This window comes from Geodermatophilus sp. SYSU D00697 (assembly GCF_054050175.1).
Genome location: NZ_JBJGYV010000007.1, coordinates 56858 through 113005, shown reverse-complemented (window position 1 = coordinate 113005; position 56148 = coordinate 56858). Strand labels below are relative to the sequence as shown.

General features: G+C 74.8%; 53 protein-coding genes, 1 pseudogene and 1 riboswitch (2 of these 55 only partly in view). Of the genes and pseudogenes, 24 read left to right on the top strand and 30 right to left on the bottom strand.

Translation table 11 applies throughout. The features are described 5' to 3' along the window. Together ACI79C_RS08785 and ACI79C_RS08780 are read right to left on the bottom strand one after the other, a co-directional pair. Nucleotides 1–753, bottom strand: partial view of an IclR family transcriptional regulator domain-containing protein gene (locus tag ACI79C_RS08785; RefSeq protein WP_456945309.1) — the 5' portion only. 75 nt of this gene lie to the left of the window's left edge; the window shows 753 of its 828 coding nt (coding positions 1–753); its start codon is at nt 751–753; its stop codon lies beyond the left edge, outside the window. A 222-nt stretch (nt 754–975) separates the two neighbouring features. After that, nucleotides 976–1203, bottom strand: a pseudogene (locus ACI79C_RS08780) (STAS domain-containing protein); the annotation flags it as partial. A gap of 315 nt (nt 1204–1518) precedes the next feature. On the opposite strand from ACI79C_RS08780, the gene ACI79C_RS08775 reads away from it, so the two are divergent. After that, entirely contained in the window at nt 1519–2550 is a 1032-nt protein-coding gene (locus ACI79C_RS08775) for a chemotaxis protein CheB (RefSeq protein ID WP_456945253.1), read from the top strand. Between the two features lie 4 nt (nt 2551–2554). Next, nucleotides 2555–4585, top strand: a complete 2031-nt coding sequence (locus ACI79C_RS08770; RefSeq protein WP_456945252.1) for a CheR family methyltransferase — start codon at nt 2555–2557, stop codon at nt 4583–4585. A gap of 9 nt (nt 4586–4594) precedes the next feature. Here the strand turns inward: ACI79C_RS08770 and ACI79C_RS08765 are convergent, their stop codons facing one another. The 8 genes from ACI79C_RS08765 to boxC all read right to left on the bottom strand — a co-directional run bounded on the left by ACI79C_RS08765 (nt 4595) and on the right by boxC (nt 13783). Continuing rightward, nucleotides 4595–5884, bottom strand: a complete 1290-nt coding sequence (locus ACI79C_RS08765; protein WP_456945251.1) for an ANTAR domain-containing protein — start codon at nt 5882–5884, stop codon at nt 4595–4597. A gap of 39 nt (nt 5885–5923) precedes the next feature. Next, complete coding sequence (locus tag ACI79C_RS08760) at nt 5924–6325, bottom strand: hypothetical protein (RefSeq protein WP_456945250.1); 402 nt, start codon at nt 6323–6325, stop codon at nt 5924–5926. 51 nt (nt 6326–6376) lie between these two features. Next, nucleotides 6377–7300 carry an LLM class flavin-dependent oxidoreductase gene (locus tag ACI79C_RS08755; RefSeq protein WP_456945249.1) on the bottom strand — a complete coding sequence of 308 codons (924 nt, stop codon included), beginning with the start codon at nt 7298–7300 and terminating at the stop codon, nt 6377–6379. Further along, nucleotides 7300–7632 carry a ferredoxin gene (gene fdxA, locus ACI79C_RS08750; RefSeq protein ID WP_456945248.1) on the bottom strand — a complete coding sequence of 111 codons (333 nt, stop codon included), beginning with the start codon at nt 7630–7632 and terminating at the stop codon, nt 7300–7302. The genes ACI79C_RS08755 and fdxA overlap by 1 nt, the downstream gene beginning before the upstream one ends. A gap of 28 nt (nt 7633–7660) precedes the next feature. Then, nucleotides 7661–8743 carry an NAD(P)/FAD-dependent oxidoreductase gene (locus ACI79C_RS08745; RefSeq protein ID WP_456945247.1) on the bottom strand — a complete coding sequence of 361 codons (1083 nt, stop codon included), beginning with the start codon at nt 8741–8743 and terminating at the stop codon, nt 7661–7663. Then, on the bottom strand, nt 8740–10428 hold the full coding sequence (locus tag ACI79C_RS08740) for a benzoate-CoA ligase family protein (RefSeq protein WP_456945246.1): 1689 nt from the start codon (nt 10426–10428) through the stop codon (nt 8740–8742). The genes ACI79C_RS08745 and ACI79C_RS08740 overlap by 4 nt, the downstream gene beginning before the upstream one ends. Nucleotides 10429–10541: 113 nt before the next feature. Beyond that, complete coding sequence (boxB, locus tag ACI79C_RS08735) at nt 10542–12053, bottom strand: benzoyl-CoA 2,3-epoxidase subunit BoxB (RefSeq protein ID WP_456945245.1); 1512 nt, start codon at nt 12051–12053, stop codon at nt 10542–10544. Nucleotides 12054–12055: 2 nt separating this feature from the next. Then, nucleotides 12056–13783 carry a 2,3-epoxybenzoyl-CoA dihydrolase gene (gene boxC / locus ACI79C_RS08730; RefSeq protein WP_456945244.1) on the bottom strand — a complete coding sequence of 576 codons (1728 nt, stop codon included), beginning with the start codon at nt 13781–13783 and terminating at the stop codon, nt 12056–12058. A 181-nt stretch (nt 13784–13964) separates the two neighbouring features. On the opposite strand from boxC, the gene ACI79C_RS08725 reads away from it, so the two are divergent. Then, on the top strand, nt 13965–14591 hold the full coding sequence (locus tag ACI79C_RS08725; protein WP_456945243.1) for a GNAT family N-acetyltransferase: 627 nt from the start codon (nt 13965–13967) through the stop codon (nt 14589–14591). Nucleotides 14592–14882: 291 nt separating this feature from the next. Here the strand turns inward: ACI79C_RS08725 and ACI79C_RS08720 are convergent, their stop codons facing one another. The 5 genes from ACI79C_RS08720 to ACI79C_RS08700 all read right to left on the bottom strand — a co-directional run bounded on the left by ACI79C_RS08720 (nt 14883) and on the right by ACI79C_RS08700 (nt 19562). Next, nucleotides 14883–15584 carry an ABC transporter ATP-binding protein gene (locus tag ACI79C_RS08720; protein WP_456945242.1) on the bottom strand — a complete coding sequence of 234 codons (702 nt, stop codon included), beginning with the start codon at nt 15582–15584 and terminating at the stop codon, nt 14883–14885. Continuing rightward, the gene (locus tag ACI79C_RS08715) at nt 15585–16376 is read right to left on the bottom strand and encodes an ABC transporter ATP-binding protein (RefSeq protein ID WP_456945241.1); all 792 of its coding nucleotides are present in this window, start codon (nt 16374–16376) and stop codon (nt 15585–15587) included. Next, nucleotides 16373–17398 carry a branched-chain amino acid ABC transporter permease gene (locus ACI79C_RS08710; protein ID WP_456945240.1) on the bottom strand — a complete coding sequence of 342 codons (1026 nt, stop codon included), beginning with the start codon at nt 17396–17398 and terminating at the stop codon, nt 16373–16375. Before ACI79C_RS08710 ends, ACI79C_RS08715 begins: the two co-directional genes overlap by 4 nt. Continuing rightward, complete coding sequence (locus ACI79C_RS08705; RefSeq protein WP_456945239.1) at nt 17395–18279, bottom strand: branched-chain amino acid ABC transporter permease; 885 nt, start codon at nt 18277–18279, stop codon at nt 17395–17397. The genes ACI79C_RS08710 and ACI79C_RS08705 overlap by 4 nt, the downstream gene beginning before the upstream one ends. Nucleotides 18280–18344: 65 nt before the next feature. Further along, nucleotides 18345–19562 (bottom strand): ABC transporter substrate-binding protein, encoded by a 1218-nt coding sequence (locus ACI79C_RS08700; RefSeq protein ID WP_456945238.1) that lies wholly within the window; start codon nt 19560–19562, stop codon nt 18345–18347. Between the two features lie 179 nt (nt 19563–19741). Between ACI79C_RS08700 and ACI79C_RS08695 the strand changes: the two genes are divergently transcribed. Beyond that, entirely contained in the window at nt 19742–20596 is an 855-nt protein-coding gene (locus ACI79C_RS08695) for a PaaX family transcriptional regulator (protein WP_456945237.1), read from the top strand. 89 nt (nt 20597–20685) lie between these two features. On the opposite strand, the gene ACI79C_RS08690 is transcribed toward ACI79C_RS08695, so the two are convergent. From ACI79C_RS08690 to ACI79C_RS08675, 4 genes are all read right to left on the bottom strand, one after another. Then, on the bottom strand, nt 20686–21237 hold the full coding sequence (locus ACI79C_RS08690) for a DUF6158 family protein (protein WP_456945236.1): 552 nt from the start codon (nt 21235–21237) through the stop codon (nt 20686–20688). A 668-nt stretch (nt 21238–21905) separates the two neighbouring features. Further along, nucleotides 21906–22841 (bottom strand): DMT family transporter, encoded by a 936-nt coding sequence (locus ACI79C_RS08685; protein WP_456945235.1) that lies wholly within the window; start codon nt 22839–22841, stop codon nt 21906–21908. Then, complete coding sequence (locus ACI79C_RS08680) at nt 22838–25192, bottom strand: bifunctional salicylyl-CoA 5-hydroxylase/oxidoreductase (RefSeq protein ID WP_456945234.1); 2355 nt, start codon at nt 25190–25192, stop codon at nt 22838–22840. The genes ACI79C_RS08685 and ACI79C_RS08680 overlap by 4 nt, the downstream gene beginning before the upstream one ends. A gap of 5 nt (nt 25193–25197) precedes the next feature. Further along, nucleotides 25198–26808, bottom strand: a complete 1611-nt coding sequence (locus ACI79C_RS08675) for an AMP-binding protein (protein ID WP_456945233.1) — start codon at nt 26806–26808, stop codon at nt 25198–25200. Nucleotides 26809–26928: 120 nt separating this feature from the next. On the opposite strand from ACI79C_RS08675, the gene ACI79C_RS08670 reads away from it, so the two are divergent. After that, entirely contained in the window at nt 26929–27774 is an 846-nt protein-coding gene (locus tag ACI79C_RS08670; protein ID WP_456945232.1) for a PaaX family transcriptional regulator, read from the top strand. A 7-nt stretch (nt 27775–27781) separates the two neighbouring features. Here ACI79C_RS08670 and ACI79C_RS08665 read toward each other — a convergent pair whose 3' ends face one another. Together ACI79C_RS08665 and ACI79C_RS08660 are read right to left on the bottom strand one after the other, a co-directional pair. Then, complete coding sequence (locus ACI79C_RS08665; RefSeq protein WP_456945231.1) at nt 27782–28186, bottom strand: RidA family protein; 405 nt, start codon at nt 28184–28186, stop codon at nt 27782–27784. Between the two features lie 52 nt (nt 28187–28238). Then, entirely contained in the window at nt 28239–28997 is a 759-nt protein-coding gene (locus tag ACI79C_RS08660; protein ID WP_456945230.1) for an SDR family NAD(P)-dependent oxidoreductase, read from the bottom strand. A gap of 106 nt (nt 28998–29103) precedes the next feature. Here ACI79C_RS08660 and ACI79C_RS08655 point away from each other — a divergent pair, with 106 nt between their 5' ends. The 4 genes from ACI79C_RS08655 (at nt 29104) to ACI79C_RS08640 (ending at nt 33321) form a co-directional block, all read left to right on the top strand. After that, the gene (locus ACI79C_RS08655; RefSeq protein WP_456945229.1) at nt 29104–29901 is read left to right on the top strand and encodes an enoyl-CoA hydratase-related protein; all 798 of its coding nucleotides are present in this window, start codon (nt 29104–29106) and stop codon (nt 29899–29901) included. An 88-nt stretch (nt 29902–29989) separates the two neighbouring features. Next, nucleotides 29990–31783 carry an AMP-binding protein gene (locus ACI79C_RS08650; protein WP_456945228.1) on the top strand — a complete coding sequence of 598 codons (1794 nt, stop codon included), beginning with the start codon at nt 29990–29992 and terminating at the stop codon, nt 31781–31783. Between the two features lies 1 nt (nt 31784). Beyond that, on the top strand, nt 31785–32645 hold the full coding sequence (locus tag ACI79C_RS08645; RefSeq protein WP_456945227.1) for an amidohydrolase family protein: 861 nt from the start codon (nt 31785–31787) through the stop codon (nt 32643–32645). Between the two features lie 76 nt (nt 32646–32721). Then, the gene (locus ACI79C_RS08640) at nt 32722–33321 is read left to right on the top strand and encodes a YceI family protein (RefSeq protein ID WP_456945226.1); all 600 of its coding nucleotides are present in this window, start codon (nt 32722–32724) and stop codon (nt 33319–33321) included. Between the two features lie 35 nt (nt 33322–33356). Here the strand turns inward: ACI79C_RS08640 and ACI79C_RS08635 are convergent, their stop codons facing one another. The 6 genes from ACI79C_RS08635 to fdhA form a co-directional block, all read right to left on the bottom strand. Next, nucleotides 33357–34217, bottom strand: coding sequence for a hypothetical protein (locus ACI79C_RS08635; protein WP_456945225.1), 861 nt, complete (start codon nt 34215–34217; stop codon nt 33357–33359). A gap of 66 nt (nt 34218–34283) precedes the next feature. After that, nucleotides 34284–34823, bottom strand: a complete 540-nt coding sequence (locus ACI79C_RS08630; RefSeq protein WP_456945224.1) for a putative immunity protein — start codon at nt 34821–34823, stop codon at nt 34284–34286. Nucleotides 34824–34995: 172 nt separating this feature from the next. Further along, nucleotides 34996–36519, bottom strand: a complete 1524-nt coding sequence (locus ACI79C_RS08625) for an acetyl-CoA hydrolase/transferase family protein (RefSeq protein WP_456945223.1) — start codon at nt 36517–36519, stop codon at nt 34996–34998. A 9-nt stretch (nt 36520–36528) separates the two neighbouring features. Then, a complete protein-coding gene (locus tag ACI79C_RS08620) occupies nt 36529–37413 on the bottom strand; it encodes an alpha/beta fold hydrolase (RefSeq protein WP_456945222.1) in 885 nt (294 codons plus the stop codon). Between the two features lie 18 nt (nt 37414–37431). Continuing rightward, nucleotides 37432–38898, bottom strand: a complete 1467-nt coding sequence (locus ACI79C_RS08615) for an MFS transporter (protein WP_456945221.1) — start codon at nt 38896–38898, stop codon at nt 37432–37434. Between the two features lie 41 nt (nt 38899–38939). Then, nucleotides 38940–40163, bottom strand: a complete 1224-nt coding sequence (gene fdhA / locus ACI79C_RS08610) for a formaldehyde dehydrogenase, glutathione-independent (protein WP_456945220.1) — start codon at nt 40161–40163, stop codon at nt 38940–38942. A gap of 490 nt (nt 40164–40653) precedes the next feature. Here fdhA and ACI79C_RS08605 point away from each other — a divergent pair, with 490 nt between their 5' ends. The 9 genes from ACI79C_RS08605 (at nt 40654) to ACI79C_RS08565 (ending at nt 48279) form a co-directional block, all read left to right on the top strand. Continuing rightward, nucleotides 40654–41991 (top strand): MFS transporter, encoded by a 1338-nt coding sequence (locus ACI79C_RS08605; RefSeq protein ID WP_456945219.1) that lies wholly within the window; start codon nt 40654–40656, stop codon nt 41989–41991. 194 nt (nt 41992–42185) lie between these two features. Then, nucleotides 42186–43745, top strand: coding sequence for a histidine kinase (locus tag ACI79C_RS08600; protein ID WP_456945218.1), 1560 nt, complete (start codon nt 42186–42188; stop codon nt 43743–43745). Next, on the top strand, nt 43742–44434 hold the full coding sequence (locus tag ACI79C_RS08595) for a response regulator transcription factor (protein ID WP_456945217.1): 693 nt from the start codon (nt 43742–43744) through the stop codon (nt 44432–44434). Before ACI79C_RS08600 ends, ACI79C_RS08595 begins: the two co-directional genes overlap by 4 nt. Before the next feature lie 333 nt (nt 44435–44767). Further along, complete coding sequence (locus ACI79C_RS08590; RefSeq protein WP_456945216.1) at nt 44768–45874, top strand: Rieske 2Fe-2S domain-containing protein; 1107 nt, start codon at nt 44768–44770, stop codon at nt 45872–45874. A 13-nt stretch (nt 45875–45887) separates the two neighbouring features. Then, nucleotides 45888–46592: an alpha/beta hydrolase gene (locus ACI79C_RS08585; protein ID WP_456945215.1), complete on the top strand. Its 705-nt coding sequence runs from the start codon at nt 45888–45890 to the stop codon at nt 46590–46592. A gap of 24 nt (nt 46593–46616) precedes the next feature. Then, the gene (locus ACI79C_RS08580) at nt 46617–46895 is read left to right on the top strand and encodes a muconolactone Delta-isomerase family protein (RefSeq protein ID WP_456945214.1); all 279 of its coding nucleotides are present in this window, start codon (nt 46617–46619) and stop codon (nt 46893–46895) included. Continuing rightward, nucleotides 46892–47071, top strand: a complete 180-nt coding sequence (locus tag ACI79C_RS08575; RefSeq protein ID WP_456945213.1) for a hypothetical protein — start codon at nt 46892–46894, stop codon at nt 47069–47071. Before ACI79C_RS08580 ends, ACI79C_RS08575 begins: the two co-directional genes overlap by 4 nt. Next, nucleotides 47061–47429 (top strand): protocatechuate 4,5-dioxygenase subunit alpha, encoded by a 369-nt coding sequence (gene ligA, locus ACI79C_RS08570; protein ID WP_456945212.1) that lies wholly within the window; start codon nt 47061–47063, stop codon nt 47427–47429. The genes ACI79C_RS08575 and ligA overlap by 11 nt, the downstream gene beginning before the upstream one ends. Further along, nucleotides 47422–48279, top strand: a complete 858-nt coding sequence (locus ACI79C_RS08565) for a class III extradiol dioxygenase subunit beta (RefSeq protein WP_456945211.1) — start codon at nt 47422–47424, stop codon at nt 48277–48279. The genes ligA and ACI79C_RS08565 overlap by 8 nt, the downstream gene beginning before the upstream one ends. Before the next feature lie 76 nt (nt 48280–48355). Here the strand turns inward: ACI79C_RS08565 and ACI79C_RS08560 are convergent, their stop codons facing one another. Both ACI79C_RS08560 and ACI79C_RS08555 read right to left on the bottom strand, forming a co-directional pair. After that, nucleotides 48356–48883: a cysteine dioxygenase gene (locus ACI79C_RS08560; protein WP_456945210.1), complete on the bottom strand. Its 528-nt coding sequence runs from the start codon at nt 48881–48883 to the stop codon at nt 48356–48358. Between the two features lie 122 nt (nt 48884–49005). Further along, a complete protein-coding gene (locus ACI79C_RS08555; RefSeq protein ID WP_456945209.1) occupies nt 49006–49506 on the bottom strand; it encodes an NADPH-dependent FMN reductase in 501 nt (166 codons plus the stop codon). Between the two features lie 158 nt (nt 49507–49664). Continuing rightward, nucleotides 49665–49778, top strand: a riboswitch (SAM riboswitch). 33 nt (nt 49779–49811) lie between these two features. Between ACI79C_RS08555 and ACI79C_RS08550 the strand changes: the two genes are divergently transcribed. Further along, complete coding sequence (locus tag ACI79C_RS08550) at nt 49812–51191, top strand: aminotransferase class V-fold PLP-dependent enzyme (protein WP_456945208.1); 1380 nt, start codon at nt 49812–49814, stop codon at nt 51189–51191. Nucleotides 51192–51196: 5 nt separating this feature from the next. Here the strand turns inward: ACI79C_RS08550 and ACI79C_RS08545 are convergent, their stop codons facing one another. Continuing rightward, nucleotides 51197–52120, bottom strand: a complete 924-nt coding sequence (locus ACI79C_RS08545) for a hypothetical protein (protein ID WP_456945207.1) — start codon at nt 52118–52120, stop codon at nt 51197–51199. Nucleotides 52121–52188: 68 nt separating this feature from the next. On the opposite strand from ACI79C_RS08545, the gene ACI79C_RS08540 reads away from it, so the two are divergent. The 5 genes in view from ACI79C_RS08540 to ACI79C_RS08520 are tightly spaced (at most 21 nt apart) and all read left to right on the top strand, a layout consistent with a single transcriptional unit that may run on beyond the window. Next, entirely contained in the window at nt 52189–53163 is a 975-nt protein-coding gene (locus tag ACI79C_RS08540) for a sulfotransferase (RefSeq protein ID WP_456945206.1), read from the top strand. A gap of 21 nt (nt 53164–53184) precedes the next feature. Continuing rightward, complete coding sequence (locus ACI79C_RS08535; protein WP_456945205.1) at nt 53185–53679, top strand: beta-class carbonic anhydrase; 495 nt, start codon at nt 53185–53187, stop codon at nt 53677–53679. Further along, nucleotides 53676–54503 (top strand): DUF1684 domain-containing protein, encoded by an 828-nt coding sequence (locus tag ACI79C_RS08530; protein WP_456945204.1) that lies wholly within the window; start codon nt 53676–53678, stop codon nt 54501–54503. Before ACI79C_RS08535 ends, ACI79C_RS08530 begins: the two co-directional genes overlap by 4 nt. Further along, nucleotides 54500–55708: an LLM class flavin-dependent oxidoreductase gene (locus tag ACI79C_RS08525; protein WP_456945203.1), complete on the top strand. Its 1209-nt coding sequence runs from the start codon at nt 54500–54502 to the stop codon at nt 55706–55708. Before ACI79C_RS08530 ends, ACI79C_RS08525 begins: the two co-directional genes overlap by 4 nt. 11 nt (nt 55709–55719) lie before the next feature. Next, nucleotides 55720–56148: the beginning of an NtaA/DmoA family FMN-dependent monooxygenase gene (locus tag ACI79C_RS08520; RefSeq protein WP_456945202.1), read on the top strand. The gene runs 915 nt beyond the window's last position; the window shows 429 of its 1344 coding nt (coding positions 1–429); its start codon is at nt 55720–55722; the stop codon falls past the right edge of the window.

Genomic DNA, 56148 nt, shown 5'->3' with positions numbered 1-56148 from the left:
GCTGATCTCGCCGGCCGTGCGGAGCAGCAGGGGCAGGTGTTCCTGCACCAGCCGCTCGGTGGAGGTCTCGGCGGCGTGCACGGTGACGTTCATGGCCGCGCGGACCGCGCCGGTGCGGTCCCGGACCGGGACGGCCACCGAGCGGATGCCGGGCGCCAGCTCCTCGTCGGCCAGTGCCCAGCCGCGGGCACGGACGCGGACCAGCTCGTCGCGCAGCTGCTCGGGGGAGGGGTCCGCGGCCGGCGGGAGCCCGGCGCGGCTGGGCTCGGCGAGCGCGGCGTCGAGTTCGTCGGGGGACAGCGCGGCGAGCAGCACCTTGCCCTGCGAGGTGCGGACGGCGGGGAAGCGGGTGCCGATCTCGACCCGCAGGGTGATGATCCTCGGCACCGACACCCGGGCGACGTAGACGATGTCGGAGCCGTCGAGCTGGGCCATGGACGACGACTCGCCCGTCCTCGCGACCAGCGCCTCGAGGTGCGGCCGTGCGATGTCCCAGAGGCCCAGCGAGCTGACGTAGGCCATGCCGAGGCTCAGCACGCGTGGCGTGAGCTGGAAGGCGCCGCCGGAGGTGCGGACGAAGCCCATCTCCTCGAGGGTCAGCAGCAGCCGGCGCGCTGTCGGCCGGGCCAGCCCGGTGGCGGTGGCGACCTCGGTGAGCGTCATGGTGGGGCGGTCCGCGCTGAACGCGGCGATGACGTCGAGACCCCGTGCGAGGGCCTCAACGAAGTCCGGCCCGGTACCCCGTCCGGCCATCGGCTCCCCCTCCGCGTCGACGCAGGACGGGCCGACGATATCGACGGGAGCGGGAGCGCGTGCCCGTCCGCGCCGTTCCGCCGGTCGGGGCCACCCCGACGGGGGACGTACACGCCCGGTTCGGGCCGACGTGCCGCAGCGCCGGCGGGCGACACGCCGCTCCTCGGCGGCGACGGGGTGCCGGGCGCCGTCCGCAGCCACCGGGTGCGCCAGTCCGGTGAGGTCGAGGAGGTGGGCCAGGAGGGGGGAGGGACCCTCGACCCGCACCGTCCGACCGCGGCCGGACGCCAGGACGGCGGCTCGGGCCAGCGCCCGCACGCCGGCCACGTCGCAGGAGGGGACCTGAGCCGCGTCGACGCGCCACCCCGGGTGCGGTGACAGGCCGAGCGCCGCCAGGGCGTCGTGCAGGTGGTGGGCGCAGGTGCGGCCGAGGTCGCCCTCGAGGCGCACGCGCCCGGCGCGCAGGTCCACCGAGACCAGCAGGGAGCGTGGGAAGCCATCGGACCGGGGGTGCGGCTGCCTGCGCGAGACGTCCCCCCCGCGCGAGGGCGCCGGGCGGCGGCAGCTCCGGACGCCGCGGCACCTCGCTGTGTGCGCAACTCCGGCCGGACCTTCGACCGGAGCCGGTCGGTATCAGAACTCGGGACCCCGCGCCCGCGCGCCGCCGAGAGCGGTCCCGTTCCCCGGTGGTGGGCCACTACCGTTGCGGGGACGATGCCGCGGACTGCAGGAAGCCGGTCGGCGGAACGACGGGATGGTGGCCAGGTGGTGACGACACGGCGTGACCTCGTGGTGATCGGGGCCTCGGCGGGTGGGGTGGAGGCACTGCGCGAACTGCTGGCCGGCCTCCCCGCCGGCCTGCCCGCCGCCGTGCTTGTGGTGCTGCACATGCCCCCGAGCTCCCGCAGCGCCCTGCCGGAGATCCTCGACCGGGTGGCCACGCTGCCGGTCCGCGCGGCCCGCCAGGACGCTCCCCTCGAGCGCGGGACGGTCACCGTCTGCGTGCCCGACCACCACCTGATGGTGGTCGACGGCCGGGTCGCGCTGACCCGGGGGCCGCGGGAGAACGGGCACCGCCCCGCGGTGGACGTCCTGTTCCGCTCCACGGCCCGGACGGCCGGGCCCCGCGTGGTGGGGGTGGTGCTCTCCGGCGCCCTCGACGACGGGACGGCGGGCATGGTGTCCATCCGGGCGCGCGGCGGCGTGGGCGTGGTGCAGCACCCCGCCGACGCGATGTACGCCAGCATGCCCCAGCACGCGCTGGAGGTCGCCGGAGCCGAGTACGCGGTGCCGGTCGCGGAGATGGGGGCGCTGCTCGGCCGGCTGGTGACCGAGGAGGTGGAGGTGGACGACGTGCAGCCACCGACCGAGCTCATGGAGACGGAGACCGCGATGGCCGAACTCGACGGCGACGCCTTCGAGGACGCGGAGCGACCCGGCGTCCCCTCCGGCTTCGGCTGCCCCAGCTGCCACGGGGCGCTCTTCTCGATCACCGAGGGCGCGATGGAGCGCTACCGCTGCCGGGTGGGCCACGCCTGGTCGCCGGAGGCGCTGGCCCAGGAGCAGTCGCAGGCGCTGGAGGGCGCGCTGTGGATGGCGTTGCGCGGCCTGGAGGAGCGGGCCGCGCTCAGCCTGCACATGGGCCGGCGCGCCGCGGAGCGCGGCCACAGCCACAGCGAACGGCGCTTCCGGCAGCGGCACGACGAGGCACAGGACGCCGCGGCGCTGCTGCGGGGGCTGCTGCACCGGGGCGAGTTGAGCGCATCGACGCTGCCCGACGAGATCAGCGAGGCCTGACCACATGGACGCACGGACCGGTGGGCGGCACCCGGCGGAGGACGCCACCGGCCCCTCGAGCGCCGGACCCTCCGGCGACGGCGCACTGGACGACGGCGCACTGGACGACGGCGCACTGGACGACGGCGCACTGGACGACGGCGTACTGGACGAGGGCGCACTGGACGACGGCGCGCTGGAGGAGTCGCTCGGTGATGCGACCGCGGGATCCGATCCGGAGTTCGAGGCGCTCCTGGCCCACCTGCGCGAGCGCCGGGGCTTCGACTTCACCGGCTACAAGCGCCCGAGCCTGGTGCGGAGGGTCCGGCGGCGCATGGCCGAGGTGGGCATCGACTCCTTCCCCGAGTACCAGGACCACCTCGAGGTCCACCCGGACGAGTTCACGCCGCTGTTCAACACCATCCTGATCAACGTCACGAGCTTCTTCCGCGACCGGGCGGCCTGGGACCACCTCCGGGAGGACCTGCTGCCCGGGCTGCTGGCCTCGTGCGGGCCCAGGATCCGGGTGTGGAGCGCCGGCTGCGCCTCGGGGCAGGAGGCCTACAGCCTGGCGATCCTGCTCGCCGACGCGCTGGGGGTCGAGCGGTTCCGCGAGCGGGTGAAGATCTACGCCACCGACATCGACGACGACGCGCTCGCCGCCGCCCGCCAGGCCCTGTTCACCGAACGGGAGATGACCGGCCTCACCCCGGCCCAGGTCCGGGGGTACTTCACCGTCGAGGGCAGCCGGTACGCCTTCCGCAAGGACCTGCGGCGCTCGGTGATCTTCGGCCGCAACGACCTCGTGCAGGACGCACCGATCTCGCACATCGACCTGCTGCTGTGCCGGAACACCCTGATGTACTTCACCGCCGAGACGCAGGCGCGGATCCTGGGCCGGCTGCACTACGCGCTCAACCCCACCGGCCTGCTGTTCCTCGGCAAGGCCGAGATGCTCCTGTCGCACAACCAGCTGTTCAGCCCGGTCGACCTCACCCGCCGGTTCTTCCGCAAGCGCGACGGGGGCCTCCCGCCGGAACGGCGTCCCCAGGTCCCGACAATCCGGGCGGTCCCCGACCCCGCCGGTGAGGACCTGGCACGGCTCCGGCGGGAGGCGATGCTCTCCGGGCCGGCTGCCCAGCTGGCCATCGACGCCGAGGGTCGGCTGGCCATGGTCAACCGGCAGGCGGAGCGGGCGTTCGGCATCGACCAGCGCGACGTCGGCCGACCCTTCCAGGACCTGGAGATCTCCTACCGGCCGGTGGAGCTGCGCTCCTCGATCGCGGAGGCGGTGCAGCAGCGCCGTCCGATGTGGGTCCGCGGGGTGGAGCGGCGGCGGCCGGGTCAGGAGCCGGTGGTGTTCGACGTCCAGGTCGTCCCCGTCCTCCGGGAGGACGGCGGGCTGCTGGGGACGACGGTCGTCTTCGAGGACGTCACCCGGTACCGGCGGCTGCAGCGGGAGCTGGAGTTCGCCAACCGGCAGCTGGAGACCGCCTACGAGGAGCTGCAGTCGGCCAACGAGGAGCTGGAGACGACCAACGAGGAGCTCCAGTCGACGGTCGAGGAGCTGGAGACGACCAACGAGGAGCTCCAGTCGACCAACGAGGAACTGGAGACGATGAACGAGGAGCTCCAGTCGATGAACGACGAGCTCCACTCCACCAACGAGGAGCTGCGGGCCAGCACCGACGAGGTGGGGGCGGTCAACCGGTTCATGAACGGCGTGCTGAGCAGCTTCCGGGCGGGGGTGGCCGTGGTCGACACCGACCTGCGCGTCCTGGTGTGGAACGTCGCCGCCGAGGACCTCTGGGGTCTGCGCGAGGACGAGGTGCGGGGCCGGTACCTGCTCAACCTGGACACGGGCCTGCCCATGGCGCCGCTGCACCCGTTGCTCCGCCGGCAGGTGTCCGACCAGGCGGGCGGGCACGACACGGTGGAGGTCGACGCGGTGAACCGGCGCGGCCGGCCGGTGCGGGTCCGGGTGACCGTCACCCCGTTCAGCGAGACGCCGGGGGAGCGCCGCGGCGCCGTGGTCCTCATGGACCCGATCGCCTGATCGACGCCCTCAGCGCTCGAGGGCGGCGATCACCTCGCCGGCGTGGCCCTCGACGACCAGCTGGGCGAGGTCGCGCAGCTTGACGTTGAGCCGGTTGCTCAGGGTCACCAGGCGGGCGAAGGCCTCGTCGGCGTCCACCCCGAAGCGGGCCATGAGGACCCCCTTGGCCTGGTCGATGACCGCCCGGGAGGTCAGCGCCTTCTCCAGGTTGGCGGCCAGGTCCCGCAGCGCCTCGCGCTCGGCGACGCTCTGCAGGACGCCGCCGACGGCGGCGGCCACGAGCTCGGCGATCCGGCGGCTGTCGGGACCGAACGCGCCGGCCGTGGACGAGTACACGTTCACCACACCCACCGGCTGCTCGCCCTCCCGGAGGGGGAGGGCCACGACGCTGCGGACGTCGCCCGGCGCCAGGCGGGCCAGGGTGGGCCACCGCTCGTCGGTGGTGACGTCGGGACACAGCACCACCGTGCCGGTGAGGTGGGCCTCCCAGCACGGGCCCTCCCCGGCCTGCATCTGCAGCCCGTCGAAGGCCTGCGCGGTCGCCGAGTCGCTGCTCAGCTGCTGCGGGTCCAGCGGCGACCCCACCGTGATGCTCACCGAGTCCGCGGCCGGGACGGCGCTGCGCACGAGGACGGCCATGCGGCCGAGGAGGCGTTGCCGGTCGTCGTCGCCGATCGGGAGGGTGGACAGCTCGGAGAGTGCGGCCGCCAGCCCCAGGGACTCCGTGGCGGTCAGCTCCGGCGTGGAGCCGCCGGCGCGGGACCCCGCGGTGGGGTCCTGCACGGGGACGAGCACCCACTGCAGCCGGGTCTGCTCGGTCTGCCCGGCCGCGGTGTCGGTGAAGCCGAAGAGGTCGGCCGGGGTGCGGGAGTCCCGGCGGCCGCGGACCCGGACCCGCAGGCGCTGCTCGGTCGCCGTCCCGGACGAGAGGGTCCGCACTGCGGACCGGAAGGCGGTGCTGTCACCGGGGTCGAGGTAGAGGCTCAGCGGCTTGCCGCGCAGCCGCTGCGGCGGCACCTGCACGTGGGCCGCGAGCGCCGAGTTGACGTCGACCAGCGCGCCGGCACCGTCGGTGGTGCACAGCGCGACGGGGACCAGCCCGGAGAGGTGGCTGCGCCAGCGCCGCTCGGACTCGTAGCGGGTCAGCAGGTGCTCGATCTGCTCCTGCTGGACACGCAGCTCCTCCTCGGCCACCCGCAGCTCCTCGTGCGCGACCTGCAGGTCGGCCAGGCTGCTGAGGGCCTCGTCGGCGCGCAGCGCCTCCGTGCGGCGCGACCCGTCGTCAGCGGTGCGGCTCACAGGAGCCTCCTCGGGTCCGGGGGGGGGGCGCGCGAGGACTCACCGCCCGCGGTCGGCCGGGGGCGCGCGGTGGCCGGCCGGCGGATGGATGCCGTGTTCGGCGGCGCTGGCGTGGTCCTCCGCCGCCTCCCGCCGGTGCTCGGCCGCGCGACGGCGGTGTTCCTCGGGGTCCCCCGCGCCGCGCTCCGCGGCCTTCTCGTGCGCCTCGGCGGCCGCCTCGTGGCTCCGTGCGGCTCGCTCGTGGCCGGAGGCGGCGCGGTGCAGGGCCCGCTCGGCGTGCTGGGCGGCCTCCTCGGCCCGCTCCCTCGCGGACCGGACGTCGTCGTCGGAGGACGGGCGCGCGGGGTCCATGCGGGCCAGCCGGTCGCCCAGCTCCCGGGCGCGCCGTGCCGCCTCCGCGGCCCGGATGGCCGCGCGACGCCCGGGGTCGTCGACGTCCATGGCCCGATCCTCCACCCGGCCCGGGCGTGTCGCACAGGCGTCGGCGCGCGGCTAGGTGGCCGGTGCCCCCTGCAGCCGGGGCAGGACCCGCGCGGTGAACAGGTCGACGACCTCCTGCCGCGCAGCGCCCTCGCCGACGGGTGAGAAGACCAGCGTCTCGGCGCCGGCGTCGGCGTACTCGCGGGCCCGTGCCGCGACCCGGTCGGGGTCGCCGTGCAGCAGGTAGCGGTCGGCCAGCGGGGCGAAGTCCTGCTGGTAGACCGCGCTGACGGTGTCGACCACCTGCTGCCGGGACCGGGCCGGGTCCTCGCCGACGCCGCCCCAGCAGAACACCGCGCCGCGCACCGCGGCCGGGTCCCGGCCCGCGGCCTCCGCCGCCTGCCGGACCTCGGCGAGGCTGCGGGCGAGCTGGTCCGGCGTGTACATGTACGGCATCCACACGTCCCCGGACCGGCCGGCCCTGCGGATGGCCGCCGGCCGCCGTCCGCCCAGCCAGACCGGTGGGCCGCCGGGCTGCACCGGCCCGGGGTCGAGGGCGAGGCCGGGCACGCGGGTGAACCGTCCGGTGAAGTCGACCGGGCCGCCGGCCCACAGCGCGCGGAGCAGCTCCAGCGCCTCGTCGGCCCGCGCCCCCCGCTGCGCCACGTCGGTGCCGGCGGCCTCGAACTCCGGCGGGTGCTCACCGCCCACGCCCACGCCGAGGTCGAAGCGGCCGCCGCTGACCCGGTCGAGGGTGGTGGCCAGCTTCGCCGCCAGCGCCGCGGGGTAGAGCGGCAGCACGGTGAGCGAGCTGAGCAGCCGGATGCGGCTGGTCGCGCCGGCCGCCGCGGCCAGCACGACGAAGCCGTTGGCGACCGGGCCGTGGAAGAAGAGGTGCTCACCGGTGGCCACGCCGTCGTAGCCGGCGTCCTCGGCGGCCCGGGCCTCGGCAGCGACGGCGGTCTGGTCGCCGCCGAGGGTCAGGACGACGCGCATCAGCCGTGCTCGGCGACCAGCTCGGTGTCCACGCCGATCCGGCCGACCTTCGAGGCGCCGCCGGGACTGCCCAGCGGCGCGTCGCGGCCGGGCAGGGGCTCGACGAAGAACCGCCGGTTGTCGTCGATGTGCGGCTCGTTCTCGTCGGTGACCCGGCGGTCCTGGGCGATGGCCTCCACCGGGCACACCGGCTCGCAGGCGCCGCAGTCGATGCACTCCTTGGGGTTGATGTAGAGCTTGCGGTCGCCCTCGTAGATGCAGTCGACCGGGCACTCCTCGACGCAGGACATGTCCGTGGTGTCGATGCACTCGGCGCCGATGACGTAGGGCACGGGGCTGTCTCCCTGGGTGTGGGCCGGTTCAGGCGTGCGCGGTCGCGCCCAGGCCGGCGGGGTCGTCGCTGCTGTGGCCGGGGAAGAGGGGCTGGTCGGGGTCGAGGTAGGTGGCGGCGTTGTTCACCGCGGTCGCAGCCTCCCCGAAACCGACGGAGATCAACCGGACCTTGCCGGCGTACTCGGTGATGTCCCCGGCCGAGTAGACGCCCGCGACGGAGGTGCGCATCGCGGTGTCGACGAGGATCTTGCGGTCGACGATGTCGATGCCCCACGTCTCGAGCGGTCCGATGTCGGCGGTGAAGCCGAGCGCGGCGATGACCGCCTGCGCCTTGTACGGCGTCACGGTGCCGTCCTTGGTCCGCACGTGCACGGTGTGCAGCGCGCCGTCGCCGTCGACGCGGTCCCCCTCGAGGTGGTCCACCTGGGCGTCGGTGACGACCACGGTCCGGCCGCGCTCCATGTCGGCGACGCTGGCCGCGTGCGCGCGGAAGTGCTTCCGGCGGTGCACCAGGGTCACCGAGGCGGCGATGGGCTCCAGGGCCAGGGCCCAGTCGACGGCGCTGTCCCCGCCGCCGACGATGACGACGTCCTGACCGGCGTGCGCGGCCAGCTCCTTCACCACGTAGGTCAGGCCGCGGCCCTCCCACTCCGCACCGCCGGGCAGCGGTCGTGGCGTGAAGGTGCCGATCCCCCCCGTGACCACGACGGCGCCGCAGGCGATGCGGGTGCCCTTGTCGGTGGTGACGACGAGCCGGTCGCCGGGCCGCGGGCGGTGCCCGGCCTCGTCGGTCAGCGTCTCGGCCCGCTCGCCGAGCACGTACACCGGGTCGAAGCGGGCGGCCTGCTGCACCAGCCCGGCGACGAGGTCGCGGCCCTTGATCCCGGGGAAGCCCGCGACGTCGTAGATCATCTTCTCCGGGTACAGCGCCGTGACCTGGCCGCCGGGTTCGGCGAGGCTGTCGACGAGCGCTGTCCGCAGGCCGCGGAACCCGGCGTAGTAGGCGGCGTACAAGCCGGCCGGGCCCGCGCCCACCACGAGCAGGTCGACGTCGACGTCCCGTCCGCTGCCGGTGGCGGAGGCCGGGAGCGCCGTGTCCGTCACGGTCATGCGGGTCCTCCCGTCGTGGGTGCCGGCCCGAGGTTGTCGGGCCGGACGGCGCCGCTGAGCCGCTCCAGGGCGAGCTCGCGGATTCGGAAGCGCTGCAGCTTGCCGGTGGCGGTGGTCGGCAGTTCGGGGAAGACGAGCACGTGCCGGGGCCGCTTGAAGGCGGCCAGCCCCGCGCGGCAGAAGTCGACCAGGTCGTCCTCGGGCACCGCCTGGCCGGGCAGCAGGACGACACAGGCGACCGGCTTGTCCAGCCCGTCGGCGTCCGGGAGGGAGACCACCACCACCTGGTTGACCGCCGGGTGCTGGCGCAGCCGCTCCTCGACCTCGGTCGGGGACACCCAGATGCCGCCGGCCTTGATGATGTCGTCGGTGCGGCCGAGGGAGGTGTAGTAGCCGTCGGCGCTGCGCACGTAGGTGTCACCGGTGCGCACCCACGGACCCTGGAACACCCGCCGGGTGACCTCGGTCCGCTGCCAGTAGCCCGTGGCCGCGGAGCTGCCGCGGACGTAGAGGTGGCCGGGAGTGCCGTCGGCCACCGGGGCGCCTTCGTCGTCGACGATCTTGGCCTCGTAGCCGGCGACGATCTCCCCGGTCGAGCCGGCGCGCGTCCGTCCGGGCCGGCCGCTGATGAAGATGTGCAGCATCTCCGTCGAACCGATGCCGTCGAGCATCTCCACGCCGAAGGCGCCGGTGAAGCGCTCGAACAGGGCCGCCGGGAAGGCCTCCCCGGCGGAGACGCAGGCCCGCACGCTGGTGAAGGCGTCAGCGGGCAGCCCCGCGGCCAGCAGCGCCGCGTAGTAGGTGGGCCCGCCGAAGAACAGGGTGGGCCGGTGCTCCTGCAGGATGCGCAGCGTGCTGGCCGGGCTGGGCCGGGCCCGGTCGAGCACCGTGCTCGCCCCCACGGCGAACGGGAAGGTCATCGTGTTGCCCAGGCCGTAGGCGAAGAAGAACTTCGCCACGGAGAAGGTCACGTCGTCCGGGCCGATGGCCAGCACGTCGCGGGCGTAGGTCTCGGCGGTGTCCCGCAGCGAGCCGTGCCGGTGCATGGCGCCCTTCGGCGTGCCGGTGGTCCCCGAGGTGTAGAGCCAGAAGGCGGGGGAGTCGGCGACCGTCGGGTAGGGCTCGGCGACCTGCTCGAGGAAGTCGCCACCGGCGGCGACGAAGGACTCCCAGGACCGCACACGGGCACCGGCGACGTCCGGGAGGGACCCCTCACCCAGCACGACGACGTCGGCGAGGTCGCGCAGGCCGCCGAGGGCGGGGGCCAGCTCGGTGAACTCGGAGCTGAGCGCGACCAGCCGGGCCCGGCAGTCGGTGGCCAGCAGGGCGATGTCCTTGGGCGTGAGCATGGTGCTGACCGGCACGGGGACGGCGCCGATGCGCAGGCCGGCCAGGAAGGCGGTGAGCAGCTCCGGGGTGTCGCCCATGCACAGCAGCAGCCGCTCCTCGGGCCGGACGCCGGAGCCCACCAGCGCCGCGGCGAACCGCGTGACCGCCTCGTCGAGCTCGGCGTAGGTCAGCGTCCGCACGCTGCCGTCGAGGTCGATCGCGGTGATCGCCCGCCGGCCGGGCGTGGCCCGGGCGTGCCGGGTGACCAGCCACTCGGCGGCGTTGAACGGTTCGGGGCCGGGCGGCGGCGCGGCCGGGAGCGGGAGGTCGGGTGGGGCGGTGTCGAGGGTGGCCACGCTGCTCAGCCCTTCGGAGGGTGATCCCCGGCGATCATGGAGCGCGGGAGGCGACCCGCCGACCGGGACCGGCGTGTCGCCTCCGCGACTCCATGATCGTCGGGGGAGGGGGATCAGAAGCGGACGTAGTCGTACTCGACCGGCAGCGAGTTGATGCCGACCGACGGAGGGGAGATCCAGCCGGCGAACTCACCGGGCTCGTAGTGCGGGACCATCAGCTCGGCGACCCGGGCGTGGTCCTCCGCCGACGGCAGCCACTCGCCGACCGCGCGCTCCCAGGTGGCGTCGTCGAGGATCTCGCCGGTGGGCGAGACGTGGTGCCCGGAGAACGCGCCGACCTTGCGGTTGAAGCCCTGGTGGGGCAGGTACAGCCGCTCCTCGAGCCCGGCCTCCTCGAGCTCCTGGTTCCACCGCTTGACGCCGTTCTTGCAGTCCTCGGCGTACTCGGAGCGCAGGTCGTAGTTGAGCGCGGTGAGCATCGGGACGGTGCGGGTGGTGATCTGCCCGTCCTCGACCACCGGGATGTCCATCGTGAGGTCGGTGAGGACGTGGTCGTCCTTGCGTCGGGTCTCCATCCAGCGGCCCTTGAGCCCGGCGGTGTAGTAGGACGCCACGTTGGAGGAGGTCTCGGAGCCGAAGAGGTCCATCGACACCGAGTAGTGGAAGTTCAGGTACTTCTGGATGACCGACAGCGGGATGCCCCCGTACTGCCAGATGTCGTCGGTCCCGTGCTGCTTCATCAGCTCGGCGGTCCGCTGGACGGTGCGCTGCACCCCCGTCGTCCCGACGAACATGTGGTGCGCCTCCTCCTTGAGCATGAACTCGCAGGTGCGCGCCAGCGGGTCGAAGCCGCTCTCCTTCAGCGTCCCGAGCTGGTACTTGCCGTCCCGGTCGGTGAAGTAGGTGAACATGAAGAACGACAGCCAGTCGGTCGTCTCCTCGTTGAAGGCGCCGAGGATGCGCGGGGAGTCGTAGTCGCCGGAGTTGCGCTTGAGCAGCTCCTCGGCCTCCTCGCGGCCGTCCTTCCCGAAGTAGGCCTGGAGCAGGTAGACCATCGCCCACAGGTGGCGGCCCTCCTCCACGTTGACCTGGAAGAGGTTGCGCATGTCGTACAGCGACGGTGCGGTCATGCCCAGGTGCCGCTGCTGCTCGACCGAGGCGGGCTCGGTGTCGCCCTGGATGACGATCAGCCGGCGCAGGTCCGAGCGGTACTCGCCGGGCACCTCCTGCCAGGCCGGCTCGCCCTTGTGCTGCCCGAAGTTGACCTTCCGGTCGGGGTCGCGCTCGGCGAGGAAGATGCCCCACCGGTACTGCTCCATCGGCACCCGGTCGAAGTGCGCCCAGCCGTCGCGACCGACCGCGATCGCGGTGCGCAGGTAGACGTCGTGGGTGGGGATCGACGGGCCGAGGTTCTTCCACCAGTCGAGGAACTTCGGCTGCCAGCCCTCCAGCGCCCGCTGCAGCTTGCGGTCACCGGCCAGGTTCACGTTGTTGGGGATGCGCTCGCTGTAGTCGATCTTCGACAGCGGTCCGGTGGGCTGGGGGGCGTCACCGGTGACCGTGCCGCTCTGGGGGGTGGACTCGGTCGTGGGGCCGGGTCGGGTGGGGGAAGTCGATGCAGTCATGCTCAGACCCGCTTCCTGTCGTAGTCGGCCCGCTTGCCGGTGCCGTACCGGCGCAGCGCTCCTTCCGGGCCAGCGGCGTTGGGCCGCTGGAAGATCCAGTTCTGCCAGGCGGTGAGCCGGCCGAAGACCTTGGTCTCGGGGGTCTCCCGGCCGGCGAAGCGGAGGTTGGCCTCCATGCCGGTGAGCGCGTCGGGGGAGAAGCTCGCGCGCTCCTCGATGACCAGCCGGATCTCGTCCTCCCAGTCGATGTCGTCCGGGGTGCTGGTCACCAGGCCCAGCTCGGCGGCGTCCGCGGCGAGCAGGTCCCGGCCGACGGCGGCCTCCGCGGCGGCGAGCTCGTCGGCGCTGCCCAGGAAGCGGACCTGGAGCCGGGAGAGGTCGTTGCTCATCGGCAGCAGCCCGGTGTTGAACTCGTCGAGCCGGATCACGGCGGGCGGCAGCGGGTCCTCGTCGTCCTCGAACTGCCCGTCGAGCATGAACTGCCGGTCGGCGGCGAAGGCGATCTCGGCCAGTGTGCCGACGAAGCACGAGCCGGGCTCGATGAGCGCGAACAGGCTGCGGCTGGTGGTGTCCAGCCGCTTCACCGTGCGGCGGTAGAAGCCGATGGTCTCGTTGACCAGCCAGTGCTCGCGGTGGGCCAGCAGGAACTCGTCGTAGGCGGCAGTGGTGGCCACGTCGCCCTCGGTGCGCAGCAGCCAGGTGCCGACCGCCAGCTCGTTGGTGCGCAGCCGCAGGATGGCGTCGTCGAGCTCCCGGGTGGTGGCCAGCAGCCAGGCGCCGTCACCCTGCTCCTGCAGCTCCTCGACGCCGGCCGGGACCGCGGTCGGGCCGAGGACGGTGATCGCTGCCGTGCCCGAGCCGCGGTCGAGGACGACGCGGACGTGCTCGTAGCGGGTGGTGTCGCCGTCGACCTCACGCCGCAGCGGGGTCAGCTGCACGCCGACGGCGCCGGCGCCGGGGCGGTGGGAGCGGGCGGCCAGCCCGGCAGCGCGGCGGGCGACCTCGGCGTCGAAGTCGCGGGCCTTGACCGTGGCGTCCACCAGCCGCCACTGGACGGCGCGCTCCCCGCGGATCCCCTCGGCGGTGGTGGAGAAGACGTCGGCCAGGTCGCGGCGCACGCCGCGCTTGTCGACCACCCGGGTGAGCCCGCCCGTGCCAGGGAGGACGCCGAGTAGGGGCACCTCCGGCAGCGAGACGGCCGAGGAGTTGTCGTCGACCAGCACGATCTCGTCGCAGGCCAGCGCGAGCTCGTACCCGCCGCCGGCCGCGGTGCCGTTGACCGCGGCGAGGAAGGGCAGGCCGGAGTGCGCGGAGGCGTCCTCGAAGCCGTTGCGGGTCTCGTTGGTGAACTTGCAGAAGTTCACCTTCCAGCTGTGCGGGGAGGCCGCGAGCATCTTGATGTTCGCGCCGGCGCAGAACATCCGCTCCTTGGCGCTGGCGACGACCACCGCCTTGACCTCGGGGTGCTCGAACCGGATCCGCTGCACCGCGTCGTGCAGCTCGATGTCCACCCCGAGGTCGTAGCTGTTCATCTTCAGCTCGTAGCCGGGGACGATCCCGCCGTCCTCGGCGACGTCGAGGGTCAGCGTCGCGACCTCGCCGTCCACCGACAGCGTCCAGTGCCTGTACTGCTCCGGCGAGGTGTCGAAGGAGACCTCGGTGGTCGCGCCCGGCTCGGCGACCGGAGCCGGGCCCTCGGTCGTGGCCGAGTGGTCTTCGAGGGTCGTCACGGGACCTCCAGGGGGTGCGGGCAGGTGGTGTGGTGCGGACCACACGGCCGTGGCCCCATCCTGACGTGCTACACGACGATGCGCAAGCAGCGATATGTCTGTAGAGGACCCGCCGGGGTGGCGCCGGTCGCAGGATCCGGTGTCAGGCTGGGGGAGTCCCAGGACGAGGGAGGGTGCCGGCATGACCACGACGGGTGCGCGCACGGGCACGAGGAGCTGGGTGCACGACCCGGACCCGCGGTGGGACGCCGACCGCGAGCGGGTGTTCGCCACCATCGCAGAGGTGGTGTTCCCCACCGTGTCCCGCACGCCGGGCGAGCGGCTCGCGGCGACCTGGTGGCGGGTCGAGGACGCCGGCCGGGTGGTCGGCTACGGGTGGCTGGACGACGTCTGGGGGGACGCGGAGATCCTGCTGGCCGTCGAGGAGGGCGCCCGGGGCACCGGTGCCGGCGCGTTCGCGCTGGCCCGGCTGGAGGAGGAGGCGGCCGCCCGCGGGCTGAACTACGTCGTCAACGTCGTCCGGCCGGCACACCCCGACCGCGAGGCGGTGACCGCCTGGTTCCTGGCCCACGGGTTCCGCGCCGACGAGGAGGGGCGGCTGCGCAAGCGGGTGGCCGGCCGGTCGCCCGCCGTCGGCGGGTCTGCTGGTGGGTCCGTCGACCGCGGGCGGCAGGAGCGCTATGCCTCCGCACGGGAGCGGGCCGCGGCGCGGGGGCACACCTACGATCCGCCCGGTCCCACCGGCGACATGGGCCCGGGGCACGAGGAGAGCGGCGGCTACGTCGACCCGGAGCACCACCGTTTCTGATGTCGTCCTACCGGACGACACCGCGGCCAGGTGCCGTCCCCGACCGCCGCTGAGCCCCTCCGGCCGTTCGTCGGGGACCCTCCGGGCCCCGCTCCGCGCGGCCCCGCGGCCAGGTGCCGTCCCCGACCGCCGCTGAACCCCTCCGGCCGTTCGTCGGGGACCCTCCGGGCCCCGCTCCGCACGGCACCGCGGCCAGGTGCCGTCCCCGACCGCCGCTGAGCCCCTCCGGCCGTTCGTCGGGGACCCTCCGGGCCCCGCTCCGCACGGCCCTGCGGCCAGGTGCCCTCCCCGTCAGGAGACGCCGAGGAGGGCGTGCGCGACCGAGCTGTCGCGGCGGAAGTCGAGGGTGGGGGAGCGGTGCACGACGCGCCCCTTGTCCATCACCGCGATCTCGTCGGCCACGGCGAAGGCCAGGTGCAGGTCCTGCTCCACCACGAGCAGCGTCGTGCCCTCCGCCTTCATGCCGGCGATCGCGGCGCCGATGAGGTCGACCACTGCCGGGGCCAGCCCGTCCGAGGGCTCGTCCATGAGCACCAGCCGCGGGTTGGTGAGCAGCGCGCGGGCGATCGCGAGCATCTGCTGCTCGCCGCCGGAGAGCTGCCCGGCCGCGTGCCGGCGGCGCTCGCCGAGGCGGGGGAGCAGCTCGAGCACCCGGGCCACGTCCCACGGGCCGCGGCCCCGGCCGCGCCGCGCGGCGAGGTCGAGGTGCTCGGTCACGGTGAGCGGGGCCCAGACGCGCCGGCCCTGCGGCACGATCGCCACCCCGGCCCGCGCGACGACGTCGGGACGGCGGCCGGTCAGGTCGGTGCCGTCCACCCGCACGCTCCCGGCCGACGGCGTCACCAGCCCCATGAGGGTGTGCACCAGCGTGGTCTTGCCGACCCCGTTGCGGCCGAGCAGCCCCAGCACCCGGCCGGCCGGCACGTCGAGGTCGACGCCCTGCAGGACGGTGCTGCGCTTGTAGCCCGCGCGTACGTCACGGACCTCGAGCACTCAGCTCACCTCCAGCCGGGCCGGCCCGGAGCCGTCCAGGAACAGCGACTCCCGCCCGGTGCCGAGGTAGGCCTCCTGCACCGCGGCGCTGGCCCGCACCTCGTCGGGGCTGCCGGTCAGCAGCACCCGGCCCAGGTGGAGCACGGTCACGGAGGTGGCCAGGGCGAACACGACGTCGAGGTCGTGCTCGACGATCACCAGGGTGATCGAGTCGGGCAGCGCCTGGAGCAGCCCGACCAGCCGGGTGCTCTCCGCGGGGGACATCCCGGCGGCGGGCTCGTCGAGCAGCAGCAGCGTCGGCTCGCAGGCGAGTGCCACGGCGACCTCGAGCTGGCGCCGCTCGCCGTGGGACAGTGCCGCCACCGGCGTCGCGGCCCGGCCGGCCAGGCCGACGTCGGCCAGCAGCGCCCGCGAGCGCTCCCGGGCCGCGGCCTGCCGGCGGGGCACCAGCGAGTGCCGGCTCCGGTGCTGCCGCTGGGCGGCCAGCAGCACGTTCTGCTCCGCCGTCTGGCTGAGGAACAGGCTGGAGTGCTGCAGGGTCTGGCTCACGCCGCGCCGGGCGCGCTGTGGTTCCGACAGCCGGGTGACGTCCTCGCCGGCGAGGGCCACCGTGCCCGACGAGACCCGCATGGCGCCGGTGACCAGCCGGAACAGCGTGCTCTTCCCGGCACCGTTGGGGCCGATCAGCGCGTGCCGGGCACCGGCCGGGACCTCCAGCGAGACGTCGTCCACGGCGGCGAGCGCGCCGAAGGAGCGGCTGACGCCGTCGAGGGACAACAGGGGGGTGCTCATGCGGGGGCCTCCCTGTCGCGCCGGCGGCCGGCCAGTCCGGCGAGCCCGGCCACGCCGCGGGGCAGCACGTACACCGCGACGACGAAGACCACGCCCAGCAGCAGCGGGCCGTGTCCGTCGAGCGTCGGGCCGAAGGTGTCGCGGACGAGGACGACGACGGCCGCGCCGAGCGCCGGGCCCCACAGCGACCCCGCTCCGCCCAGGACCACCGCCAGCAGCATCAGCGCGCTCGTCGTGAAGCCGGCGTCGCTGGGGTTGACGATCCGCACCAGGCCGGCGAACAGCCCGCCGGCCAGTCCCGCGAAGCCGCCCGCGAGGGCGAAGGCTGCGTACTTGTAGCGGAACGGCGAGTAGCCCAGCGAGCGCATGCGGGGCTCGTTGTCGCGGATGCCGCGCAACGTGGCGCCGAACGGCGAGCGGGCGACCAGCCACAGGCCGACGGCGCCGAGCAGGACCACGGCCAGGACGAACCAGTACACGTACCCGGCCAGGGTCAGCGGCGTGCCGGCGACCCGGACCGACGGGATGCCGAACAGGCCGTTGGAGCCGCCGGTCACCGAGGACAGCGACTGCGCCAGCTGGTGGACCAGCTCGCCGATCGCCAGCGTGAGCATCAGGAAGAAGACCCCGCCGCTGCGCACCGCGAGCCACCCGGTCGCCGCGGCCGCGACCGCGCCGGCCGCCGCGGCCGCCAGCACGGTGACCAGCCCCTCGCTGGTCCAGTGGATGGCCACCAGGCCCGCGGTGTAGGCGCCGATCCCGAACCAGGCGGCGTGCCCCAGCGAGGGCAGCCCGGTGATCCCCACCAGGAGGTCGAGGCTCATCGCGAACAGCGCGAACACCAGGATGCGCGAGACCGTGGTGGTCCCGAACGGGTCGACGAACAGCGGCACCGCGGCGAGCACCGCCAGCAGGGCCAGGCCCAGGACGGCGGCCAGCGACCGGCTGCGTCGGCGCGACGGGGGCACCGCGGCCGGGGCGCCGTCCGCGGTGCTGACGACCGGGGGACTCTCCACGGTCATGAGTGGGCCACCTTCCCGGCGAAGAGTCCACGGGGTCGGACGATGAGCACCAGGGCGAGGGTGCCGAAGAGGATGAACGAGGCCAGGTCGGGCAGCAGCGCACGGCCCAGCGACTCCACCTGGCCGATGACCAGCGCCCCGATGAGCGCCCCGCGGATCGAGCCGAGGCCGCCGATGACCACGACGACGAGCGCGAGCAGCAGGATCGTCTCGTCCAGCCCCGGGCGGGCGCCGTACACCGGAGCGGCGAGGACCCCGGCGACGGTCGCGAGCATCGACCCGATGCCGAGGACGGCGACCTTCACCTTGCGGTTGTCGATGCCCATCGCCGAGACCATCTCCCGGTCGGCCACGCTGGCCCGCACCAGCGCGCCCACCGAGGTCCGCTCCACGACCAGCCAGACGACCAGGGCGAGCACCAGGCCGACCCCGATGACCAGCAGCCGGTAGGCCGGGTAGGCGCTGCCCGCGACGTCCACGCTGCCGTCGAGGCCCGGGGGCGGGGAGACCGAGCGGACGTCGTTGCCGTACACGATCGAGAGCACCTCGGCGACGACCAGCGAGATGCCGAGGGTGAGCAGCGCCTGGTCCAGGATCGGCCGCCGGGCCAGCGGCTCGGTCATCCCCGACAGCGCGCCGCCGGCCAGCAGGCCGATGACGGCGGCGACACCGAGCGCGGCGAGGAAGCCGCCCCACGAGTCCCCGGCGAGGAAGCTGACCGACAGGTAGGAGCCGATGAGGAAGAACGCACCGTGGGCCAGGTTCAGCACGTCCATCATCCCGAAGACGATGGACAGCCCGACGGCGAGGACGAACAACAGCGCGCCGATGGCGAAGCCGTTGAGGATGCTGACGAGGTTCGCGTCGAACCAGCCGAGCACGGGGGGTTGCTCCTCTCCGGTCGCCGGGTGCGCGGCGACGTCCGCGCACCCGGCGTCCGCGCCGGTCAGGGCTGGGGGAAGACGCCGAGCTCCTCGACGACGGAGTTGACCAGGGTGCCGTTCTCGTCGACCACCTCGCGGAGGTAGACCGCCTGCTCCGGCGTCTGGTTGCTGAAGCTCCACGGCCCCCGGGGGCTGTCGTCGATCTCGCCCAGGCCGCCGAGGGCGTCGGTGACCGCCTGGCCGCCGGTCTCGCCGGCCTCCGTCAGCGCCCGGGCCAGCACGTTGGCGGCGTCGTAGGCCTGGACGGCGTAGGTCGTCGGCAGTTCGTCGTAGGCCTCCTGGTAGGCCTGCACGAACTCGGCGTTGGTCTGGTTGTCGATCTCGGTGGAGTAGTGCAGCGTCGTCCGGACGCCGACGGCCGCGGGGCCCTGGGCGTCGAGGACGCTCCCCTCGGTGAGGAAGCCGGACCCGTACAGCGGGATGGTGTCCTTGAGGCCGAAGTCGGCGTACTGCTGGACGAAGCTGACCGCCTCGCCGCCGGCGTAGAAGACGAAGGTCGCCGCCGCGCCGGAGGACTGGATCCCGGAGAGGAACGGCTGGAAGTCCTGCGTGGTGCCGAACGGCGTCAGCGCCTGGCCGGCCACCGTGCCGCCTCCGGCGGTGTAGGCCTCGGTGAACCCGGCGACCACCTCCTGGCCGGCGGCGTAGTCGGGGGCCATGACGTACACCGGGCCGATGCCCTGAGCGGCCAGGTGCTCACCCATCGCGGCCGCGATCTGGGCGTTGGTGAACGACGAGCGCCAGACGTACGGGCTGGCGGCGTCCTTGGTGATCGCCTCCGCGCCGGCGTTGGCCACGATCAGCGGCACCTGGGACTCGGTGACCTGCTCGGCCACGCCGAGCGCGGTGGCCGAGTTGACGATCCCGACGAGCGCGTCGACGTCACCCTCGGTCAGCAGCCGCTGGACGGCGGGGACGCCGGTGTCCGGGCCCTCGCCCTCGTCGGCGGTCACGGTCTCCACCGTGAACCCGCCCATCTCCCCGCCGTTCTGCTCCAGCCACAGGTCCCAGCCCTGCTGCATGTCCTCGCCCAGCGGCGTGTAGACCCCGGCCTGGGGGATCACCAGGCCGACACGCACGGTGCCGCCGCCCTCGCCGCCCTCGCCGCCGCCCCCGTCGTCCTCGCCGAGGCTGCCGCCTCCGCACGCCGCCATGGCCAGGGTGAGGACTCCGACGCCGAGGCCGCCGAGCAGACGCCGACCGGACAGGTGTTGCACCACGGGCACACTCCGGAGGTCGCGACGTGCTACATCGCACGCCTTGTGCTGCCGAACCCTGTAGTGCGCTCCGCAGGTGTGTCAAGGGTCACACAGCTGTTCCGGCCGGGCTGGTGTCGATCTGTGACCTGCGTGGTCGACCCGGGGCCGACCGTGCGAGCCCGGCGACACGGGGTGTCACGATGAGCAGCGTGGAGGTCGTCGAGGGACCGTTCGTCACCCGCCGGCAGGAGCTGGGAGCCGCCAGCGCGCGCAGCCTGCTGCTCACGGTGCTGGGCGAGTTCGTGCTGCCCAGCGGCCGACCGGTGTGGACCGCCAGCCTCATCGACCTGCTCGCCGACCTCGACGTCGCCGAGAAGGCGGCGCGGCAGGCCATCATGCGCACCGCGGACAGCGGCTGGATCGAGGCCAGCCGGATCGGTCGGGAGACGCGCTGGTCGTTGACCGCGGCCGGCACCCGGCTGCTCCGGGAGGGCACGGAGCGCATCTACGGTTTCGCCGCCGACGACCGCGCCTGGGACGGCCGCTGGCTGGTGCTCTCGGTCGGCGTCCCGGAGAACAACCGGGCGGTGCGCCAGCGGCTGCGCACCCAGCTCGGCTGGGCCGGGCTGGGCTCGCTGGACGCGGCCACCTGGGTGACGCCGCGGGTCGACCGCGAGCAGGAGGCCCGCCGGGTGCTCGGGGAGCTCGACCTGCTCGCCGTCAGCTGGTCCTTCGTCGCCACCGCCGGCGTGGTCGGGGACGAACGCTCGCTGGCCCGCACCGCCTGGGACCTCGACGCCATCGAGCGCCGCTACGAGGACTTCCTCGAGCTGGTCGGCCGACGACGGCCGCGCACGGACCGGCAGGCGCTGGTGGCGCAGGTCCGGCTCGTGCAGGAGTGGCGCCGGTTCCCGCTGCTCGACCCCGGGCTGCCCCGGGAGCTGCTGCCGCCGCGCTGGAGCGGCAGCCGGGCGGCGGAGGTCTTCCGCGAGCGGCACGCCTCCTGGGCGCCGCGCGCGCAGCGGGCCTGGACGGAGCTCACCGCCGACCGCTGAGGACCTCGTCGTCCCCCCGGACGGCACCGCGTCCGGCCCCCTCCTCGGCGTCCCCGAGCGTGCGAGGGGTCCCAGGACGGGGTTCTCTCTCACGCGGGGACGGGGTGACGCTCCAGCCACGCCCGCCCGGCGTCGGTGAGCACCCGCATGTCGCGCTCGGCCTGCAGCAGCGGCGGGTCCTGGCGGTACAGCCGGGCCACCAGGTGGCTGTCGGGGGCCAGCTGCCGGGCGATCTGGTGTGCCTCCAGCTTGTGCAGCCGCCCGCCGGGCGCCTGGGCGAACCGGCGCAGGAGCGCCGCCTGGGCCTGCTCGGGGTCGACCCGGTCCCGGGGCGCGGCGGCCGCGGCCGGCTCCTCGTCCAGCAGTGCGGTGATCGCCCGGGAGAAGGTCTGCACCAGGTCGCGGATGCGGTCGTCACGGGAGGGGGCGACCGCGCCGCCGCCCGAGCCCTGCCAGGTGCGCTGCGGGTGCCGGCGCAGGTACTCCTGCTCCAGCTCGAGCATGCGCTCGGTGTGGGTGCGGAACTGTTCCGCGGTGCCGTGCAGGAAGACCCAGTGCCGCATCGCGTGGGCGTGCACGCCCTGACGCTCCAGCTCCTCGTCGGACAGTTCGCGCGCCGGGATGCCCGGTCGGTCGGTCATGGCCGCTCCCCTTCCTGCACCGTCCACCCGGCCGCCGGTGACCGGGGTCACATCGTGCGGGGTGCGGTGCCGGGCTGTCACCTCGCGGGCCACGGGAGGACGGACCCGCCGGGGCGCCCGGGGGAGCTGTGCCGGTCCGTGCCCCTGGCCATGCCAGTGGCGCGCCTCACTCCGGGAGGGTGCGGATGCGGATCGCGGTGGTGGGTGGCGGCCCCGGCGGCCTCTTCCTGTCCGTCCTGCTGCGAAGGGCGACCCCACCCGCGAGGTCACCGTCTTCGAGCGCGACCGGGCAGAGGACACGTCCGGCTTCGGCGTCGTCTTCTCCGACGCCACCCTGGCCGGCATCCACGACGCCGATCCCGTGCTGCGGACCGCCCTCACCGAGCACGGCGTGCACCGGGACCCGATCGACGTGCGTGCACGGCGAGCGGCGTCGCCGTCCTCCGCCCTGGCGCGTCCCTGACGCTGGAGGAGGTGCGCGGGTCGATGGCCGCCGCGGACGTGGCCCGGTACGAGTGGCCCGAGCAGCTCGCGGTGGTCCCCGAGCTGCCGACGACCAAGATGGACAAGAAGGGGACGTCGCCGCCCGGCCGGCCCGTGCCGTCGACGGCTGACCGGGACGTCCGCGACGCGGACCCGGCGTGCGCCGCGCCCCTCGCGTCCGCCGGTCAGGTGCGCTCCCGTTCCGGGAAGGGCTCCGCAGCCGCCGCGGCCCGCCGCCCCGGCGCCACGACGAGCGCCACGCCGACCGTGGTGACGGCGATCCCGAGCAGCGAGACCGGTGACAGCCGCTCCCCGAACAGCAGGTACGCCTCCACCGCGGTTGCCGGGGGCACGAGGTAGTAGAGGCTGGACACCCCGGCCGCCGTGCCGTGCCGGAGCAGGAGGAGCAGGAGGAGGACGGCGCCGAGGGACAGGACGACGACCAGCCAGACGAACGCCGCGACGAACTCGCCGGTCCAGCGGATGGTGGTGTCCTCGGTGGTCACGGCGATCGCCAGCAGCAGCACGGACGCCGCGGCGTACTGCACGGCGGTGCCCGACACCAGCGGCACCTCGTCGCCGTGCCGCTTCTGGTAGAGGGTGCCCGCGGTGCCTGCCGCCAGGCCGACTCCGCAGGCCAGCACTCCGGAGAGCGGGAGCGGACCGGTGGCGCCGACGTCGGCGAGGCCGGGCCCGACCACCAGGCACACGCCGGTCAGGCCCAACACGAACCCGGCCCACTGCCGGGCGGTGACCCGCTCGCCGAGCAGCCGCGCGGCCAGGACGGCGACCAGCACCGGCTGCACGCTGACCACGACCGCCGACACGCCGGCCGGGACGCCCACCGAGATGCCGTAGAAGACCCCGCCGAGGTAGCCGGCGTGCAGCAGGACCCCGGCCACGGCGGCGTGCCGGTACTGGCGCCGCCCGCGCGGCAGCTGGGACCGCACGGCGAGGGCCAGCCCGGCCAGCAGGACGGCGGCGACGACCAGCCGGACGCCGAGGAAGGTGAACGGCTCCGCGTACGGCAGGCCGTACTTGGCCCCCACGAAGCCGGTGCTCCAGAGCAGGACGAACAGCGCCGGCCCGCCGAGGCGGAGCAGGCGGGGAGGTGGGCTCACGGCCGCCAGCGTGCGTGCCGGGTGCCCGTCGCGCCCGTCCGCACCAGTTCCAGCCGCGGCCGCGGGCCCTCGGTGCGCCCGGTCTGCGGCGGCCGGCTGCCCGCCCGGAACGGCGCCGGCCACTCCGCGCCCGGCCCGCGGTAGCCCTGGTCCGCGGCGGCGTGCAGCGTCCACTGCGGGTCGTACAGGTGCGGCCGGCCCAGCGCGCACAGGTCCGCCCGGCCGGCGAGCAGGATCGAGTTGACGTCGTCCCAGCTGGAGATGGCCCCGACGGCGACGACCGCGACGCCGAACTCCCGACCGACCTCGTTGCGGATCCGGTCGGCGTAGGGCGTCTGGTAGCTGCGGCCGAACGCCGGCCGTTCCTCCTTGACCACCTGCCCGGTCGACACGTCGATGCCGTCGGCGCCGTGCTCGGCGAAGGCCCGCGCGACCGCGACGGCGTCGTCGACGTCGGTGCCGCCCTCGAACCAGTCGGTCGCCGAGATGCGCACGGTCATCGGCCGCTGCGCCGGCCACGCGGCGCGCACGGCCTCGAACACCTCCAGCGGGAAGCGCAGCCGGTTCGCCAGTGGCCCGCCGTAGCGGTCGGTGCGGTGGTTGGACAGGGGGGAGATGAACGACGACAGCAGGTAGCCGTGCGCGCAGTGCAGCTCGAGCACGTCGAAGCCGGCCCGGGCCGCGGAGCGGGCGCTGTCCACGAACTGCTCCCGGATGGTCTCCAGGTCGGTCTCGGTCAGCTCGCGAGGCACCTGGTTGGCGGGGGAGTAGGGGACCGCGGAGGGACCGACGACCTCCCAGTTGCCCTCGGGCAGCGGCTCGTCGATGCCCTCCCACATGAGCCTGGTGGAGCCCTTGCGGCCGGAGTGGCCCAGCTGGACGCCGATCCTGGCGTCGGTGGCGCCGTGCACGAAGTCGACGACCCGTGCCCAGGCAGCCTCCTGCTCAGGCGTGTAGAGCCCTGAGCACCCAGGGGTGATCCGGCCCTCGGCGGAGACGCAGACCATCTCGGTCATCACCAGGCCGGCCCCGCCCAGCGCCTTGCTGCCCAGGTGGACGAGGTGGAAGTCGGTGGGCAGCCCGTCCACGGCGGAGTACACGTCCATCGCCGAGACGACGACCCGGTTCTTCAGCTCCAGGCCGCCGAGCCGGAACGAGTGGAACATCGGCGGCCGCGGGTCGGCCGGCTCGGGCTGGCTGCGGGCGAACCAGGCGTCGACCTCGGCGACGAACTCCGGGTCGCGCAGCCGGAGGTTGTCGTGGGTGACCCGCCGGCTGCGCGTGATGATGTTGAAGGCGAACTGCTCGGGCTCCTGGTGGACGTAGCGGCCGATGTCCTCGAACCACTCCAGGCTGGCCTGCGCCGCGCGCTGGGTGGACAGCACGACCGGCCGCCGCTCGGCCTCGTAGGCCGACAGTGCGGCGTCGAGGTCGGGCTGCTCGTGCAGGCAGGCGGCCAGGGCGAGGGCGTCCTCCATCGCCAGCTTGGTGCCCGACCCGATCGAGAAGTGCGCGGTGTGCGCGGCGTCCCCGAGCAGCACCACGTTGCCGTGCCGCCAGGTCTCGTTCCGCAGGGTCGCGAAGGCCAGCCACTTGGAGTTGTTCGCGTGCACCCGGTGGCCGCCCAGCACGCCGGAGAACAGCTCCTCGACCAGCGCGATCGACTTGGTGTCGCTCTCGCCGGGGGGCAGGTCGAGGGCGGCGACGTCGCCGAATGCGCGCTGCCAGACGTCCTCGTGACACTCGACGATGAACGTGCTGCCGGTGCGGTCGTAGGGGTAGCCGTGGATCTGCATGACGCCGAACGGCGTCTCCTCGACGTAGAACTCGAACGCCTCGAACACCAGGTCGGTGCCGAGCCACATGTACCGGCAGCGTCGGGTCTCGACGGTGGGCCGGAAGACGTCGGCGTACCGCGTGCGCACGGCCGAGCGGGCGCCGTCCGCGGCCACGACGAGGTCGTGCTCCCGGCGCAGCTGCTCGGGGTCGGGCACCTCGCTGCGGAAGTGCACAGGAACGCCGAGGCCGGCACAGCGCCGCTGCAGGACGCGCAGCAGTTCCCGGCGGCTCATGGCCGCGAACCCGTGGCCGCCGGAGGTGGTGACCCGGCCGCGGTGGTGGACGTCGATGTCGTCCCACCGGGCGAAGTGGCGGGCCATCTCGCGAAAGACCACCGGGTCGGCGTGCTCGATGCCCCCGAGGGTCTCGTCGGAGAAGACGACACCGAAGCCGAAGGTGTCGTCGGGCGCGTTGCGCTCCCACACGGTGACCTCGTGCGCGGGGTCGAGCTGCTTGACCAGGGCGGCCAGGTAGAGCCCGCCCGGTCCGCCGCCGGCCACCGCGATCCGCATGCCGCTCACCGCAGCTTGTACCGCTGCAGCTTGCCCGTGCTCGTGCGGGGCAGCTCCGTGCGGAACTCGACGGCGCGGGGGCACTTGTAGGGCGCGATCACCTGCGCGCAGTGCGTGCGCAGCTCCTCGGCGGTCACCTCGCCGGCGTGCGCCGGGGCCAGGACGACGAAGGCCTTGACGATGGTGCCGCGGTCGGGGTCCGGAGCGCCGACCACCGCGCACTCGACGACGGCGGGGTGGGTCAGCAGCGCCTGCTCCACCTCGGGCCCGGCGATGTTGTACCCGGCCGAGATGATCATGTCGTCGGTGCGAGCCCGGTAGTGGAAGTAGCCGTCGGCGTCGCGCACGTAGGTGTCGCCGGTGTAGTTCCAGCCGTGCCGGACGTAGACCTCCTGCCGGTCGCCGTCGAGGTACCGGCAGCCGGTGGGGCCGCGGACGGCGAGGTGGCCCTCGGTGCCGTCGGGCACCGGCCGGCCGTCGTCGTCCAGGACGGCGGCGGTGTACCCGGGGACGGCCCGGCCGGTCGAGCCCGGTCGGATGTCGTCGTCGGCCGCGGCGATGAAGACGTGCAGCATCTCGGTGGACCCGATGCCGTCGATGACCCGCACCCCGCTGGCGTCGTGGACCCCGTGCCAGACCGACGCCGGCAGCGGCTCCCCGGCCGAGACCGCCCGGCGCAGGCCCGCGAGCTGCCCGCCGCGGCCGCCGGTCACGATCGCCCGGTACGCGGTCGGGGCGGTGAACAGCACGGTGACGCCGTGCTCGGCGACGGCCTCGGCGAGCCGGTCGGGGGAGGGGTGCTCGAGCAGCAGCACGCTCGCGCCGGCCCGGAGCGGGAAGACCAGCAGCCCGCCGAGGCCGTAGGTGAAGGCGAGCGGTGGGCTGCCCGCGAAGACGTCGTCCGGCTCCGGGCGCACCACGTGCGCCGAGAAGGTGTCGGCGATGGCGAGCACGTCGCGGTGGAAGTGCATCGTGGCCTTCGGTCGGCCGGTGGTGCCCGACGTGAACGCCATGAGCGCCACGTCGTCGGCCGCCGTCGGGACGTCGGTGAAGCCCTCCGGGCGGCCGGCGGTCCGGGTCGAGAGGTCACCGGGCCCCTCACCGCCGTAGGTCACCACGGTGAGCCCGGGGACAGCGGCCCGGGTGAGGTCGTCGGTCAGCCGCGCGTCGCAGAGCGCGACCGTGGGCCGGCACATCTCCCCGATGGTGGCCAGCTCGCCCGCCCGCAGCGCCGGCATCGTGGTCACGACGACGCCGCCGGCCTTGAGGACGGCGAACCAGCAGGCGACCAGGTCCGGGCCGTTGAACCCGCGCAGCAGGACCCGGTTGCCGGGGACCACGCCCAGGTCCTCGGTGAGGACGCCGGCGATGCGGTCGGCCCGCGCGCGCAGCTCGCCGTAGCTCCAGGCCGGGCCGCCGGGGGCGCGCACGCACGGCCGGTCCGGGCCGAACCGGGCGATCGTGCCGTCGAGCAGCTCCGAGGCGCAGTTGAGCCGCTCGGGGTAGTGCAGGGCGCCGAGGTCGAGGACCGGCCACTGACCGGGTGGGGGCAGGTGGTCGCGGCAGAAGGGATCGACGTGGGCCGAGGCCGACAGCGGCGGGGCGCTCAGCGTCATGGGCGGACCTCCCTGCGGTCGCCGGGTCCGGCCGGGCCGCACCCTCCCGCCAGTATGCCGCTGTCATGACGGGAGTCAACGGGGCAGCATGCCGGGGTGCGGGTGGCCTATCGTGTGCCCGTGACCGCCGTCCAGGAGGCGGCGGCGCCGGTCGCCGTCGTCCTGCAGCCCCGCCAGCTGATCGTCAGCCTGTACGGCCTGTACGCCCGGGAGCGCGGGGGCTGGCTGTCGGTGGCCGCCGTCGTCCGGCTGATGGCCGACCTCGGCGTGGAGGAGGCGGCCGTCCGGTCGTCGGTGTCCCGGCTCAAGCGGCGCGGCGTGCTCGACGCCCGGCGGCAGGGCGAGGTCGCCGGCTACGCGCTCACCCCCGAGGCGCTGGAGGTGCTGGCCGAGGGGGACGCGCGGATCTTCGGCCGCCGCCGCGCCCGCGAGGAGGACGGCTGGCTGCTCGTCGTCTTCTCCGTGCCCGAGTCCGAGCGGGAGCGCCGACACCGGCTGCGCTCGGAGCTCACCCGCCTCGGCTTCGGCACCGTGGCGCCCGGCGTCTGGGTCGCCCCGGGACACCTGGGCGAGGAGGTCCGCGAGGTGCTGCGACGGCGCGGCCTGGCCGGGTACGTCGAGCTCTTCTCGCAGGCGCGGGTGCCGGCGGAGGAGGCCCGGGTCGGCGTCGCCCGCTGGTGGGACCTGGACGCGCTGCACGAGCGCTACGCCGGGTTCCTCGATCGCCACGCCCCCGCCCGGGAGCGCGCCGTCCCGGACCGGCCGCTCGACCCGGCCCGGGCCTTCGCCGACCACGTCCGCCTGGTGACCGACTGGCGGGTGTTGCCCTACGCCGACCCCGGCCTCCCGCCCGAGCTGCTGCCCGAGGACTGGAACGGCACCCGCGCCGCCGAGCTGTTCGCCGAGCTGGCCGGCCGGCTCGCCGGTCCCGCCGCCGACCACGCCCGCCGGCTGCTCGACGGGTGAGGGTCGCTCAGCCGGGCAGGACGGCGGTGCCCTGCACCTCGACCAGCGCCTCGTCGTCCCACAGCCGGGCCACGCCGATGCCGGCCATCGCCGGGTAGTCGCTGCCGACCAACCGCCGCCACACCGCCCCGATCTCTCGGGCACGGGCGCGGTAGTCGGCCAGGTCCACCGCGTACACGGTCAGCGAGGCCAGGTGTGCCGGCCGGCCACCGGCGGCCCCCAGCGCGGTCAGCAGGTTGCCCAGTGCCTGCTCGAACTGCGCGACGACGTCGGCGCCGACGATCCGGCCGTCGGCGTCCATCGCGGTCTGCCCGGCGAGGAAGACCGTCCGCCCGGGCGGGGCCACCACGGCGTGGCTGTACCCCGAGGGCCGGGCCAGTTCCGGCGGGTCCACCCGCTGCATCCCCGTCATGGTGCCTCCCTCTCGCTCCCGCCCGGCGGAGCCGGCAGCACGGTGGCGTCGCTCACGACTGGACCGCCCCTCCGTCGACGTTGATCCCCTGACCGGTGATCGCGGCGCTGGCCACGCACAGCAGCACCGCGTCGGCGACCTCGTCGGGCTCGACCAGCCGGCCGATCGGCTGGCGGCGGGCGAGGGCCTCCCGGGCCTGCTCGGGCGTCCGGCCGGTGGTGGCGCTGATGGTCGCCACGGTGGCGTCGGTCATCGGCGTGTCCACGTATCCCGGGCAGACCGCGTTGACCGTGACCCCGGTGCCCGCCGTCTCTGCAGCCGCCGACCGGACCAGCCCCAGCAGCCCGTGCTTGCTGGCGGTGTACGCCGCGACGTAGGGGTCGCCGCGCTTGGCCGCGGTCGACGCCACGGCGACCACCCGCCCCCAGCCTGCCTCCACCATGCCCGGGAGGGCGCGGCGCAGGAGTCGGAACGGGGCGGTCAGGTTGAGGTCGAGCGCCCGGGCCCACTCCTCGTCGGTGGTCCGCGCCAGCGGCGCCGAGGTGCCCGCGCCGGCGTTGAGCACCAGGACCTCCACCGCGCCGCCCCACTCCCGCTCCACGGCGCCGACGACGATCTCCGCGGCGCCGGCGTCGGCGAGGTCGGCGGGCACGACGAGTGCGGGGCCGCCGAGGTCGTCGGCCACCGCGGCCAGCTCGTCGGCGCTGCGGGCGGTGAGCGCGACGGGGTGCCCCTGGGCGGCCAGCCGACGGGCGACGGCGGCGCCGATGCCCCGCCCCGCGCCGGTCACCAGGCAGCGGCGGGGGACCACGGGCGGCAGCTTGCCAGCCGCTCGTGACGACCGTCAACATGACGACATACCGGCTCCGGCGGCGTCCGCCCCCGGCCGCGCCGGCGACCACGGAGGGGTGGTGGGCATGCGGCCCGAGGAGTTCACCGACATCCGCTACGAGGTCGAGGAGGACAACCACGCGGTCGTCACCATCGACCGGCAGGAGCGGATGAACAGCTTCCGCGGCCGCACCGTCGACGAGTTGATCTCGGCGTTCAAGCACGCCTGGGCCGACCCCCGCGTGGCCGCCGTCATCCTCACCGCCGCCGGCGAGCGGGCCTTCTGCACCGGGGGTGACGTCAAGGAACGGGCGGAGACCGGCGGCTACGGCGAGACCGAGTGGGGCACGTTCGAGATCGAGCGGTTGCACCGGGTCATCCGGGACATCCCGAAACCCGTGATCGCCGCGGTCAACGGCATCGCGATCGGCGGCGGGCACGTGCTGCACGTCCTGTGCGACCTCACCGTCGCCTGCGAGGAGGCCACGTTCGCCCAGTCCGGGCCGCGGGTGGGCTCCTTCGACGCGGGGTTCGGCTCGGCCTACCTCGCGCGGGTCGTGGGCGAGAAGCGGGCCCGCCAGATCTGGTTCCTCCTCGACCGCTACGACGCCGCGACCGCCGAGCGCTGGGGCCTGGTCAACGAGGTCGTGCCGCGAGAGCGCCTGCTCGACACCGCGCGCGAGTGGGCCCGGAAGATGGGCTCGTACTCGCCGACCGCCCTGCGGTTCCTCAAGCACTCGTTCAACGCCGACACCGACCACCTCGGCGGGATCTCCCACCTCGCCTTCGACGGGCTGTCGCTGTTCTCGGTCAGCGAGGAGGGGATGGAGGGCGCGCGCGCCTTCGCCGAGAAGCGGCCGCCGGACTTCCGACGGTTCCGGTGACCTGCTACTAGCGCCTTGACGTCGATCGGTCAGCCGTAGAGCATCCGGGGCACTCCCGAGCAGGCCGACGTCGTCCCGAGGGGCAGCCGTGACCGGTACCTTCAGCGTCCCGCGCATCGAGTCCGAGGCCCTCCCCGACGGCCGGCTGCTGGTGCGCTCGGTCGAGCCGCTCGGCGACCACCCGGTCAGCGTCGTGCACTCCTTCCGTGCGGGCAGCGAGGCCCACCCCGACCGGCTGCTGGTCGCGGAGCGGGCGGGAGAGAAGTGGGCGCGCTCGAGCTGGGGCGAGGTGCGCGCGCAGGCCGACCGGCTGGCTCAGGGGCTGCTCGACCGCGGCCTGGCCGACCGGCCGGTCCTGGTCCTCTCGGGCAACAGCCGGTTCCACCTGGGAGTGACGATCGCCGCGCTGACGGTCGGCGCACCCGTCGTCCCGACCAGCGTGGCCTACTCGCTGCAGAGCGCCGACCACGCCGAGCTGCGGGCGATGGCCGACCTGGTCGACCCCGGCCTGGTGGTCGCCGAGGACGCCGCCTTCGCCGCCGCGGTGGCCGCGGTGGCGGGGGACCGGCCGGTGCTCAGCCGGGACGGCGACCTGCCCGGTTCACTGTCCGCTGCGGCGTTCGGTGCCGAGCCCACGCCCGAGGTCGACCGCCGCTGCGCCGCCCTCCGCCGCGAGGACGTGGCCAAGATCCTGTTCACCTCCGGGTCGACCGGCAGTCCCAAGGGCGTGCTCACCCCGCACGGCATGCTGTCGGCCAACCAGCAGCAGATGCGCCAGGTCTGGCCCTTCCTCGCCGAGGAGCCGCCCGTGTTGCTGGACTGGCTGCCCTGGAGCCACACCTTCGGCGGCAGTCACGACCTGAACATGGTGCTGACCAACGGCGGCACGCTGTGGATCGACGACGGCCGCCCGGCCCCGGCGCTGGTCGGGCGGACGGTGCGCAACCTGGCCGACGCCCGTCCCACGGTCTACTTCAACGTGCCGGCCGGGTACGCCGCCCTCCTCCCGCACCTGGAGCGGGACCGGGTCGCTGCGGCGGCCTTCTTCGACCGGCTGCGGCTGGGCTTCTTCGCCGCCGCGGCCCTGCCGCAGCAGCTGTGGGACCGGATCGAGGAGCTGGCCGCCCAGCACGGCGCGCGGATGCAGATGACCACGTCGTGGGGGCTCACCGAGACCGCCCCCGCTGCGACCAGCGCCCACTACCCGATCACCCGCAGCGACGTCCTCGGCGTACCGCTGCCCGGGGTGGAACTGGCGCTGGTGCCCGTGGGCGAGAAGAGCGAGGTCCGCGTGCGCGGCGCCAACGTGACCCCCGGTTACCACCGCCGTCCGGACCTCACCGCCGCCGCCTTCGACGAGCACGGCTTCTTCCGCACCGGGGACGCCGTCGCCCTCGCCGACCCCGACGACCCGGCCGCAGGCCTGGTGTTCCGCGGCCGGATCGCCGAGGACTTCAAGCTCTCCACCGGCACCTTCGTCAGCGTCGGCACGCTGCGACCCCGGCTGCTCTCCGCGTCGCAGGGGCTCCTGACCGACGCGGTCGTCTGCGGCCAGGACGGCGAGTTCGTGACCGCGATGGGGTGGCTGCACCCGGACTCCGCGGGGCGGGTGGACGCGGACGGCGTGCCCGAGGCGTCCCTGCGCGCGGAGCTGGAGTCGACGCTGGCCCGGCTGGCGGCCGGGGGTGGCGGGTCCTCCCAGTGCGTGGAGCGGCTGCTGGTCCTCACCGAGCCGGCGCAGCTCGACGCCGGGGAGGTCACGGACAAGGGCTACGTCAACCAGGCCGCCGTCCGCGACCGGCGTGCGGACCTGGTCGCGCTGCTCACCGCGGACCCGGTGCCCCCTCGGGTCGTCGTCCGTCCGGCGGGGCAGGATCGCTGACGTGCTCGACGGTCACGTCCTGGTGGATGCCCACGTCCACGTGCCCCACCTGGCCACGCTGGCCCCGGCGTGGCTGGACTGGGCCCGGCAGTTCGGCCGGCCCGGCCTGCTGGAGGAGGTCTGGCGCGCCGACGGCAGCCCCGACCCCGCGGCCCTGGACCGGCTCTTCGCCGAGGAGGGGGTCGACGTCGCGCTGCTGTTCTGCGAGTACAGCCCCAAGGCGACCGGCTACCAGCTCTTCGACGACCTGCTGCCGCTGGTCGAGCAGGACCCGCGGCGGTTCCGGCCGGTGGCCAACGTCAACCCGCACCTGCACTTCCCGATCGCCCGGGAGCTCACCCGCCAGCTCGACCTCGGGGCGGCCGCGCTGAAGATCCACCCGGTGCACGGCGGCTTCCGCGCCGACGACGCGGCGATGTACCCCGCCTACGCCGTCCTGGTGGAGCGCGGCGTCCCGCTGGTCGTGCACTGCGGCACCAGCAGCTTCCCGGGGTCGACCAACGCCTACGCCGACCCGCAGCTGCTCGACGCCGTCCTGCGCGACTTCCCCGACCTGCAGGTGGTGCTGGCCCACGGCGGCCGGGGCTGGTGGTACGACGCCGCCGCGTTCCTGGCGGTCTCCCGGCCCAACGTCTGGATCGAGCTGTCCGGGCTGCCACCGAAGCGGCTGCCGGAGTACTACGCCCGGTTCGACCTCGCCCGGCTGGCGCGGAAGTGGATCTACGGCACCGACTGGCCCGGCGTCCCCGGGCAGGCGGCCAACGCCCGCGCCGTCGCCTCGCTGGGCCTGCCCGAGGACGTCGTCCCACTGGTCCTCGGGCAGAACGCGCTGCGGGTCTACGCCGGCCTCCGGGCGCCCTGACCGGACCCCGCGTCGTCCGCCCGTCGGGCATCGGTCAGGATGGAGCGGATGTACCGGGGGAGAGGAGTGGTCGGCCGTGGGCAAGCACCGGGCACCTGACGCGGACCCCACCGACTTCGACGCGGCGACCAGCGCGCTCGTCGACGTCACCGGCGACTACGAGGTCGACGCCGCGCACACCCGCATCGGCATCCGTGCCCGGCACGCCATGGTCACCACGGTGCGCGGGTCGTTCGGCGAGTTCTCCGGCCGGGCGCACCTGGACGCGGCGAACCCGCCGGCGAGCTGGGTGACGCTGCGCATCAAGACGGCGACCGTCGACACCGGGCAGCCCGATCGGGACGCGCACCTGCGCTCGGCGGACTTCCTCGACGTCGAGACCTACCCGGAGATCGTCTTCACCTCCACCGACGTCGAGCAGATCGAGGACGACGTCTACACGGTCACCGGCGACCTCACGATCCGCGACGTCACCCGCCCGGTCTCGGTCGACTTCACCCTCACCGGTTCGGCCAAGGACCCCTTCGGCAACACCCGCGTGGGCTTCGAGGGCGCCCTGGCCATCAAGCGCAGCGACTGGGGCCTGACCTGGAACACCCCGCTGGACACCGGCGGCGTGCTGGTCAGCGACCGCATCCAGATCGAGTTCGACGTCTCCGCCGTCCGCACCGCCTGACGGCGCGGGGACCATCCGGCCGCCGCCGGTCGGTCTCACGGGGGCGGGGGCCCGGCACCACGGACCCGACCGGGGTCCGCTCTCGCCGCGGCTCGGTCGCGGCTGTCCTGCTCACGGTCGGCGCGGGCTGCCGCCCGGTCCTGTCCCGCCGCGACCCGGTCCCGCTCCGCGGCCAGCCGGTCGGCGGCGTCGGCCGCTCGGTCGGCCGCGGCCCGCGCCCGGTCGTCCTCGGCCCATGCCCGGTAGCTCGCCTGGACCTCGCGGTCGATGGCCCGCTGCTCGCCCGTCTCCAGCGGCCCCTCGCCGGCCGCCGCGGCCGCCCGGTCCGCCCACCGCGCCTGTTCGGCCGCGCGCTCGTCGGCGGCGGACTCCCGACGGCTCGCGACCACGGCGCGCGCCACGGCCTGCTGGTCCCGTTCGGCGGCCACCTCGTCGCGGTGCTGGGCAGCCTGCTCGCGGCGCCGGGCCGCCTCGTCCCGCCGACGGGCGGCCTGTTCGGTGCGCCGGGCCGCATCCTCCCGCACCCGCTCGGCGGCGGTCCGCCAGTGCTCGGCACTCGCCACGTCCGGAGCCCCGGCCGTGGGGTTCGCGAGCCAGCGATCGGCGCGCAGACGCTCGTGCTCGACGGCCCGCAGCGCCGCCGCGGCCTCGCTCAGCAGCAGCCGCGCATCGTTGAGGCGGCCCTCCAGCAGGGCCCGCTCGGCCAGGGCGAGGTGCGTGGCGGCGACGTCGCTCTCGGTGACGGCCACCGCCTCGGCGCCTCGGCTCAGTCGCTCCTGGAGCCGCCGGACGTCCTGCCGGAGGCGCTCGGCGGCCTGCTCGGCGGAACCGCGCCCCGGGCGTGCCCGCTCGCCCGGCTCGCACCCGTCGGCGGCCCGCTCGTCGGACCCCTCCATGCGCGAAGCGTTCTCCTCACGGAGACCACGGACAAGAGCCCCGAGCGGCCGACCGGGAGCGATCCCTCAGCGGGGTGCCCGCAGCGCAGCGTCCAGCGTGCTCATGAGCTGCCCGAGGCGGTGGTCAGCGGCTCGCGCCGGGGGGTACCGGCGGAGGACGTCGACCAGGACGGGGGTGGCGCGTTGCCGCGCCTGCTCGATCAGCGCGTCCCCGACCGCGGGATCGTCACCGGCGGTCACCTCGGCGACCCGCGCGGCACTCACGGCAGCACGCAGGATGTGGCCGACCTGCCCCGCCTGCGCGATCGGGTGGAGGTACGCGGCAGAGGCGGCGTCCCCAGCGGAGCGTGCGGCCAGCCGCGCGACCTCGGTCCCCGCCTCCCTCGCCGCCCGGTGGGCGTCCACCGAGGCGACCCGTTGGAGCCTGGTCCTCCGCGCGCCGTGGACGAACTCCCAGGCGGCGTCGACGGCGGCGCGCGGGCGGCCGTCGCCCGGGACGGCGTCCTCGAACACGGGGAGGAGACCCTCTGCGCTCTCCGCCACGAACCGTGCGACGACCCGCAGCTCGTCCATGGTCAGCTCGAAGTCCCCGACCACCGCCGTCATGGACCCGATCCTCCCCGCACCGGCGTCCGCGACGCCGTCCGCCACTGCGCGACGCTGTGCGCTGAGGCGGGGTGTCATGCCGTGGAACCCTGCCTCGACGCACATCCTCCAGCTGTCCCTGAGGCCACCGGGGCCGGCGGTGGGGACGGCGTCGGGCACGACGGCGGGCCCCTCAGCGGGGCGGCATCATCGAGCCCTCGGTGAGGAAGCGGGTGTGCCAGCTCAGCGCCTCGCCGAGCAGGTGCGGGGTGTGCCGCCCGGGGGCGCCGTGCAGCGCGCGCTCGAGGTAGTCCCGCAGCAGCGGCCGGTAGTCCGGGTGCGCGCACTTCTCGATGACCAGCTCCGCCCGCCGCCGCGGCGCCAGGCCGCGCAGGTCGGCCAGGCCCTGCTCGGTGACGATCACGTGCACGTCGTGCTCGGTGTGGTCGACGTGGCTGACCATCGGCACGATCGCCGAGATGGCCCCGCCCTTGGCCGTCGAGGGGGTCATGAAGAAGGAGATGTAGGCGTTGCGGGCGAAGTCGCCCGAGCCCCCGATGCCGTTCTGGATGCGGCTGCCCATCACGTGCGTGGAGTTGACGTTGCCGTAGATGTCGGCCTCGATCAGGCCGTTCATCGCCAGGACGCCGAGCCGCCGGACGATCTCCGGGTGGTTGCTGATCTCCTGCGGCCGCAGCACGATCCGCTCGCGGAGACTCTGCGCCTCGGCGTCGAACCGGGCCGCCCCCTCCGGGCTGAGCGAGAACGCCGTGGCCGACGCCGACACCATGCGGCCGGAGCACAGCAGGTCGAGCATGCCGTCCTGGATGACCTCGGTGTAGGCGGTCAGCCCCTCGAACGACGAGCTCCCCAGCTCGGCCATGACGGCGTTGGCGACGTTGCCGACCCCCGACTGCAGCGGCAGCAGCTCGCGCGGGACCCGGCCGCGGGCCACCTCGTGCTCGAGGAACTCGACGATGTGCCCGGCGATGGCCCGCGAGGCGGCGTCGGCCGGCGTGAAGGGGGTGTTGCGGTCGGGGGCGTCGGTCTCGACGACCGCGACCACCTTCTCCTCGGGGCAGCGCAGGTACGGCACGCCGATCCGGTCGTCAGGGCGCAGCAGCTGGATCGGCCGGCGGGCCGGCGGCAGCGCGGTGCCGTAGTAGACGTCGTGCATCCCCTCGAGCGCGGGGCTCTGCCGGGAGTTGACCTCGAGGACCACGCGGTCGGCCCGGTCCAGCCAGGTCTTGTTGTTCCCGACCGACGAGGAGGGCACCAGGTCCCCGTCGGACGTGATGCCGCTGACCTCGACGACGGCGACGTCGAGCGGGCCGAGGAAGCCCTCCCACGCCATCTGCGCGACGTGCGACAGGTGCACGTCGATGTACTCCATGAGCCCGGCGTTGATCTTCTCCCGGCTGACCGGGTCGGACTGGTAGGGCAGCCGCAGCTCGATGCCGTCCGCGGCGGCCAGCGCCCCGTCCAGCTCCGGGGCGGTGGAGGCGCCGGTCCAGACGTTGACCCGGAACGGCCGCCCGGCCTCGTGCGCCTCGTGGATCTCCCGGGCCAGGGCCTGGGGGACGGCCTTCGGGTAGCCGGCGCCGGTGAAGCCGCTCATCCCGACGGTGTCCCCGTGCCGGATGTGCTCGGCGGCGGCCTCCGCCGGGACGACCTTGCGGGCCAGGCCCGCGTGCCGGATGCGACCCGACTGCGCCATGGCCCGAGGCTACGCGGCCCGGGCCGGCGGCCAGACGGCGAGCAGCGTGCGGACGGCGGTCACCAGGGCCAGTGGCTGGTCGAGCATCGGGTGGTGCCCGGCCTCCGGCAGCTCGACGACCGGCAGGGGACCCGGGGCAAGGGCGACCATCTCGGCGGCCATCTCCCGGGTGACCAGGCCCTGCTCGCAGCGGAACAGCGCGGCCGGCGCCGCCAGCCGGGGGAGCAGTTGCCCCACCAGGGGGCGGCTGCCGAAGGAGCCCGGGTCGAACTTCCACGTCCACCCGCCCTCGACCGGTCGCAGCGAGCTCCGCGCCACGTGCGCCCGGACGTAGGGGAGGAGGCGGTCCTGCGGCGGGAGGGTCCGGAAGCGGGCGAGCGCGGCCTCGAGGTCGGGGTGCACCCGGTGCGCCCGCGGCTGCTCGCGCAGGTCCTGCTCCTCGGGCGGCTGCCGGTCCAGGGGGGAGTCGATGACGGCCACCCCGGCGACGGCGTCCCCGTGCTCGACGCCGGCGGTCAGCGCCACCCAGCCGCCCATGCTGTGGCCCAGCACGACCGGGCGGTCCAGGCCCTCGGCGGCCGCGACCGCGAGCACCTCGCGCGCCCACCGCGCCGTGCCGTACTCCGACCGGCGGTCGCTGTCCCCGTGCCCGCTCAGGTCGGGGGCGACCACCCGGTGGGTGGGCAGCAGCGGCGCCACGTGGTCCCACCACCCGGAGTGCGCCGCCCCGCCGTGGACCAGCACCAGCCCCGGTCGCCCGGGGGCACCCCAGGCGCGGTAGTGCACCCGCGCGCCGTCGACCTCGACGTCCCGGTGCTCGGGGAGCGCGGCGACGGCGGAGGTGAACCACGCCGGCGCCGCCTCGGCGGCGTCCGGGACGACGGTGTGGGACACGGGCACTCCTCGCTGGGGTCAGCGGCCCGGGGAGCCCGGGACCGCACCGGCACGTCCGGCACCCCGCCCGGCCCGGCCCGGCAGCACCCAGGTCAGCACGGCGGTGAGCAGGCAGACGCCGCAGGCGACCAGGCCGATGACCGTGTAGCCGCCGGCGGCGGGGAGGGTCCGTCCCGCCGGTGTGGCCGCGTTCAGGATCGCAGCGGAGAGCGCGCTGCCGACGCAGAACCCGGCGTAGCGCAGCACCTGGTTCAGCGCCATGGCGCTGCCGGTCTCCGACGGCGGGACGGCGGCGACGACCAGGCCGGGGGCGGCGGCGAACGCACCGCTCACGCCCAGCCCGGCGACGCCCATCACCACGAACAGCTCCCACAGGGAACCCCGCAGCAGCCCGAACCCGACGCTCGCCGTGCCCAGGACCAGGGCGCACAGCGGCAGGACGGCCCGCACCCCGGCCCGGTCGGCGAGCCGCCGGGACAGCGGCCCGGCTCCCATCCCGGCCAGGGAGAAGGGCAGCAGGACCAGGCCGGCCACGAGGACGGACGCGCCGAACCCGTAGCCGGTGTCCACGGGGGCCTGGGCGAGCAGCGTCACCGAGCTGAGGACCAGGTAGTTCGCCGTCCCCATGAGGAACATCGCGGCGTGCCCGGTCGCGGGCAGCCGCCCGTGGGCCAGCCGGAGGTCGATCAGCGGGGCCCGCACGCGCAGCGCCACGGCGACCCACGCCGCCATCGCCAGCAGCGACCCGCCGGCCACCGCGAGCAGCCGGGGGGAGGACCAGCCCCACGTCTCGCCCTCGCTCAGCGCCAGGACCGCCCCGCCCAGGCCCGCGCACAGCAGCAGGGCGCCGGGGACGTCGAACCGCCGCGCCGGCGTGGGGGACGGCGGGGGCAGCACGAGGGCCGCCGCGACCAGGGCGAACGCGCAGATGCCGGTGGCCGCCCAGAAGGACGCCCGCACACCGCCCAGCTCGGCCACCAGCCCGGCCAGCGGATAGCCCAGCCCCACCCCCGAGACGACGGTGATCGAGAGGGCACCGATGGTCTTCCGGGACCGGTCCCCGGGCAGCGCGTCGCGCGCGGTGGCGATCAGCAGCGGCATGAGCCCGAGGCCGAAGCCCTGCAGCACCCGGCCGGCCAGCAGCCAGCCGATGGACAGCGGCAGCGCGGTGAGCACGCCGCCGGCCACGACCACGCCCAGCGCGGCCAGGACGACCGTCCGCCGGTGCGGGCCGTCGGCGAGCCGCCCGGTGACCGGCGTGGCCACGGCCCCGACGAGCAGGGGCAGGGTGACCACCCACTGCGCGACGTGCAGCGGCACGTCGTGCAGCGCCGCGACGGCCGGGACCAGCGGGACGCCGACGCTGCTGGTCGCCGCCACGACGGTGGCCAGCAGCACCAGCACGGGCACGAGGACCCGCGGCGGGCGCGGCGCCGCCCGCCGCCCCGCGGTCCGGCTGCCGACAGCGGTCGAGGACCCGACCACGCCGGTGGTCGGGTCCTCGACGGCGTCGACGCGGTCCCCGGTCAGGCGGCGGCCTTCCCGGTCACCCCGTGCGGGTCGATGACGTACTTGCGGGCGGCGCCCTGGTCGAACTCGGCGTAGCCGCGCGGGGCGTCGTCCAGGCCGATGACGGTCGCGTTGACCGCCCTCGCGATCTGCACCCGGTCGTGGAGGATCGCCATCATCAGCTGCCGGTTGTAACGCATCACCGGGCACTGACCGGTGGTGAACGACAGCGACTTGGCCCACCCGGTGCCCAGCGACAGCGACAGCGCGCCGACCTTGGCCGCCTCGTCGATGCCGCCCGGGTCGCCGGTCACGTAGAGGCCGGGGATGCCGATCGCGCCGCCCGCGGCGGTGAGTTCCATGAGCGAGTTGAGCACCGTCGCCGGCGCCTCCTGCGCGCTCGCGCCGTGGCCGCGCGCCTCGAAGCCGACCGCGTCCACGCCGGCGTCGACCTCGGGGACCCCGAGGATCTGCTCGACCTGCTCCTTCGGGTCGCCCTTGGAGACGTCGACGGTCTCGCAGCCGAACGAGCGGGCCTGGGCCAGCCGCTCCTCGTTGAGGTCGCCGACGATGACCACGGCGGCGCCGAGCAACTGCGCGGAGACCGCCGCGGCCAGGCCCACCGGGCCGGCGCCGGCGACGTAGACCGTCGAGCCGGTGGTGACGCCGGCGGTGTAGGCGCCGTGGTAGCCGGTCGGGAAGATGTCCGACAGCATCGTCAGGTCGAGGATCTTCTCCATCGCCTGGTCGCGGTCGGGGAAGACGAGCAGGTTCCAGTCGGCGTAGGGGACCATCACGTACTCGGCCTGGCCGCCCTGCCAGCCGCCCATGTCGACGTAGCCGTAGGCCGAGCCCGGGCGGTCGGGGTTGACGTTGAGGCAGATGCCGGTCTTGCCCTCCTTGCAGTTGCGGCAGCGCCCGCAGGAGATGTTGAACGGCACCGAGCAGACGTCGCCGGTCTTGACGAACTCCACGCCGGGACCGGTCTCGACGACCTCGCCGAGGATCTCGTGGCCGAGCACCAGGCCGTGCGGGGCGGTGGTGCGGCCACGGACCATGTGCTGGTCGCTGCCGCAGATGTTGGTCGTCAGCACCTTGAGGATCGCGCCGTGCGGCACCTGCCGCCCGACGTTGTCCGGGTGCACGCCGGGGCCGTCCTTGAGCACGAGCTCCGGGTAGTCCAGGTCGAGCACCTCGACCTTCCCCGGGCCCTGGTAGGTCACGCCGCGGTTGTTCGCCATGGGTCCTCCTCCTCGTCGTCGAGTGGACGCCGGCGCACTGCGCCGGCTGCCGGCGGGTCGGTCGACTCCCGGGGTCACGCTAGGCCAGGTGGGCCCCGGTCGCCCCGGGCACCCGACCGGACCTCTGCGCGTCCTCCCGGAGGGCCCGGGTGCGACATCCGTCGCGGCCGGCGGTGTGCTGCGGGAGGACGCCGTCCCGCCGCGGGGCGTCGAGGTGCCGACCGCCGCGGAGACGCGCAGGCTGGGCGCAGCTGCCGTCGGGGAGGGGCCGGCCCGGGGCCCTCCCCGGCGGGGTGCACGGCGTCGGCGCTGGTGAGGTGCGCGACCGGGACGGATGACGTAGCTGCCGTCGCCGCGGTGACCCGGAGCAAGCGGGTCCAGGGGCTCACGACTTCCGGATCACGACCGGTTTCCATCGTCAGGACGGTGTAACCGGCATCACCACCGGTGCGCCACCCTGCACAGCGGCGTCCAGAGGAGAACCCACCCCGTGGCAACCCCCACCACCCCCGCGCCCGCCAAGGCGGGGCCGTCGAAGAAGGGCATCTTCGCCGCCAGCTTCGTCGGCACGTCGATCGAGTGGTACGACTACTACATCTTCGGCACCGCCGCCGCGCTGGTGTTCGGGACGGCCTTCTTCCCCGACTTCTCGCCGGTCGCCGGCACCCTCGCCGCGTTCGCCACCTTCGCCGTCGGCTTCATCGCCCGGCCGCTCGGCGCCGCGGTCATCGGCCACTTCGGTGACCGGATCGGCCGAAAGTCGATGCTCGTCCTCACCCTGCTGCTCACCGGTGGGTCGACGTTCCTCATCGGCGTGCTGCCCACGTACGCCGCCATCGGCGTGGGGGCGCCGTTGCTGCTGGTCACGCTGCGGCTCATCCAGGGCTTCGGCGTCGGCGGCGAGTGGGGCGGCGCGGTGCTCATCGCGACCGAGCACGCCAGCCCGCGGCGACGGGCGGTCTACGGCAGCTTCGCGCAGTTCGGCGTCCCCGTCGGCGTCCTGACCTCCAACCTCGCCTTCCTCGCCGTCTCCGGCATGGACAACGACGCCTTCCTGTCGTGGGGCTGGCGGATCCCGTTCCTGGTCAGCATCGTGCTGGTCGTCGTCGGGTTCCTCGTGCGCAGCAAGCTGCAGGACGCGCCGGAGTTCCAGCAGGTGAAGGAGCGCAAGGAGGTCAGCAAGGTCCCGGTGGCCGAGCTGCTCCGCCGCCAGCCGCGCACCCTCGTCCTGGGCAGCCTCGCCTCGATCGCCCCGCCGGCCGTCGGCTACACGGTGATCGTCTACATGCTCACCTACGGGACGACGGTCGTCGGCTTCGACCGCACCACGCTGCTGTGGCTGATCCTCGCCTCGACGCTGGTCTGGATCGGGACGATCGTCGTGGCGGCCGTGCTCTCCGACCGGTTCGGCTCCAAGCCGGTCTTCGCCCTCGGCGCGCTCACAGCGGTCATCTGGCCGCTGCCGATGTTCGCGCTGGTCAACACCGGCAGCGCCGCCGCGGCACTGCTCGCCTTCGTCGTCGCGGCGATCGTGCAGGGGATCATGGCCGGCGCCCAGGGTGGGCTGTTCACCGAGATCTTCGAGGTGAAGACCCGCTACAGCGGCATCTCGATCGCCTACCAGCTCGGCGGCATGATCGGCGGTGCCATCACGCCGATCGCGGCCACCGCTCTCTACGGCGCCTACGACTCCTCCACGCCGATCGCGCTCTACGTGGCCGCGCTGTCGCTGGTCAGCCTGCTCGCGGTGCTCGGCATCCGGACGGTGCCGAAGACGGCGCAGGCCGACGCCGACCGGCTGGGGACCGCTGCGGCCACCTCCGCCTGAGCGCGGCCCCTCGGCGAGATCTGCACAGCGGCGGCCATGAGGGGCCGGTGTGCGCCGCTGTGCAGATCTCGCGGGTGCCCGGGCGGGGCATCGGCACTCCGGCCACGTCCCGGCCGGGGGTAGCGTGCTGACCGCGATCGACCCGGCGAGGGCCGGTGAGCCACGGGCGGGACGGGGCGAGGGTGGGCAGCGAGGTGGATGCCGCAGCCGGTGCCGTGTGGCCTCCCGGCATCGGCGAGGACCCGGTGCTGCGTGCCCTGGTCGGCGTCTCCGCCGACGGCCTGGCCCTGGTGGACGACGCGGGGCGGCTGCTCGGCCTCAACGCCGCGGCCGCCGCGGTCCTCGGCTCGCCGGCCCCGGCACTGGTCGACGCGAGCGTCCCCTTCGACCCGCGGGCCGGGGACCCGGACGCGGCGGACCTGCGGCGGACCGCCTGGACGGCGCCGGGCGGCAGCCGCCGCGAGCTCGAGTACCGGATGCTGCCGGTGGGCTCCGGTCGCTGGGCGGTCTGGTTCAGCGACGTCACCGACAGCGTGCGCCAGCAGGAGCGGCTGACCGCGATCACCCGGGCGGCGTCCAGCGTGGCCGACGCCTACTCCCTGCGCGCCACCCTCGACGCGGTGGCCCGCGAGATCGCCATGACCGCGACGATCGCCGCCGTCCAGATCATCGCCCTCGACGACCCGCAGGACGAGCTGCGGCTGCTGGGCATGGCCGGCTTCGGCGACGCCGAGGACTTCCCCGGCAAGCTGGCCGCCTGCCGGGCGCTGGGCGCCCGCGTGCTGTTCATGGAGGCCCTCCAGCGCCGGGAGCCGGTCGTCAGCCTGCACCGCAAGCCGGTCATCATGGCCGACCCGACGTGGGCGCCGCTGCACGAGATCATGGACCGCCCCGACTGGGACAGCTTCGTCTCGATGCCGATGGTCGTGCGCGGCCGCGCGCTCGGGATCATCAACGCGTACTACGAGCCGGGGGAGGACCCCGGGCCGAGCTCGCTGGCGTTCCTCGAGGCGATGGCCGACTCCGCCGCGGTGGCCATCGACACCGCCTCCCTCCTGGCGCAGACCCGGTCGCGGGCGCAGTCCGACGAGCGCCGCCGGCTGGCGCGGGACCTGCACGACTCCGTCGTCCAGCAGGTGTTCTCCATGCGGATGCAGGCCGAGGCGCTGCGCAGCCACCTCGACCGGACCGACGCCGACCCCGCCACGGTGCGCAGCGGAGCCGAGGAGCTCGCGGCGCTCTCCGCCAGCGCGCTGGCCGACCTGCGCGGCCTGGTCTTCGAGCTGCGGCCGCTCGACCTCGCGGAGAACGGCCTGGTCGAGGCGGTCCGCGCGCACGCGGCCGGCGTCGAGGCGCGCACCCGGCTGCTCGTCGACGTCGACGCGCCGGCCGACCTCGACCTGGACGTCGACGTGGAGGTGCAGGAGGACCTCTACCGGATCGTCCAGGAGGCGCTGCACAACGTCGTCAAGCACGCGCGAGCCACCGAGGCCGGCGTGCGCATCCGGCGGCCGGCCACCGGTGGCGGGCTGGTCGTCGAGGTGACCGACAACGGGTGCGGCGCGCTGCCCGACGCCGGGCCGGGGGAGCCGGGGGCCGGAGCGGGCAGCCCGCGCGGCAGCCTGGGGCTGGTGTCGATGCGCGAGCGCGCCGAGCGCTGGGGTGGGCGGCTGGTGGCCGGACCGCGTCCGTCCGGCGGCTGGCGCGTGGAGGTGACGCTGCCCGCGCCGGGCGGCGAGGGGAGGGCCCGATGAACACCGGACCGACCGACACCGGGCCGGCGACCGGGGTGATCGGCGTCCTGCTGGTCGACGACCACGCGATCGTCCGCCGGGGCGTGCAGGCCTACCTGGCCGGCGTCCCGGGCCTGGAGGTGCTCGGCGAGGCCGGCGACGGCCAGCAGGCGGTCGAGCTGCTGCACCAGTGGCAGACCACCGGGCAGCCGATGCCCGACGTCGTCCTGATGGACCTGCAGATGCCGCGCATGGACGGCGTCGAGGCGACCGCCGCGATCGTCCGGGCGCACCCGGAGGTGCGGGTCGTCGTCCTCACCAGCTTCGGCGAGGTCGAGCGGGTGCACGCGGCCCTGGCCGCGGGCGCCGCCGGCTACGTGCTCAAGGACGCCGACCCCGCCGAGGTGGCCACCGCCATCACCGCCGCCGCGGCCGGGGAGGTCCACCTGGACTCCGCCGTGGCCCGGCAGCTGGCCCGCCGGATGGCCGCGCCGCAGACCGGGCTCACCTCCCTCACGGTCCGCGAGCGGGAGATCCTGGCCCTGGTCGCGCAGGGCCACTCCAACCGCGAGATCGCCGACCGGCTGGTCATCAGCGAGCGCACCGCGCGCACCCACGTGAGCAACGTGCTCAGCAAGCTGCAGCTGTCCAGCCGCACGCAGGCGGCGCTGCTGGCCATCCGCGAGGGGCTCATCCCGCCGCCTGCCTGAGCCCGCGGTCGCGGCGGACCGGACCGGGACCAGGACGGATGACGTAGGCCGGGTGCGCCGCCGCGGCCGTCACGGAGCCGACACCGCGCCGATCCGCGCAGGTCACGAGCCCCCTACCGTGGACGTGAGCGCGGTCACCCGGCCGTGCCCCGCAGCCCGCCCGCAGGAGGCCCCGCCGTGACGTCCGCCGACGAGCGCGCGGCCGGCAGCATGGGAATCATCGGCGTGTCGCGCTGCCGAGGGCCCCGCCCGGTCCCCGACCCCTGACGAGGACGCCTCCCGCCCCGGCCGGCCAGGCCGACCCCCCTCCGCCCCACCCCCCGAGGAGCTCCCATGGCAGCCAACCCCATCGTCATGAACGGCTGGTACATCGGCGCCTGGTCCGACGAGGTCGGCCGGACGCTGGTGCAGCGCTGGATCTGCGGCCGGCCGGTGTGCTTCTACCGGCTGTCGGACGGCAGCGCCAACGCGATCGAGGACCGCTGCCCGCACCGCCGGTACCCGCTGTCCCTGGGGCGGCTCGAGGGCGACGTCATCACCTGCAACTACCACGGCTACAAGATCGACGGCTCGGGCGCCTGCGTCGGTGTCGCCGAGCAGCCCGACCTGCCCAAGGGCGCCATCGTGCACCGCTTCCCGGTCGTCGAGCGCTACGGCATCGTCTGGATCTGGCCCGGCGACCCGGAGCAGGCCGACCCCGACGACATCCCGGACGTCTCCTGGCTGACCGACGAGAACTGGACCCACGTGCACGGCATGATGGGGCTCAAGGCCCGCCAGGTGCTCCTGGTGGAGAACCTGCTGGACCTGACCCACGAGACGTTCCTGCACCCGACGTCCATCGGCAACGCCGCGGTCGCCGCCACCCCGATCGACGTGATCGGCGAGGGCAACCGGGTGTCCTTCGTCCGGCACATGATCGACATCGAGGCCCCGCCCTTCTACAAGTCCTCGATGGGCGTGACCACGAACATCGACCGCTGGCAGGACGGCGACTTCTACGCGCCGGGCATCTTCATCCTCAACATCCGGATCGCCCCGACCGGCACCGAGGAGCCCGAGGGCTTCCACATGAAGGTCATCTACGGGATGACCCCGGCGACCGAGACCACGACGCACGACTTCTTCGCCCTGGGCCGGGACTACAAGATCGACGACCAGGAGCTGTCGGACTTCCAGCTCCAGCAGCAGCTGTCGGTCATGAAGGAGGACGTCGACGCCCTGGAGATCCAGGAGCTCATGGTCGCCACCGACCCGGGGATGATCGAGTCCTCGATCCGCTCCGACGTCGCGGGCATCCGCGGCCGCCGCCTGCTGGACAAGATGGCCAAGGCCGAGGCCGCCGCGCGCGGCGAGGCCCCGGCCCGCCCCGCACGCCCCGTCCGCCCGGCCGCCGCCGCGGCGCAGCCGGCCGCCGCGCAGCCGGCCGGTCAGGCCTGAGAGGGTCGCGGGCATGACGACCTTCGTCCTCGTCCACGGGGCCTGGCACGGCGGCTGGTGCTGGGACCGCGTGGCCCCGCTGCTGCGCGGCGCCGGCCACGAGGTGCACGCCCCCACGCTGACCGGGCTGTCCGAGCGCGCCCACCTGCTGTCCCCCCTGGTGGGCCTGGACACCCACGTGGAGGACGTCGTCCGGCTGATCGACACCTTCGGCCTGCGCGACGTCGTCCTCGTGGGGCACAGCTACGCCGGGCAGATCGTGACCGCGGTCGCCGACCGGCGGCCCGACGCCATCGCCCGGCGGGTGTACCTCGACGCCTTCGTCGGGTCCGACGGCGAGGCGGCCCGCGACCTGCTGCCCGAGCAGGTGGAGCACCACTGGGCGGAGTCGGCGGCCGAGCAGGGCTTCGGCTGGCTCGTGCCGGTGCGCAAGCTCTCGGTCCTCGGCGTCACCGAGTCCGCCGACGTCGACTGGCTGACCCCGAAGCTGACCCCGCACCCGTGGAAGACCTACCTGGACCGGCTCGACCTCACCGGCGCCGTCGACGCGGTGCCGGCCGCCTTCGTCGAGTGCGTGACCTGGATGCGCGTCTTCCGGGCCCAGGCCGAACGGGCCCGCGAGCGCGGCTGGCCGGTGCACGAGCTCGACACCGGCCACGAGGCGATGGTCACCGCCCCCAAGGCGCTGGCCGACGTCCTGCTCGAGCTCGCCCGCTGACCCCCGACCCGACAGGAGAGCACCGTGGAGTTCCTCGTCCGCGCCGAGAACCTGCTGCCCCCGGAGACCCCGGCCGAGCGGCGGGACGAGCTGCGCTCCGGCGAGCGGGCCCGCGCCATGGAGCTGCGGGAGGCGGGGATCCTCAAGCGGCTGTGGCGGGTGCCCGGGCGCAACGCCTGGATCGGCCTGTTCGAGGCACCCGACCCCGGGGCCCTGCACGACGCACTGGTGTCCCTGCCCATGTCGCCGTGGCTCGACGTGCACGTCGAGGCGCTGGCCCAGCACCCGCAGGAACGGTCATGACCACCTCCACCGGCCAGCAGCTGCGCATCACGTTCCGCCAGTACGACGGTGAGATGCTCGGGACGTGCTGGTGCGGCCGCACCCGGCAGAGCGCCCACCCGCGCCAGCTGTGGGAGTGGCTGGACGACCACGACCACCTCACCGGCGAGGAACAGAAGGGCACCGATGAGCACTGACACCCCGGCCGGCAGGTTCGACCTGCCGGGGACGCCGGTCTTCGACGGGCAGACCAGCCGGCGCGGCTTCCGCATGAACAAGCTGTTCATGAGCCTGCGCTCGGCGGAGGCGCGGGAGCGTTTCCTGGCCGACGAGGCGGCCTACTGCGACGAGTTCAAGCTGACCCCGGAGCAGAAGCAGGCGGTGCTCGACCGGGACTGGCAGGCGATGATCGACCTGGGCGGCAGCATCTTCTACGTCTACAAGCTGGCGATGATGGACGGCCGGTCGATGCAGTACCTCGGTGGGGTCTTCAGCGGCATGACCGAGGAGGAGTTCGTGGCGGCGATGCGAGCAGGAGGACGGCGGGATGGCTGAGGTGATCTGGGGCCTGGCGACGTCGCACGTCCCCTCGATCGGGGCGGCGATGGACCGGGGCAAGACCGAGGACCCCGCGTGGAAGGGGCTCTTCGACGGGTACGCCCCGGCCCGGGCGTGGCTGGCCGAGCACCGGCCGGACGTCGCGATCGTCATCTACAACGACCACGCCAACGGCATCGACCTCGACATCATCCCGACGTTCGGGATCGGCACCGCCGAGCAGTACTCGGTCGCCGACGAGGGGTTCGGCAAGCGCCCGGTGCCCGACGTCGTCGGCGACCCGGAGCTGTCGCTGCACCTGCTGGAGAGCCTGGTCGACGACGGCTTCGACCTCACCGTCTTCCAGGAGCTCGACGTCGACCACGGGTTCACCGTGCCGCTGTCGGTCTGGACGCCGGACCCGGGTGACGCCTGGCCGTGCCCGGTGATCCCGCTGCTGGTCAACGTCATCCAGTACCCGCAGCCCACAGCCGCGCGCTGCTACGCCCTCGGGCAGGCGCTGGGCCGGGCCATCCGCAGCTACCCCGAGGACGTCAAGGTGGCGATCCTCGGCACCGGCGGGATGTCCCACCAGCTGGCCGGGGCGCGGGCGGGCTACATCAACCCCGAGTTCGACCACATGTTCCTCGAGGCCATCGAGAAGGACCCGGAGAAGCTCACGACGCTCTCCCGCGAGGACTACATCCGCGAGGCCGGGTCCGAGGGCATCGAGATGATCATGTGGCTGATCATGCGCGGAGCGATGAACGAGCAGGTGACCAAGGTGCACTCGCACTACTTCGTGCCGGCGTCCAACACCGCCGCGGCGATCGCGCTGTTCGACAACCGGGTGCCACAGCCGGCCTGAACCGGCTGCCGGCGACCGACGGGCCGGACCGCCCCTCCGTCAGGGCGGTCCGGCCCGTCGGCGTCTCAGGGGCCGGTCACCAGTCGACGCCGGCCCGCTCGGTGCCGGTGCGGACGAGGCCGCCGCGGTCGGCCCGGTAGGTGTTCATGACGGTCAGCCGGGGGCTGTACACGTGCACGCTCACGGCCTGCTCCGGTGCGGGGTTGGTGACCCGGTGCACGTGGTGCGGCCCGAACGGGCGGACCCGGCCGGCGGTGAGCTGCCGCGCCTCGGGCAGCGCCCCGACCTCCTCCGACAGCGTGCCGCGGACGACCGCGAAGGCCCCGGCGGAGCCGCCGTGGTCGTGCAGGTCGGTGCCCTGGCCGGGCAACCAGGACAGCAGCCACACCTGGGCCGCGGCGAGGTCGGCGTGCAGCGCCGGGTCGAGGACGTCGGCGGCGAGGCCGGGATCGAGCAGGTGCGTCCAGCGGTGCTCGGCGCAGAACTCCACCAGCGGGGACCACCGGTGCTCGACGGCGGCGAGCGCGGCGGCCAGCGCGGCCGCGCCGGTGCGGCGGGTGGTCGGGTCGGTGGGCAGGACAGGGGACAGCAGGGAACGGGTCACGACGGGTCCTTCGAGGTCTGCGGGGTGGGCGCGGTCGTCAGCGACGGCGACATCGCGCGCTGGCCACCCGCAGCAGGTCCACGGCGGCGCGCCGGGTGAGGTCGGACCGGGGAACCGCCACGTCAGGCCCGCCGGGCACCGCGGGCGGCGGCCACCTGCGGCCGCGCGGCGGCCAACCAGGCGTCCAGCGGTGCGGGGTCGTCCCAGCTCCTGTCGAGCAGGTACAGCCCGCGGGTGGGCGCGGTGGCGCCCAGCTCGACCAGCACCGGCTTGAGCAGGAGCTCCGGCGCCAGGGCATGCGCCGGCCCGCCGCCGAGCATGAGCGGCACCGCCACGACCCCGGCGAGGTCGCCGGTGCCGATCTGGTCGAGGAAGAGCTTGAGCAGGCCGGTGTAGGTGGCCTTGTAGGTGGGGCTGGCGACGACGGCGACCTCGGCCGCCCGCACCGCGGCGACCGCCTCCTCGACGGCCGGGTCGCCCCAGCCGAGAAGCCCGGCACCGAGCTCGACGACGTCGATCACGCGGTCGGCCGGGGCGCCGGTCAGCCGCTCGGCGACCAGCTCGGCCGCGGCGCGGGTGCGCGAGTGCGGCTTGGGGTTGCCCACGACGGCGACGGTGCTCACGGGACCACCGTCGCAGGGGCGGCCGCGGCGCGCTCGGCGTCGCACACCGGGGGCTGAGACGCCGCGGCGGTCGGGACGAGGAGGACGGGCACGGACCTATCCCTACCATCCCGATCGGGTTTGACGGGATACGGAGGGTCGTGTCAGGCTCCCCGGCAGGTCATGAGCGCCAGCGACAAGCCCCGGCTCGCTGGCCGGCAACCCTTCCTCCGCGATGGGGTGCCCCGGGTGACGACCAGGCGGGTGCCGACCGGCCCCCGCAAGCGCGGACCCGCCGACCGGGTCCCCGAACCGAGGAGGCCCGCGTGACCGGCGCTGTCCTGTCCCGCCCCGTCGTCGTCCCCGCCGCCCCGGAGGGCCCGCTGCTGCCGGTGGTCGGCGCGGGCACCGCGGTGCCGCTCGTGTCGTCGGGGTGGGTGCGCTACGCCGACCTCGACACCGCGGCCAGCACGCCGGCGCTGACCGCGGTGGCCGGCCGGGTGGCCGAGGCGCTGCCCCTGTACGCGAGCGTGCACCGGGGCGCCGGGTACCTGTCGCAGGTGTCGACGGCGCTCTACGAGTCCGCGCGGGACACCGTCGCCGCGTTCGTCGGCGCCCGTCCCGGCGACGTCTGCGTGCTGACGCGGAACACCACCGACTCCCTCAACCTGCTCGCCGCGTGCGTGCCACCGGGGGAGCGGGTGCTCGTCCTCGACTGCGAGCACCACGCCGACCTGCTGTCGTGGCAGCGCCACGCAGCCACGACCGTCCTGCCGATCCGGGAGACGGTGACCGCCACCCTGCGGGCCCTGGCGGCCGAGCTCGCCGCCTCCCGGTACGCCCTGGTCGCGGTCACGGGCGCCTCCAACGTGACCGGGGAGGCCCTGCCGCTGGCCGACGTCGTCGCGCTGGCGCACGCCGCCGGCGCGCGGGTGGCCGTCGACGGCGCGCAGCTGGTGCCGCACCGCCGGTTCTCCCTGGCGGCCACCGGCGCGGACTACGTGGCGTTCTCGGGGCACAAGCTCTACGCGCCCTACGGCACCGGGGCCCTGGTCGGCCGCCGCGACTGGCTCGACGCCGCGCCCGCCCACCTGGCCGGCGGCGGGGCGGTGCACGCGGTGACCGTGGCCGAGACCACCTGGGCCCCGGCGCCGCACCGGCACGAGGGCGGCTCGCCGAACGTGCTCGGCGCGGTGGCGCTGGCGGCCGCCTGCGACACGCTCGTCGCGCTGCCGGAGGGGGCCCTCGAGGCGCACGAGCGGGCCCTGCGTGCGCGGCTGGAGGCCGGCCTCGACGCGCTGCCCGGCGTGCGGCGGCTGCGGATCTGGCCCGACTCGACCGCGCCCACCGGTGTCGTGGGCTTCACCGTCGAGGGCGCCGACCCGGGGCTGGTGGCCGCCGTCCTGTCGGCCGAGCACGGCGTGGGCCTGCGGGACGGCCGGTTCTGCGCCCACCCGCTGCTCGACCGGCTCGGGACCCCCGAGGGGGCGCTGCGGGCCAGCGTCGGCGTGGCGACCACGGCGGCCGACGTCGACCGGCTGCTCGACGGCCTGGCCGCGTTCCTGGCCGACGGCCCGGGCGCCGCCTACGCCGTGCACGAGGGCCGCTGGAAGCCGGCCGACGACCCGCGGCCGCCGGCCGGTCTCGCGGGCGCGGCCCCCCGGGCGGTCGCGCGCGGGGCCGGCTGCGGCCCGGCGGGGCGCTGAGCGTGTCAGCCCGGCAGGAGCACCGTGCGCAGCTCGTGCGCGCCGTCGGCCCGCGTCGCCTCGTAGAACCAGCGGACGCCGCCGCCGGGGACCGCGACCGCGTCGGCGTAGCGCAGGCCGCCCGGCGGGTGCGGGCTCTGCAGGAAGGGACCGTCCGGGACGGCGGTGAACCGGCCGTCCCCGTCGCCGACCGCGAGGCCGGTGCGCTCCTCCCAGTTCTCCTCCGCCGTGGCCCGGCCGTCGTAGAGCGCCCAGGTCCCGGCGCCGTCGAGGAGGACCGCGGCGAACCGCACGCCGCGGGCGTCCCAGCTGCCGGGCGTGCCGGCCAGGGCGGTGCCCCGCCAGGTCCACGCGACGCCGTCGTCGCTGGTCGCGTGCTCGGTGGTCATCCGGTCGGTGGCGTCGGGGTCGTCGAGCGGGTGCACGCTGGCCCACAGGTGCCACTGCCGCCCGTCGTGCCGGATCACCGGGTCCTTGACCGCCTCGGTGTCGCTGCCGGGCAGCACCGTGCGCGGTGTCGCCGTCCCCAGGCCCTCGACGGTGTCGGCCTCCAGCAGGTCGACCCGCCAGTGCTTGGTCCCCGGCGTCGCACAGCTGACGTAGAGCCGCCAGCGCCCGTCGGGTGTGTGGACCAGCGCCGGGCGCTCCAGCGACTCGGCGCCGAAGGCGTCCTTGCCGATCCCCACCACCGGGGTGAAGAGCACGCCGTCGTCGGAGCGGGCCACCGCGTTGGCGAAGCCACGGCCCTCGCCGACCGGCCGTCGCAGCCGGTAGGCCAGCCACCACGTCCCGTCGACCAGCTGGGCCGAGGGCCCACCGGCCCACGAACCCGGGCGCGGGTCCTCGGGGGCCAGGACCACCTGCGCGTCGACCCAGAACCGATGCGGGTCCGGGAGGCGGGGCGGGGTCGGGACGGGGCTGGACGGCACGCGGCGGCTCCGGTCTCGGGCGAGGGGGACGGCGCCCAGTGTGCACACCGATCGAGGAAGGGGTCCCCATGAGCGGCCGACTGCCGCAGTTCGTCATCGCCGGCGCGCCCAAGGCCGGGACGACGGCCCTGCACGCCGCGCTGGCCACGCACCCGGGGCTGTACCTCTCCCCGGTCAAGGAGCCGAAGTACTACCTGACCGACGGCCGGCCCCCGCGGCGCAGCGGGCAGCGCGGCCCCGGCGACGCCCACAGCGCGCAGGAGTGGATCTGGCGGCGGGAGGAGTACCTCGCGCTGTTCGCCGCCGCCCCCGAGGACGCCGTCCGCGGCGAGAGCACGCCGTTCTACCTGTACGACCGGGCCGCGCAGGCCCGGCTGGCCGCCGACGTACCCGACGTCGAGGTCGTGGTGGTGGTCCGCGACCCGGTGGACCGCGCCTGGTCCAACTGGGTGCACCTGCGCGCCGACGGGCTGGAGCCGGTGGCCGACTTCCTCGCCGCCGTCCGGCTGGAGGAGCAGCGGATCGCCGAGGGCTGGGCGCCGTTCTGGCACTACCGGGGCCTGGGCCGCTACGGCGAGCAACTGCGCGACCTGTACCGGCACGTGCCCCGCGAGCGGGTGTTCCTGCTGCGTTACCGGCAGCTGGTCGACACCCCGCGGGAGACGCTGGACCGGGTCAGCGCCTTCCTCGGCGTCGAGCCGGGCATCGCCCACACGGTGGCACCGGAGAACGTCAAGCCCCACGTCGCAGACACCCCGCGGTACCGGGCGCTCGCCCGGGTCGTGCGGGTCGGGGCGGCGCTCGGTGCCTACGCGCCGCCGCAGGTGTGGCGCCAGGCCAGCCGCCCGCTGGTCGCGGCGCTGCACGCGGGCCGGGCTCCGCGGCCGGCGATGCCGGTCGAGGTCCGCCGCGAGGTGCTGGCCCCGCTGCTCGACGACATCGCGCTGCTCGAGGAGCTCACCGGTGAGTCCTTCGCCGACTGGAAGGGCGACACCGGCCGCGGCGACTTCCGGTCCCGCTCGACCGGCTCGGCCTCGTCCTGACTACTGAGAGGAGCACTCCACATGACCGTCACCGACGAACTGCTCGCCGCCCACGCCCGCTACGCCGAGACCTCCTCCGGCCCGCTGCCGCTGGCGCCGTCCCGGCGCGTCGCCGTCGGGGCCTGCATCGACGCCCGGCTCGACGTCCACCGCGCGCCGGGCCTGTCCGAGGGGGAGGGGCACGTCATCCGCGACGCCGACGGCGTGGTCACCGACGACGAGACCCGATCGCCGGCGATCAGCCAGCGGCTGCTGGGCACCCGCGAGGTCGTGCTGGTCCACCACACCGACTGCGGGATGCTGACGGTCGACGACGAGGACTCCCGCGCGTCGATCGGGCAGGAGGTGGGCACCCGGCTGCACGGGCACTCCGAGGCGTTCCCCGAGCTGGAGGAGGACGTGCGGGTGCTGCGGCAGCGGATCCTCGACAGCCCGTTCGTCCCCGTGGAGGACAGTGTCCGCGGGTCCGTCTCCGACGTCGCCACCGGCGAGCTCTCCGAGGTGCACCGACCATGACCGCCGTCTCCACCCCGTCCATCCCCGACACCGATGACTTCGCCCGGGACTGGGCCGACTGGCACCGCCGGCACGAGGCCGTCCGCGCCGATCCGCACGGGTTCCTCGCCGTCACCGCACTGCACTGGCTCACCGGGGGACCGCAGCGGTTCCCCGGCATCCCCGGCGCCTGGTCGACCGGCCCACGCGGCGTCGTGGTGACCCTCGACGAGGGCGAGCAGCTCTCCGTCGACGGCACCCCGGTCTCCGGCGAGCACGTCGTCGGCCGCATCCCGGAGCGCGGCGGCGTGCCGGCCACCTCCGGCGACCTGGTCGTGGAGGTCGCCCGCCGCGGCGGGCACGACGTCGTCCGGCCGCGGCACCCCGACTCCCCCGTGCGGGTCCGGTACGCCGGGACGCCGACGTTCCCGCCGGACCCGCGGTGGGTCGCTCCCGGCCGGTTCGTGCCCTTCCCCGAGCCCCGCCCCACGACCGTGGGCGCGGCGGTGGCCGGCCTCGAGCACGTCTACGACGCCCCCGGGGTGGTCGAGTTCGAGCTGGCCGGGCGGGCCCTGTCGCTGACCGCGTTCCCCGGCAAGGACCCCGGCAGCCTGCTGGTCCTGTTCACCGACGCGACCTCCGGCGTCACCACGTACGCCGCCAACCGGTCGCTCGCGCTGGGCGCGCCGGACGCCGACGGGCGGGTCGTCCTCGACTTCAACCGCGCGGTCAACCTGCCCTGCGCCTACACCGACTTCGCCACCTGCCCGCTGCCACCGGCCGAGAACCGGCTGCCCGTGGCGATCGAGGCCGGCGAGCAGATCCCGCTGGAGCGTCGCTCGTGAGCCCCCTGCACCCTGCCCACGTCCACCTGGCCGTCGCCCTCGACGGCGCCGGCTGGCACCCGGCCGCCTGGCGCGAGCCGGACGCGCGCCCGGGCGAGCTGTCCACCGCCGGCTACTGGGTGGACCTCGTGCGGGAGGCCCAGCGCGGGCTGCTGGACCTGGTGACCTTCGAGGACGCCCTCTCCCTTCAGTCGACCGACCGGCACGGCCCCGACGACCGCACCGACCACGTCCGCGGCCGGCTCGACGCCGTCCAGGTCGCCGCGCGGGTCGCCCCCGTGACCGAGGGGATCGGGCTGGTGCCCACCGCCGTGGTCACGCACACCGAGCCGTTCCACCTGTCCAAGGCGATCGCCACCCTCGACTTCGTGAGCAACGGCCGGGCCGGGGTCCGGGTGCGCGTCTCCTCGAGCCGGGCCGAGGCCGCGCACTTCGGCCGGCGCACCCCGCCGGAGCTGGGCAGCCTCGACCGGCACGACCCCGCCGTCCAGGCGGCGCTGCGGGAGCTGTTCGACGAGGCCGCCGACTGGGTCGAGGTGGTCCGCCGGCTCTGGGACAGCTGGGAGGACGACGCGGAGATCCGCGACGTCGCCACGGGCCGCTTCATCGACCGGGAGAAGCTGCACTACATCGACTTCACCGGCCGCTGGTTCTCGGTGAAGGGGCCCTCCATCACGCCGCGGCCGCCGCAGGGACAGCCCGTCGTCTCCGCCCTGGCCCACCAGGCGATCCCGTACGAGCTCGTGGCCCGCAGCGCCGACGTCGGGTACGTGACCCCGGGGGACGCCGTGGACGCCACGGCGATCGTCGGCGAGATCCGCGCCGCGCAGGCCCTGGCCGGGCGGGCCGGGGAGACCGTGCACGTCTTCGGGGACCTCGTGGTCTTCCTCGACGCGACGCCGGAGGCGGCCGCCGCGCGCCGGCGGCGGCTGGACGACGCCGCGGGGAGTGAGTACGTCAGCGACGCGCGGGTGTTCGCCGGGACGCCGGCCCAGCTGGCCGACCTGCTCACCGAGTGGCACCAGGCCGGCCTGACCGGTTTCCGGCTCCGCCCGGCCGCCCTCCCGCACGACCTGGTCCAGGTCACCGAGGGGCTGGTGCCGGAACTGCAGCGGCGCGGGCTGTTCCGCACCGCCTACGAGGCGGACACGCTGCGCGGCCTGCTCGGCCTGCCCCGACCCGCCAACCGCTACGCCCCGGCCTGAGGAGACGAGGGATGACCAAGCAGATCCACCTGGCCGCGCACTTCCCGGGGGTCAACAACACCACCGTGTGGAGCGACCCGGCGGCCGGCAGCCACATCGAGTTCTCGTCGTTCGTCCGGTTCGCGCAGGCCGCCGAGCGGGGGAGGTTCGACTTCCTCTTCCTCGCCGAGGGGCTGCGGCTGCGCGAGCAGAACGGCCTCGTGTACGACCTCGACGTCGTGGGCCGGCCGGACACCTTCACGGTGCTGGCCGCGCTGGCCGCCGTCACCGACCGGCTCGGGCTCACCGGGACGATCAACTCGACGTTCAACGAGCCCTACGAGGTGGCCCGCCAGTTCGCCACCCTCGACCACCTCTCCGGCGGCCGGGCCGCGTGGAACGTGGTCACCTCCTGGGACGCCTTCACCGGCGAGAACTTCCGGCGCGGTGGGTTCCTGCCG

Excerpts from the sequence above, each read along its gene's own strand:
- ACI79C_RS08770 (WP_456945252.1), top strand. The coding sequence starts at position 2,555 with ATGGACGCACGGACCGGTGGGCGGCACCCGGCGGAGGACGCCACCGGC.
- ACI79C_RS08760 (WP_456945250.1), bottom strand. The coding sequence starts at position 6,325 with ATGGACGTCGACGACCCCGGGCGTCGCGCGGCCATCCGGGCCGCGGAG.
- ACI79C_RS08755 (WP_456945249.1), bottom strand. The coding sequence starts at position 7,300 with ATGCGCGTCGTCCTGACCCTCGGCGGCGACCAGACCGCCGTCGCTGCC.
- ACI79C_RS08745 (WP_456945247.1), bottom strand. The coding sequence starts at position 8,743 with ATGACCGTGACGGACACGGCGCTCCCGGCCTCCGCCACCGGCAGCGGA.
- boxB (WP_456945245.1), bottom strand. The coding sequence starts at position 12,053 with ATGACTGCATCGACTTCCCCCACCCGACCCGGCCCCACGACCGAGTCC.
- ACI79C_RS08725 (WP_456945243.1), top strand. The coding sequence starts at position 13,965 with ATGACCACGACGGGTGCGCGCACGGGCACGAGGAGCTGGGTGCACGAC.
- ACI79C_RS08715 (WP_456945241.1), bottom strand. The coding sequence starts at position 16,376 with ATGAGCACCCCCCTGTTGTCCCTCGACGGCGTCAGCCGCTCCTTCGGC.
- ACI79C_RS08710 (WP_456945240.1), bottom strand. The coding sequence starts at position 17,398 with ATGACCGTGGAGAGTCCCCCGGTCGTCAGCACCGCGGACGGCGCCCCG.
- ACI79C_RS08695 (WP_456945237.1), top strand. The coding sequence starts at position 19,742 with ATGAGCAGCGTGGAGGTCGTCGAGGGACCGTTCGTCACCCGCCGGCAG.
- ACI79C_RS08690 (WP_456945236.1), bottom strand. The coding sequence starts at position 21,237 with ATGACCGACCGACCGGGCATCCCGGCGCGCGAACTGTCCGACGAGGAG.
- ACI79C_RS08680 (WP_456945234.1), bottom strand. The coding sequence starts at position 25,192 with ATGCGGATCGCGGTGGCCGGCGGCGGACCGGGCGGGCTCTACCTGGCC.
- ACI79C_RS08675 (WP_456945233.1), bottom strand. The coding sequence starts at position 26,808 with ATGACGCTGAGCGCCCCGCCGCTGTCGGCCTCGGCCCACGTCGATCCC.
- ACI79C_RS08665 (WP_456945231.1), bottom strand. The coding sequence starts at position 28,186 with ATGACGGGGATGCAGCGGGTGGACCCGCCGGAACTGGCCCGGCCCTCG.
- ACI79C_RS08655 (WP_456945229.1), top strand. The coding sequence starts at position 29,104 with ATGCGGCCCGAGGAGTTCACCGACATCCGCTACGAGGTCGAGGAGGAC.
- ACI79C_RS08635 (WP_456945225.1), bottom strand. The coding sequence starts at position 34,217 with ATGGAGGGGTCCGACGAGCGGGCCGCCGACGGGTGCGAGCCGGGCGAG.
- ACI79C_RS08630 (WP_456945224.1), bottom strand. The coding sequence starts at position 34,823 with ATGACGGCGGTGGTCGGGGACTTCGAGCTGACCATGGACGAGCTGCGG.
- ACI79C_RS08625 (WP_456945223.1), bottom strand. The coding sequence starts at position 36,519 with ATGGCGCAGTCGGGTCGCATCCGGCACGCGGGCCTGGCCCGCAAGGTC.
- fdhA (WP_456945220.1), bottom strand. The coding sequence starts at position 40,163 with ATGGCGAACAACCGCGGCGTGACCTACCAGGGCCCGGGGAAGGTCGAG.
- ACI79C_RS08595 (WP_456945217.1), top strand. The coding sequence starts at position 43,742 with ATGAACACCGGACCGACCGACACCGGGCCGGCGACCGGGGTGATCGGC.
- ACI79C_RS08590 (WP_456945216.1), top strand. The coding sequence starts at position 44,768 with ATGGCAGCCAACCCCATCGTCATGAACGGCTGGTACATCGGCGCCTGG.
- ACI79C_RS08585 (WP_456945215.1), top strand. The coding sequence starts at position 45,888 with ATGACGACCTTCGTCCTCGTCCACGGGGCCTGGCACGGCGGCTGGTGC.
- ACI79C_RS08575 (WP_456945213.1), top strand. The coding sequence starts at position 46,892 with ATGACCACCTCCACCGGCCAGCAGCTGCGCATCACGTTCCGCCAGTAC.
- ligA (WP_456945212.1), top strand. The coding sequence starts at position 47,061 with ATGAGCACTGACACCCCGGCCGGCAGGTTCGACCTGCCGGGGACGCCG.
- ACI79C_RS08565 (WP_456945211.1), top strand. The coding sequence starts at position 47,422 with ATGGCTGAGGTGATCTGGGGCCTGGCGACGTCGCACGTCCCCTCGATC.
- ACI79C_RS08540 (WP_456945206.1), top strand. The coding sequence starts at position 52,189 with ATGAGCGGCCGACTGCCGCAGTTCGTCATCGCCGGCGCGCCCAAGGCC.
- ACI79C_RS08535 (WP_456945205.1), top strand. The coding sequence starts at position 53,185 with ATGACCGTCACCGACGAACTGCTCGCCGCCCACGCCCGCTACGCCGAG.
- ACI79C_RS08530 (WP_456945204.1), top strand. The coding sequence starts at position 53,676 with ATGACCGCCGTCTCCACCCCGTCCATCCCCGACACCGATGACTTCGCC.